Source organism: Xenorhabdus sp. PR6a (assembly GCF_028599065.1).
Classification (GTDB): domain Bacteria; phylum Pseudomonadota; class Gammaproteobacteria; order Enterobacterales; family Enterobacteriaceae; genus Xenorhabdus; species Xenorhabdus doucetiae.
This window is the reverse complement of the sequence record NZ_JAQRFJ010000006.1, coordinates 57,672-99,910: the sequence shown is the minus strand read 5'-3', so window position 1 is coordinate 99,910 and position 42,239 is coordinate 57,672. Positions and strand designations below refer to the sequence as shown.

The 42,239-nt window shown below is 55.5% G+C and carries 5 protein-coding genes (1 of these 5 only partly in view); 1 reads left to right on the top strand and 4 read right to left on the bottom strand.

Translation table 11 applies throughout. The features are described 5' to 3' along the window. Positions 1-33: 33 nt before the first annotated feature. Positions 34-1,143: an S-(hydroxymethyl)glutathione dehydrogenase/class III alcohol dehydrogenase gene (locus PSI15_RS03225; protein WP_045971005.1), complete on the bottom strand. Its 1,110-nt coding sequence runs from the start codon at positions 1,141-1,143 to the stop codon at positions 34-36. Positions 1,144-1,580: 437 nt separating this feature from the next. Between PSI15_RS03225 and sfnG the strand changes: the two genes are divergently transcribed. After that, positions 1,581-2,663, top strand: coding sequence for a dimethylsulfone monooxygenase SfnG (sfnG, locus tag PSI15_RS03220; RefSeq protein ID WP_273582273.1), 1,083 nt, complete (start codon positions 1,581-1,583; stop codon positions 2,661-2,663). A 91-nt stretch (positions 2,664-2,754) separates the two neighbouring features. Here the strand turns inward: sfnG and panP are convergent, their stop codons facing one another. From panP to PSI15_RS03205, 3 genes are all read right to left on the bottom strand, one after another. Then, positions 2,755-4,368: a pyridoxal-dependent aspartate 1-decarboxylase PanP gene (gene panP, locus PSI15_RS03215; RefSeq protein ID WP_273582272.1), complete on the bottom strand. Its 1,614-nt coding sequence runs from the start codon at positions 4,366-4,368 to the stop codon at positions 2,755-2,757. A gap of 73 nt (positions 4,369-4,441) precedes the next feature. Further along, entirely contained in the window at positions 4,442-19,315 is a 14,874-nt protein-coding gene (locus tag PSI15_RS03210; protein WP_273582271.1) for a non-ribosomal peptide synthetase, read from the bottom strand. Then, positions 19,312-42,239, bottom strand: the 3' portion of a protein-coding gene (locus tag PSI15_RS03205) for a non-ribosomal peptide synthase/polyketide synthase (protein WP_273582270.1). Its footprint extends 2,260 nt past the window's final position; the window shows 22,928 of its 25,188 coding nt (coding positions 2,261-25,188); its start codon lies off the right edge, out of view; the stop codon is at positions 19,312-19,314. The genes PSI15_RS03210 and PSI15_RS03205 overlap by 4 nt, the downstream gene beginning before the upstream one ends.

The window sequence follows — 42,239 nt, the reverse complement described above, 5'->3', positions numbered from 1 at the left end:
CAACACGGTTTTCTGCCAACGCCAGAGAGTTATTCAATAGTGAATAACCGTCCGAATCGATTTACCTTCAAGCATGAGTTCGAAAGCCTCATTAATGTTTTCCAGTGGCATCCTATGGGTAATGAAAGGAGCGAGTTCAATTTCACCCTGCATGGCTTTTTCGACCATCCCCGGCAACTGGCTGCGTCCTTTTACGCCGCCAAAAGCCGTGCCTTTCCATGTCCGTCCGGTAATAATCTGGAATGGACGAGTGCAGATCTCTTGTCCTGCGCCGGCAACACCAATGATAATTGATTGCCCCCAGCCCCGGTGTGCGCTTTCAAGCGCGGCACGCATGACATTAACATTACCAATACACTCGAAAGTATGATCAACGCCCCATTTTGTCATCGCCAGAATGACCTGTTGAATCGGTTGGTCATGGTCATTAGGGTTGATGCAATCCGTCGCGCCAAATTGTCTGGCGAGTTCGAATTTAGCGGGATTCGTATCAATGGCGATAATGCGCCCCGCTTTTGCCTGGCGGGCGCCTTGGACAACAGCAAGCCCAATCCCTCCTAACCCGAAAACGGCAACAGAATCCCCCGGTTGCACTTTGGCGGTATTGTGCACGGCACCGATACCCGTCGTGACACCACAGCCCAACAGACAAACGTGTTCATGGTTTGCGGCTGGATTTATTTTTGCCAGTGAAACTTCTGCGACGACAGTGTATTCACTGAATGTGGAACATCCTGAGTAATGATGAACAGGCTGTCCATGGTAAGAAAAGCGGGTGGTGCCATCCGGCATAAGGCCTTGACCTTGAGTATCACGGACTGCAATACAAAGGTTAGTTTTGCCAGACTGACAGAACTCACATTGGCCACACTCCGCCGTATATAATGGAATGACATGATCACCCGGTTTTACACTTGTGACACCGTCACCTACTTCAACGACGACACCGACGCCTTCATGCCCCAAAACAACCGGGAATATTCCCTCAGGATCGCCGCCGGCAAGGGTAAAGGCATCGGTATGGCAGACACCGGTATGGCTGATTTTTACCATGACTTCACCCGCTTTGGGTGGAGCAACATCAATTTCGACAATTTCGAGTGGTTTGTTGGGTTCAAAGGCAACGGCAGCACGTGATTTCATAGAATATCCCTCTTTTTGTTAACACACGTTGAAATAAAAAGTGGATGCTAAATTGTTCGTTCAATCAATTACACTATCAGAATACGCTGGCACGTCTATTTATCTGCACGTTATCTGTCCATAAAATCAATTCAATCTTAATAAGATTGGACAGACTGTATATTTCCTCACATAACTATTCCCATTACCTCATCACCATTGTTCTAACGACAATACCCTAACGACAGGCTTATTCATTAACTTTAGACCATAAATAGTACCTTATGTAAATTATTTAAAATTAAATAATAACCAATGGATTTTATTGGGTGCTATCAATAAGATGGCTCATTGATTAACTCATGTTGAATCAATCTATGAAATCAAAGGAAATGATAAATGTTCCAACTGTGTAGTTATATATGTAGTGATATATTCTGATTTCAAATGGAGGTTTAATGGCAGCATTCAATTCTCAACCCATTAAATTTGCTTATTGGGTGCCTAATGTTTCCGGCGGATTGGTGATAAGTAAAATTCCGCAACGCACTAACTGGGATCACACTTATAACCGCAAGCTGGCTCAAATTGCCGAAAATGGTGGTTTTGACTACGCATTGACCCAGATTCGATTTACGGCTGGCTATGGTGCTGAAAACCAGCATGAATCGATGACCTTTTCGCAAGATCTGCTGTCAGTCACCAGTAAATTGAAAATCATTGCAGCTCTTTTACCGGGGCCTTGGAAACCGGTATTGGCTGCCAAACAGATAGCCACAATCAGTCAGCTTTATGGTGCCCGCATTGCGGTTAATATTGTGAGTGGCTGGTTCCGCGGTGAATTTAAAGCGATTGGTGAACCGTGGTTGGATCATGAAGAACGTTATTTACGTTCTGAAGAGTTTATCCGTTGTTTGCAAGGGATCTGGTCACAACCCGCTTTCAGTTTTTCGGGTGATTTTTATCGTTTCCATGATTATACCTTAAACCCTAAACCACTTACGCCACGACCGGAGATTTTTCAAGGAGGAAGTTCCAGGGCTGCCAGAGACATGGCCGCACGTGTTTCCGATTGGTATTTCACCAACGGCGGCAGCGTGGAAAATATTCAGAAACAGATCGAAGATATCAGCGCTAAGGCGTTATTGAATCATCATCAGGTAAAAATAGGCGTTAATGGTTTTGCCATTGCCCGTGATAGTGAAAAGGAAGCTCGCTCAGTATTACAGGATATTTTGGATCACAGTGACCTTGAAGCGGTAAAAAGTTTCCATCATGAAGTCCAAAATGCGGGAAATGCCTCGCCGGAAAAAGAGGGGAATTGGGCAAAATCCACGTTTGAAGATCTTGTGCAATATAATGATGGCTTTAAAACTAACCTGATTGGCACGCCATTACAAATTGCCCAACGCATTATTGAATATAAGAAAGTCGGTGTAAATTTGATGTTACTCGGATTTTTGCATATGCAGGAAGAGCTGGCGTATTTTGGTAAAAATGTGATCCCACTTGTGCGGGAATTGGAGCAAAAAACGGATTAAATAATGCACCGATGGTTTGCTACTCATAAAAAACCCAATAGATTCCAATTTACCGTGCGGTGAAAACTTGAAATCTATTGGGTCATTTCAATTAATCGCCGACTAAATCCTGTAATGTTTGCCAGAAAGGGCTTTGCCGTGCTAACTGACGCTGCTCTTCAAGCATATTTTCCAGTATTTCCAGGGTGGTCAGTGGATTAGCCAGCACAACACGCAAAACGGTTGTCGGTTGTCGATCCCATTGCACGGGTTTAAGGTGCGTGCGCGAAACAAAAGATTTTCCCGCCGTCCACTGGCTGGTCTGAATACTCTGGTTAAGCGCATTAAGTAATTCATGCAGTTGCTGCCTGACCGACGCCGAACCTTCCCGCAGGGCTTGTAATACCGTTGGCGGCACATACCGATACGTCAGCAGGCAAAGCTGAGGTTCACTGATTAGCTCGAAATCCTCCTGCTGATGGATCAGATCGGCAAATTGCTGCGCTTTTTCGATACTTGCCTCTATCAGGCGGGCTAATCCTCGCCGGCCCAATAAATAAAGGTTACTGTGCAGCATCAGCGACATGGCGCTGCGTGACCCCTCCAACGTATGGCGTCCCAGATCTTTTGACTCCTTGCGCACAATGTAATTGGCATGTTGGGCAATCGCGTTGGTCAGGGTAGGCTGACGGAACAGAACCATGCCTGAACCCATGGGCACATACATTTGCTTGTGGGCATCAATCGTTACCGTATCGGCACGTTCGATGCCGGCGAATAAATGCCGATAGCGTTCTGACATCAGGCTGGCACCACCCCAGGCGGCATCAACATGGAAATAGCACTGCTCCTGTTCTGCGATATCTGCCAGCCTGTTCAGGGGATCGATAGCACCGGTTTCGGTGGAGCCGGCGATCCCGACGATAGCCAGTGGCTTGATATTGCGCTGGCGCAGCGTCTGCAATTGTGCAAGCAAGGCATTAATGCAGATCCGCCCCTCTCGGTCAGTCTCAACACTTATCAACGCATCTTGCCCTAATCCGAGCACATCCACGGTTTTTTTCAGTGAATAATGCCCCAGTTCGGATACCAGAATCGCCAACCCACTATAGCCATAATGCAGTAATCCCCTGGCCAGCCCTTCACGTGCGAGACCGGCAAAATCGCCATCGGCGGGCATGAGCTGGTTTCGACACGCCCACATCGCGGTTAAATTAGCCAGCGTTCCACCGGAACAGAAGGTAGCCAGTGCGTGCTCACCGTTATGAAGCCACTGCTGGTAGAAATCTTCATCACGGTGATAGACCAATTTGTGCATCATACCCAGTACTTGGCGTTCCAGCGCCGTTAAAATATGCGAGGTTTCCAGTTTGACCAAGTTTTGGTTCAGTGCTGTCAATACCTTGCCGAGTGCAGGCAGATGCTTGGGAAGCGCCGATGTCATGTGACCCACAAAGGCGGGTGATGACACGGGCACAACGTGATTAAGGATATCCTCGCTCAAATACCGGGCATAACTATCGGCATTAAGCGGAAATTCCGGGATATCCACCGAAACGAATACCTTTTCAAGTTCTGTCAGTTCGCCTATGGGATGGCCTAACTCACGGCGACAATAAGTGACAGGGTCATCTGCAATGTTTGTTTCCAGTTCAAACAATCCTTCTTCACCGGTATGGGAAATAAACTGGTCGAGCAGCGCCTGCCATTCTTGCTTTTCACTCATTTTTTCACTCATATACACTCGTCGCACTTCAGGATACATTGATTATCCCCCGCAATGCGGGGAGATAATCACGTTACTTTGGATTACGCAGGCAATCTAATTCTTGCCATAATTGGGCTATCCACTGCCCGACCTGTGGGGCGGACAACATGGTCATATGATTGCCGGGCACCCGCCTCGTATTGAGTTCAGCTACGTGAAGCGCCCACCGGGTTTCGTGCGCTCTCCTTTCAGCCAAAGCGCCTTTCTCGGCATTGATCAGATGAACCCGCCCCGCATAACGGGTACGGGGGATATAGCACGTGTTCAGATTAGCCTGCATCACGCGGACAATGCCTTGCAACAGTGATATCGGCGTTTTTGCCGGAAAGAGACCGGCTTTCACCAAGGCATTATGCAGATGCTGAATCTGTTCATCCGGCGTCAAGTCATCGAGATCAGATCGGGTCAGCGCAAGCGGTTTTTCTAATATCAGGTTATAAATCTCGATCAACTCCATCAGTGTCTCAGTGCGGTTGGTGGATTTGAAATCCCCCGCTTGCTGGTCAGGCCCATCCGTATCAATCAGGATGAGAGTAGCAACCTGTTCCCCCTCAGCCTGCAATTGCAACGCCAGCTCAAAGGCGATCCAACCACCGAAAGAGTGACCGAGCAGGTGATAAGGGCCATGAGGCTGGATGTGCCGGATATGTTGGATATAGGTACGGGCAGCCCCTTCCACGCTGGAGTAAGGGAAGTTGTGCTCAGCCGTAAACCCGCGTGCCTGCAAAGCATATATCGGGAGTTGTTGGGGGAACGAGAGCGCCAGTTCAAGCAAACTGGACGGGCTGGCACCCGCACCCGGCAGGCAAAATAGCGGTGCCAGCGATGGCGATCCCTGTTGAATGATAACGCACGGGTCGAAAGCAGGGACTGCCTGTAAGTTTTCGCTGATGGAATCTGCGATCTGGTTTAGCAAAGGCGGGTGCATGATGGATAAATGCGTGCCACCAATAGGATGAAGCACTGAATCATGACCAACGATGTCATGCCAACCGCGCCAAACATCGCCATTGACTAACTCATCTGCGGTATAGAGATGGATCGCCAAGGATGATTTTTTTGCCACATAGGCCTGATCAAGCTGCGTCATTATCCCAGTGGTATAGAGACGGAGGAGAATATCTTCGCGTGTGATATCGGCCGGCAACCATTGGTGTTTAATGGAGTAATCAACAAGGTGCTCTAACGTACTGAGTTGGTGTAGCTCGTTTAACATCTGTTCATCGTCAATACTCTTTTCAATACGCAGTGAATCAATGATTAACTTAACTTGTGTTGTTTCTTGATCGACAGATTGGCGGGGGGTTATTGACGATCCATGATTGTCGTTATCGGTATGATGATAGGAATCGATCATGCCGATAAACGCTACCGTCTCACCATCGGCCGTTAATTGTTGCGCGATTTCATAGGCAATCATCCCGCCTATTGACCAGCCGGCCAGACGATAAGGCCCGTGTGGCTGGACGCGGCGGATCGCCTGAATATGACAGGCCGCCAGCGCTTCAATTGACGCCGGAGGATGCGCCAGCGTGTGGATGCCAAGCGCCTGCAATGCGTAGACGGGCAGCTCAGGTGGCAGTAAAGCCGCCAGTGGCGAGTAAACCAATGGGTCACCGGAAATTTCATGGACTAAAAATAAAGGGCGCAAAGCGCCTGCCGGACTTAACGGTACCGGATTTGCATCAAATGGGGATGCTGGCATGGCAACATATTCTTTTATCGCCAAGGCGAGATCACTCAAGGTCGGATGGGCGAACAAAGTGGTCAGTGCGACCTCCATCCCTTGTTCACGCATACGGTTCAACAACTGTACCGCGAGCAGGGAGTGGCCGCCAAGCTCAAAGAAGTGATCATTACGGCCGACTTTTTCCACTCCCAACAAGTCTTGCCAGATCCGGGTCAGGGCAGTCTCCACGTCCCCTTCCGGGGCTTCATAGCGGCGGGTGACCACCGCCGATCCATCAGGCGCCGGCAACGCCTGCCGGTTCAGTTTACCGTTGGGGGTCAGCGGGAAAGCATCCAGCATGACAAACGCACTGGGCAGCATATAATCAGCCAGAGACTGGGCAAGCTGTTGACGCAGTTCCACCGGCAGAAGTTCAACGTTCTCCTGTGGCCGCAGGTAAGCGACCAACTGCTTTTGCCCTGTTGCATCTTCACGCGCCAGCACAACCGCCTCGCGCACGCCGGAGCACTGCATCAGTTGGGCTTCGATTTCACCGAGTTCAATGCGGAAGCCGCGTAATTTAACCTGAAAATCATTGCGGCCGAGGTATTCAATCGTACCGTCGGGCAGCCAGCGACCAAGGTCACCGGTTTTATACATGCGGGCGTTCGGATCTGACGAGAAGGGATCGGCGAGGAAGCGTTCCGCCGTCAGTTCCGGCCGGTTGAGGTAACCACGGGCCACGCCGGCACCGGCGATATAAATTTCACCGGCCACACTGAGGGGCACGGGCTGGCCGCGGGCATCCAGAATGTAAATCTGAGTGTTGGGTAATGGACGGCCGAGCGGAATATTACCGGTGCTCTCCCAGGCGTGCTTGTCAGCCGGTATCGATGAGTTATCCAAGGTGGATGTGTTATCCAAAGTGAATGTTGTGGCGATAACCGTGGTTTCTGTCGGGCCATAGGAGTTAATCCAGCGGCAGGATTGCGTTGCCGGCATCGATTGCCAGTTCTGCCAATGGTGCAATTCCGCTTTCTCACCGCCGACAATAACCGTGTGCAGATATTTCCCGAAACCACAGCGTTCCGCCATCATCTCTTCTACCCATTGATGCCAGAAAGCGGTGGGCATATCCATGATGGTGATCTTCTGTGTATTTAACAGATCAACAAATGCCTTATCCGGCACACGGATATGCGCGGGGCGCAGAACCAACGTCGCACCGGATGCCAGCGTCGGAAAAATATCCGATACCGAGGTATCAAACGCGATGGTGGCAAATTGCAAAATGCAATCACCTAATTGAGGATGGCTGGTCTGGTGCTGGGCATGGATAAAATTCACCACATTGCGGTGTTCCAGCATCACGCCTTTGGGCTGCCCCGTCGAGCCGGAAGTATAGATAATATAGGCCAGATGGTGGGGATTAAGCCCGATCTGACGGGCATCAGGGTTATGGTCCGGCTGTTTTGCCACCTTATTTCGGTGGGATTCATCGTCCAGCAACCAGACGGGAATATCCAGAGTTGGCAAAACCCCCTGTAAGTGTTGCTGAGTCAGCAACAAGACCGGTTGACTATCTGACAATTGATAAGCCAAACGCTCAACGGGGTATTCAGGATCAAGGGGAACATAACCCGCACCCGCTTTCAGGATGCCATAGATGCCGATAATCATCACCAGACTGCGATCAGCACAGATAGCGATGCGATCATCGGGGCGCACACCGGACGCAATGAGTTGGTGTGCCAGTTGGTTGGCATGGCAGTTCAGTTCCGCGTAACTCAGTTCGCTCTCGCCAAAGATCAGCGCGGTGGCATCCGGTGTCCGTGCTGCTTGCTGTTCGAACAATTGGTGGATTAAGGCTTCTTGCGGATATTCAGCAGCGGTATCATTAAATGTTGCCAGTAATTGCGTGCGCTCTGCCAAGGGCAGAATATCGATAGTTTGGATGGGTTGCTCAGGATTATGTTGCAATGCGGCTACAATGCCTTTTAACGCCCGGTTGACATAAGCATTAATCCGCACCGGATTGACTTTCTGGCTGCATTGCGTCGTCAATCTGAATCCATTATCAAAATCATCCACATCCAGTGATAAGGGATAATTGCTGCGCTCCTCGCTTCCTAACACCTGAATGCCTTCCCAAGTCATTGAGGCGACTTGTTCATCTCCTTGCGGGCTATAGCGGAAATTCAGCAGACTGTTAAACAGTGGCAATGGTGCCTGAACCCCACTGCAACGCTGGGCAATTGCCAGTGGGATCTGTTCATGATCCAGCAATTCACTTAACAATTGGTAGGTTTCCTGTACCGCCTGTTTAACATTACGTCCCTGTAACTTAACGCGGACGGGCAGGGTATTGATAAACATTCCGAGCATTTGGGAAGCTCCCAGACCACTTTGTAGCCGACCCAATAAAACGGTGCCGAAGATCACATCATCACGGCCGCAGCATCGCGCCAACACTTGTGCCCAAGCCAAATGGAACAGAACCGCTGAACTGATGCCCTGCTGACGGGCACAATCGCGGATCTGTTGTGCCAGTTCATCATCCAGTATGAGGTTATCTTCTACGATTTCATCATATTCATCGCGGTCGTTCCCTTGTACATCACGTAATGCAAACGGCAAAGTAGGCTCTTCCACATCGCCCAGTAATTGCCGGAAATAGGTTTCGTGCTCAGCGGCAGGTACACGCAAGGTTTGAGCAACAAAGTTACGGTATTGCAGGGCAGTCGGCAGGGTTTCAGCCTTGCCCCGCAAGATTTGCGCCATTTCAGCAAAAATTAGCTCCAGTGTTATATGGTCACTGACCAGATGATGCAAACGTAAGGCCAGCAGCCATTGATTGTGTCGCGGATCGTGGGCAATATCGGCGGCAAACAACGGGGCCTGCCCCAGGTCGAGGCGGTGCCGGCGGGGATCGGTGGCCGCCCGCAATTGGGTTATAACATCTTCTTCTTCGGTGTCTGGGGCAGGGGTAAAGATATTAACGGGCAAGGTTGCCTGACGCCAGACTACCTGAACGGGGTGGGGCAGGCCCTGCCAATGGATGGACGTGCGTAAAATATCATGGCGGTCGATAACCTGTTGCAGGGCGGCCAAAAAGGCATTGAGCCGTTCACGGTGATCAAAGGTGAGCAGACAGCGCAGCAGATAATTGTCCCCTTCGGTTTGCAATAGGTGGTGGAAGAAAATCCCTTCCTGCAACGGGGCGAGCGGGTAGATATCCTGCACATTGCCGGTGCCACCGGGGATCGCCGCCGTCAGGGCATCAATCTCGGATTGGGAGAGTGATACCAGCGGCAACATACCGGGAGTAATCACCGTGCAATCGGCGGGAATAAGATTGGCGGGCGCTTCGAAAGCCGGTGACGTGTGTGGGTCTGTTAACAGGGTTTGCGCTAACTCCCGCAGGATCGGGGCATCGAATACGCTGCGCACTTCCAGCCGCCAGCCCAGCTTATGCAACTGTTCCATCAGGCTGACGATCAACAGCGAGTGCCCGCCAAGTTCAAAGAAGTGATCATTACGGCCGACTTTTTCCAGTCCCAGCAAATCTTGCCAGATCCGGGCCAGGGCGATTTCTACGTCTCCCACTGGGGCTTCATACTGACGGGTGATCACCGCCGAACCGTCAGGGGTCGGCAGCGCCTGCCGGTCGAGTTTACCGTTGGGGGTCAATGGGAAAGCATCCAGCATCACAAAGGCGCTGGGCAGCATATAGTCAGCCAGATATTGGGCAAGTTGCTGGCGCAGTTCGGCCGGCAGCAGTTCAACACCCTCCTGTGGACGCAAATAAGCGACCAACTGTTTTTGCCCTGTCGCGTCTTCACGGGCAATCACCACCGCTTCTTGCACGCCGTGGCACTGCATCAGTTGGGCCTCGATTTCACCCAGTTCAATACGGAAGCCGCGCAGCTTGACCTGAAAATCATTGCGGCCAAGGTATTCGATATTGCCGTCAGGCCGCCAGCGACCCAAATCACCGGTTTTATACATGCGGGCGTTCGGGTCTGACGAGAAGGGATCGATGAGGAAGCGTTCCGCCGTCAGTTCCGGCTGATTGAGGTAACCCCGCGCCACGCCGGCACCGGCGATATAAATTTCACCGGCCACACCGAGGGGCACGGGCTGGCCGTGGCTATCCAGGATATAAATCCGGGTATTGGCAATCGGGCGGCCGATACTGGGCTGCGGCAGGGATATATCTACCGGGCAGAAACTGGCATCCACCGTACATTCTGTTGGCCCGTAGACGTTGATAAAGCGGGTGGTTTCTATCTGTTGCAGTCTGGACCAGATCAGGGGCGGAATAGTGTCCCCCCCGATCAGTACCCGCTGGGGTTGATACCCGGCGGAGGTGCCTAAACCGGCGTCCAGTAACCATTGCAATTGAACCGGGGTGCAGTCAAACAGATCCACGGCATGGCGGGCAAAATAGCGCCAGAGCGCTAAACCATCGGTACGCAGAACTTCCGGGACAAGCACCAGCGTATGGCCGGCAAGCAACTGGAACCAACTGCTCACCGAGGCATCGAAGACAATACTGGCATTCATGGCCACGCGGCACGGTGGCGTGAGGGCGAGTACGGGGTTTAATCCCGCATAAAGATTGATGACATTCCGGTGCGTCACCATCACCCCTTTGGGTCGTCCGGTAGAACCGGAGGTGTAGATCACATAGGCCAAATGCTGTGACGTCAGCCCCAGCGCCTGAACATCAGGATTGTTTTCCCGTTTTTCATCAAAGAGAGGGGATGACGGATCATCAAGCACCACAGTAGGCAGATGGCTGCCCAGGTTTTCCAGCAGGCCCGTCTGGGTGAGTAACACAACCGGCGCGGCATCCGCCAGCATATAATCCAGCCGCTCGGCCGGATAAGCCGGATCGAGCGGCACATAGGCTCCGCCGGCCTTCAAAATCGCCAGCAAGCCCACCATCATCTCCAGACTGCGTTCGGCACAAATCGCCACCCGGTCATCCGGTTGGATACCGAGCGCAATCAGATGATGCGCCAATTGATTGGCACGACGATTCAGTTCGCCATAGCTGAGGGTTTGTTCCTCAAAGATCAACGCCGTGGCATCAGGTCGTTGTGCCGCTTGCGTTTCAAACAGTCGGTGGATCAGCGCATCTTGCGGGAAATCAGCCTGCGTGGCGTTAAAGTCCACCAGCAATTGCTGGTGTTCTGCGGCGGGAATAACCGGCACTTGCAGAATCGGTTGCTGCGGATGCTGGATCAGGGCCTCAATCAGGCCATGCAGGGCAGTGACAAGGTAACGGGTAATGCGGGCGGGATCGACCCCCGCTATGGTCTGGGCGGTGAGCTGGAAACCTGCGGCGCCCAGATCATCTACCGCCAGCGTGATGGGGAAGTTGGTGCGCTCTTCTGCTGTCAGAAGGCGTATCCCGTGCCAAATTTCATCATCCACGGCCTCCGCGTTTGTCTCATTGATATGACTGTGACGGTAGTTCAACAGGGTACTGAACAGGGGCAAGAGAGCCGCCACGCCGCTGCATCGTTGGGCCAGCACCAACGGTGCCTGCTCATGTTCCAGCAGCGTGGTCAGGTTTTGATAGGTGGCCTGTACTGCGGCTTGCACGCTCAGGCCGGCCAGCGTGATCCGTATCGGCAGGGTATTGATAAACATGCCCAATATCCTGTCAGCGCCAGAGACTCCCTGCAAACGCCCCAGTAAGACAGTGCCAAAGACGACATCGTCGTGACCACTGATTTTCGCCAGTACCTGCGCCCAGGTGACATGAAACAGTACACCGGAGCTGACGCCCAGACGGCGGGCTTGGGTGCGAATGGTGTTTGCCAGCGCGGGATCAAGCAACAGGGTTTCTTCGTTGATAACACCCTTGTTGCTGGTCATCTCAAGCAGCCCAAAGGGGGCGGTGGGTTCCTCAATATCAGCCAGTTGGCGACGGAAATAAGCTTCGTGTTCAGTGGCGGGCACACTTAACGTTTGGGCAACAAAGTTACGGTACGGCAGGGCTGCTGGTAGGGTTTCAGCCTTGCCCAGCAAGATTTGCGCCATCTCTGCGAAAATCAGCTCCATGGCCATATGGTCACTGACCAGATGGTGAAAACGCAAGACCAGCAGCCACTGATTGTGCTGCGGATCGTAGGCAATATCGGTGGCAAACAACGGAGCCAGCCGCAGATCAAGACGGTGCCGGCGGGGATCAGTGGCGGCACGCAGTTGGGCTATAACGTCTTCTTCGGTGTCTGGGGCGGGTGTAAAGACATTAACGGGCAACGTTGCCTGACGCCAGACCACCTGAACGGGCTGGGGCAGGCCCTGCCAATAAATGGAGGTGCGCAAAATATCATGGCGGTCGATAACCTGTTGCAGGGCGGCCAAAAAGGCATCGAGCCGTGCCCGGCTGTCAAAGGTGAACAGACTGCGCAGCAGATAATCGTCCCCCTGGGTTTGCAATAAATGGTGAAAGAAAATGCCTTCCTGCAACGGGGCGAGCGGGTAGATATCCTGCACATTGCCGACACCACCGGGGATCGCCGCCGTCAGGGTGTCGATCTCAGCTTGGGAGAGCGACACCAGCGGCAACATGTCGGGGGTGATTGCCGTGCAGCCGGCAGGGATAAGATGGGGGGGTACCTCGAAAGCCTTTAAAGCGCGTTGGTCTGCCGACAGGGTTTGTGCCAGCGCCCGCAGGGTCGGGGCATCGAACACGCTACGCACCTCCAGCCGCCAGCCCAGCTTGTTCAGTCGCTCCATCAGGCTGACGATCATCAGGGAGTGCCCGCCAAGCTCAAAAAAATGGTCATGGCGGCTGACGTGTTCCACTCCCAGCAAGTCTTGCCAGATTTGGGCTAAGGCGATTTCCACGTCTCCCACCGGGGCTTCATAGTGGCGGGTGACCACCGCCGAACCGTCAGGCGCCGGCAGCGCCTGACGGTCGAGTTTGCCGTTGGGGGTCAGCGGGAAAACCTCCAGCATAACAAAGGCACCGGGCAGCATGTAATCCGCGAGGTGCTGGGCAAGCTGCCGGCGAAGTTCTGCCGGCAGGAGTTCAACGCCCTCCTGAGGCCGCAGGTAAGCCACCAACTGTTTTTGCCCGGTCGTGTCTTCACGAACGAGAACGACCGCTTCGTGTACCCCGTGGCACTGCATCAGCCGGGCCTCGATTTCGCCCAGTTCAATGCGGAAACCGCGTAATTTCACCTGAAAATCATTGCGGCCGAGGTAGTCGATATTGCCATCGGGCTGCCAGCGGCCGAGGTCGCCGGTCTTGTACATCCGGGCTTGCGGGTCGGCAGAGAACGGATCACGGCGAAAACGTTCCGCTGTCAGTTCTGGGCGATTGAGATAACCACGGGCGACGCCGGCACCGCCAATATAAATTTCACCGGCCACGCCGAGGGGCACCGGCTGGCCGTGTTTATCCAGAATATAGATCTGGGTATTGGCGATCGGGCGGCCAATGGGGATTTCTTGGCGGCCGTCTTTATCTTCCATTTCAGGGATGAGATAGGCGGTGGCGAAGGTGGTGGTTTCCGTTGGCCCATACACATGTAACAAAGATTGCGGAGGAGATTCGGCGCGCAGATGAATAGCGGGACGGGTGTCAGTCTGCTCCCCCCCGAACAGGACATAACGCAATCCCGCCAGTGAAGGCCCAATCAAATGGGCATAGTGGTTGAAGAGGGCGGAGGTGAGGAACAGGGCACTCACACCTTGTGCTGACAGGCAGTGACCAAAAGTGGCGGGTTGCAGCAAGGTTTTCTCTGGGATTAACAGAATACGGGTGCCATGAACCAAGCCGGACCACACTTCCCAGGTGGCGGCGTCAAAGGAGATATTGGCGCAATGGGCAAGACAGTCATCCGGGCCGATATCGGCAAAGCCATTATTGATCAGCAAACGCAGGACATTGCGGTGTTCGACCATCACCCCTTTCGGTTGGCCGGTGGAACCGGAGGTGTAGATCACATAGGCCAGATGACGGCTAGTCAGCCCCAAGGCTTGCGCATCAGGATTATCCGCCGGTTGTGCCGCTAACAGCGGGTCTTGGTCATCAAGAAGATGATCCAGTAACACCGTTGGCAGGGTGCCGGGCAGTGTGTCGCGGTGGGCGGCTTGAGTCAGCAAGGCCACCGGCGTGGCATCTTCAAGCATATACGCCAGCCGTTCGGCGGGATAGGTTGGATCAAGCGGCAGATAAGCCCCGCCGGCTTTCAGGATAGCGAGCAAACCGACGACCAGTTCCGGACTGCGTTCGGCACAAATCGCCACCCGATCATCCGGGCGGACACCGAGCGCAATCAGGTGATGCGCCAATTGATTGGCCCGGCGATTCAGCTCGCCATAACTGAGGGTTTGTTCCTCAAAGACCAGCGCCGTGGCATCAGGACGTTGTGCCGCCTGCGTTTCAACTCGCTGGTGGATCAACGCATTCTGCGGGAAATCGGCCTGTGTGGCGTTAAAGTCCGTGAGGATTTGCCGGCGTTCTGCGGCAGGGAGTACCGACAGTGGCAGAATCGGTTGCTGCGGATGCTGGCTCAGTGCCTCAATCAGGCCATGCAGGGCGGTGACAAGGTAACGGATAATGCGGGCGGGATCGGCGCCCGTTACGGTTTGGGCGGTCAGCCGAAAATCCACGCCCATATCATCCACCGACAGGGTGATGGGGAAGGAGGTGCGCTCTTCTGCCGTTAGGAGGCGCATCCCGCGCCAAATTTCATCCTCCTCGGCATCTGCCTCACTGACATGGCTGTGACGGTAGTTCAGCAGGGCAGTGAACAGAGGCAGGGCGGTGGGCACGCCGCTGCACTGTTGGGCCAGTGCCAGCGGTGCCTGCTCGTGTTCCAGCAGGGCAGTCAGATTTTGATAGGTGGCCTGTACCACGGCCTGCACGCTCAAATCAGCCAGCGCAATCCGTACCGGCAGGGTATTGATAAACATGCCCAATATTCTGTCGGCACCCGTGACTCCTTGCAGGCGCCCCAGTAAGACCGAACCAAAGATCACATCATCACGGCCACTGGTTTGTGCCAGAACCTGCGCCCAGGCGACATGGAACAGCACGCTGGGGCTGACCCCCGACCGGCGCGCCTGAACGCGAACGGCGTTTGCCAGCGCAGGCTCAAGCAACTGATTTTTTTCGCTGACAGTATCGTCGTGGCGAGGAACCTCAAGCAACCCAAAGGGAGCGGTGGGTTCCTCAATATCGGCCAGTTGGCGACGGAAATAGGCTTCATGTGCAGTGGCGGGCACACTTAACGTTTGGGCAACAAAGTTACGGTACGGCAGGGCGGCCGGCAGGGTTTCGGCATGGCCCTGCAATACCTGAGCCATTTCAGCGAAAATCAGCTCCAGTGTCAGATGGTCACTGACCAGATGGTGAAAACGCAAGGCCAGCAGCCAGTCATTGCGCAGCGGATCGTGGGCGATATCGGCGGCAAACAACGGCGCCTGCCGCAGGTCGAGGTGGTGCCGGCGGGGATCGGTGGTGGCACGCAGTTGGGCTAAAACGTCTTCTTCGGTGTCTGGGACGGGTGTAAGAACCTTGACGGGCAAGGTTGCCTGACGCCAGACCACCTGAACGGGCTGGGACAAGCCCTGCCAATGGACAGACGTGCGCAAAATATCATGGCGGTCGATAATGTGTTGCAGGGCGGCCAAAAAGGCATTGAGCCGTTCACGGCAGTCAAAGGCGAGCAGACTGCGCAGCAGATAATCATCCCCCTGGGTTTGCAATAGATGGTGGAAGAAAATCCCTTCCTGCAACGGGGCGAGTGGATAAATATCCTGCACATTGCCGGCGCCGCCGGGGATCGCCGCCGTCAGGGTATCGATCTCGATTTGGGTAAGTGGCACCAGCGGCAACATGTCGGGAGTGATTGCCGTGCAACCGGTGGGGATAAGGTTAGCAGGCACCTCGAAAATCTGGGGCGCATTCTGGGCGGTTGACAGAGTTTGCGCCAGCGCTTGCAGAACCGGGGCATCGAATACGCTGCGCACCTCCAGTCGCCAGCCCAGCTTGTGCAGTCGCTCCATCAGGCTGACGATCAACAGTGAGTGCCCGCCGAGTTCGAAGAAGTGGTCATGGCGACCGACGTGTTCCAGCCCCAGTAAATCTTGCCAGATCTGAGCTAAGGCGATTTCCACATCCCCCACCGGGGCTTCATAGTGGCGGGTGACCACTGCCGAAGCGTCAGGGGCCGGCAGTGCCTGCCGGTTGAGCTTGCCGTTGGGGGTCAGCGGGAAAGTGTCCAGCATCACAAAGGCACCGGGCAGCATATAGTCCGCAAGGTGCTGGGCAAGCTGCCGGCGCAGTTCTGCGGGCAGGAGTTCAACGCCCTCCTGTGGCCGCAGGTAAGCTACCAACTGTTTTTGTCCTGACGCATCTTCGCGCGCCAGCACTACCGCTTCGTGTACCCCGTGGCACTGCATCAGCCGGGCTTCTATTTCGCCCAGTTCAATACGGAAGCCGCGTAATTTCACCTGAAAATCATTGCGGCCGAGGTAGTCGATATTACCGTCGGGCCGCCAGCGGCCGAGGTCGCCGGTTTTGTACATCCGCGCAGCGGGATCAGCAGAGAATGGATCACGGTGAAAACGTTCCGCTGTCAGTTCTGGGCGATTGAGATAACCACGGGCGACGCCGGCTCCGCCAATATAAATTTCACCGGTCACACCGAGGGGCACCGGCTGGCCGTGTTTATCCAGAATATAGACTTGAGTATTGGCGATCGGGCGGCCAATGGGGATTTCTGGGCGGCCATCTTTATCTTCTGCCTCAGGGATGAGATAGGCGGTGGCGAAGGTGGTGGTTTCCGTTGGCCCATACACATGCAGCAAAGATTGCGGAGGAGATTCGGCGCGCAGATGAATCGCGGGACGGGTGTCAGTCTGCTCCCCCCCGAACAGGACATAACGCAATCCCGCCAATGAAGGCCCAATCAAATGGGCATAGTGGTTAAAGAGGGCGGAGGTGAGGAACAGGGCACTCACGCCTTGCGCTGACAAACTGCGACCAAATTCGGCGGCTTGCAGCAACGCTTTTTCGGGGATTAACAGAATACGGGCGCCATGAACCAAGCCGGACCACACTTCCCAGGTGGCAGCGTCAAAGGAGATATTGGCGCAGTGGGCAAGACAGTCATCCGGGCCGATATCGGCAAAGCCATTATTGATCAGCAAACGCAGGACATTGCGGTGTTCGACCATCACGCCTTTTGGTTGGCCAGTGGAACCGGAGGTGTAGATCACATAAGCCAGATGACGGCTAGTCAGCCCCAAGCTCTGTGCATCAGGATTATCCGCCGGTTGTGTCGCCAGTTGTGCCGCTAATAGCGGGTCTTGGTCATCAAGAAGATGATCCAGTAACACCGTTGGCAGGGTGCCGGACAGTGTGTCGCGGTGGGCGGCCTGAGTCAGCAAGGCCACCGGCGTGGCATCTTCAAGCATATACGCCAGCCGTTCGGCGGGATAGGTTGGATCAAGCGGCAGATAAGCCCCGCCGGCTTTCAGGATAGCGAGCAAACCGACGACCAGTTCCGGACTGCGTTCGGCACAAATCGCCACCCGATCATCCGGGCGGACACCGAGCGCAATCAGGTGATGCGCCAATTGATTGGCCCGGCGATTCAGCTCGCCATAACTGAGGGTTTGTTCCTCAAAGACCAGCGCCGTGGCATCAGGACGTTGTGCCGCCTGCGTTTCAACTCGCTGGTGGATCAACGCATTTTGCGGGAAATCGGCCTGTGTGGCGTTAAAGTCCGTGAGGATTTGCCGGCGTTCTGCCGCCGATAACAGGGGCAGACGGGCAACGGGTTGTGTTGCATCGTCTACCATCGCGGCCAGTACTTGGTGCAAATAGCCCATCATCCGTTCAATGGTTGCGGCGTCAAACAGATCAAGTGCATACTCCAATTCCCCCAATAAACCCGCTTCGGTTTCGGTCAGCGATAATGTCATATCGAAGTGGGCACTGTGACGTATCAGTTCAATCGGGGCGAGTTGCAGATCCGGTAACGTGAACGTCTTGGCAGGGATGTTATTGAGTGCCAGCATCACCTGAAAGATCGGGCTGTGGCTTAAACTACGCTCAGGCTGGAGCGTTTCCACCACTTGCTCAAAGGGATAATCTTGATGGGCATAAGCCGCCAGCGCCCGTTCACGGACTTGGTCCAACAGGTCTGCAATGCTGAGGTTATCACTCAGGGTGACGCGCAAGGCCAGAGTATTGACGAAAAATCCCATCAACCTTTCCAGTTCTTTGTGTGGACGATTGGCGACAGGGGTGCCAATAACCACCTCCTCCTGACCACTCAGCCGGGCGAGGACAATACTCCAGGCGGTCAGTATAACCATAAACAGCGTCGTGTTATGGCGTTGTCCAATCGATTTAAGTGATGCCAGTAAGTCAGTATCGAACTGAACAGATAATTGGTTCCCTGCATAAGTTTGTACCGCCGGACGAGGTCGATCCGTGGGGAGTGTCAGCAGGGCTGGGGCACCTTCGAGTTGGGCATGCCAGAAATCGCGCTGTTGAGTAAGCTTCTCTTCCTGTAACCAGTTACGTTGCCAGACAGTATAGTCAGCGTACTGAATGGGAAGTGGCGGGAGCAGCGCATCCGTGTTATCCAATTCGGCGCGATAGAGTGCCTCCAATTCGTGCACCAATACGCCAATAGACCAGCCATCAGAAATGATGTGATGCTGAGTGATCAGCAGGATATGCTCTTCATCTCCCAGTTGCAGCAATTGGCCGCGGATCAGCGGCCCCTGAGTCAAATCGAAAGGCGTCTGAGCCTCAAGCTCAGTCACTGCCGCAATGCGGGTAGCGTGCTGTTCTGTCTCCAGCGAGCGCAGATCTTGATAAGAGAGGGCAAAGCCGATATCGGCAGGATCAATGTATTGGCAAGGTTGTCCCTCAATCAGTATAAAACGGGTACGCAGATTTTCGTGACGCTCGGTCAGGCGATTGAGCGTGTTATTCAGGGCATCACGGTCAAGGTGACCGGTCAGGCGTAGCCCTGCCTGCATGTGGTAGGCCAGACCCGCAGCCGGATCAAGTTGGTTAAGGAACCACAAACGTTGTTGAGCGAAAGATAATGGCAGAGGTATATCACGGGCGGCCGGTTTGATGGGCGGCCGCTTCTGATACTTTTGTGCCTGTAATTGCGCTTTAATTTTCTTTTTTAAAGCAGCTCGTTTCAGATTATCGGGATTGATGTCAGACCTTGTCATTGATTACTTCCTCTGCGGGTATTTTCTTCGCCTAAAATCGTCATTAATTCTTCTGTGGACATTGAATCCAGCGTGTTTTGGAGTGATTCAAACTCGTTTTTCCCTATCGCCTCCATTTGCGCTGCAAAGATAATCTCCGCCTGTTGCGTCAATTGAGGGGAGAGAAACAGCGAAGAGATGGGAATATCGACCCAGAATTCGTCTTGAATGCGCGTTGATAACTGCATAAGCATCAGTGAATGCCCCCCAAGTTCAAAAAAGTGGTCACGGCGACCCACTTGCTCTAATCCCAGCACCTCCTGCCAGATTTGGGCCAGAACCATTTCTTCCTCACTGTTTGGCGCCTCATAGTGATGGATTGCCACCGCCGATGCGTCAGGGGCAGGCAGTGCCCGGCGGTCGAGTTTGCCATTGGGTGTCAGCGGGAAGGCATCCAGTACCATAAAGGCGCTGGGCAGCATATAGTCGGCAAGGTGTTGGGTGAGTTGCTGACGTAGCTTCGCCGGGATCAGTTCACAACCCTCCCGCGGCAACAGGTAGGCCACCAGCCGTTTTTGATCTGGCTCATCTTCACGCGCCAGCACCACTGCCTCACGCACGCCATCGCACTGCATCAGTCTTGCCTCAATTTCCCCCAGTTCAATGCGGAAGCCACGCAGCTTGACCTGAAAATCATTGCGGCCGAGATAGTCGATATTACCGTCGGGCCGCCAGCGGCCGAGGTCGCCGGTTTTGTACATGCGGGCTTGCGGGTCGGCAGAAAACGGATCACAGCGAAAACGCTCCGCTGTCAGTTCAGGGCGATTGAGATAACCACGGGCGACGCCGGCACCGCCAATATGGATTTCACCAGCCACACCGAGGGGTACGGGCTGACCGTGGCTGTCCAGAATGTAAATTTGAGTGTTGGCAATCGGGCGGCCAATGGGAATCGAACGGTCAGGATCAACCGGGGTATCAATGGCATAAGTTACCGCAAAGGTGGTGGTTTCCGTCGGGCCATAGCCGTTAATCAGGTGGGCGGGTCGGGATTCAGCCAACTGTACCTGCTGTATTTTCCTTGGGTCGAGGACATCACCGCCGACCAGCAAGTAACGCAATTGCCCAAATAGGGGACTGAGCGCATTCAGGTATTCGTTAAATAACCCCACCGTTAGCCAAAGGGCCGTGACGTGCCCCTTGAGCAGCGTCTGGCAGAACTGTACCGGGTCAAGCAACACCGATGGGGAAACCACATGCAGGCGTGCGCCATTGAGCAGGGCAGCCCAGACTTCCCACGTTGAGGCGTCAAAAGCCGGATTGGCACAATGAGCAATACAGTCATTCGGACTGATATCAGCAAAACCACTGTTAACGATCAGACGCAGGACATTGCGGTGCTCAACCATCACGCCTTTCGGTTGGCCGGTGGAACCGGAGGTGTAGATCACATAAGCCAGATGACGGCTAGTCAGCCCCAAACTCTGAGCATCAGGATTGTCAGTCGGTTGTGCCGCTAACAGCGGGTCTTGGTCATCAAGAAGATGATCCAGTAACACCGTTGGCAGGGTGCCGGGCAGTGTGTCGCGGTGGGCGGCCTGAGTCAGCAAGGCCACCGGCGTGGCATCTTCAAGCATATACGCCAGTCGTTCGGCGGGGTAGGTAGGATCGAGCGGCAGATAAGCCCCGCCGGCTTTCAGGATAGCGAGTAAACCGATGATCAGTTCCGGACTGCGTTCGGCACAAATCGCCACCCGATCATCCGGGCGGACACCGAGTGCAATCAGGTGATGCGCCAATTGATTGGCCCGGCGATTCAGTTCGCCATAACTGAGGATTTGTTCCTCAAAGACCAGCGCCGTGGCGTCAGGACGTTGTGCGGCCTGCGCTTCAACTCGTTGGTGGATCAGCGCGTCTTGCGGGAAATCGGCCTGCGTGGCGTTGAACTCCACCAGCAATTGTTGCCGCTCTGCCGCCGGCAGGATCGGCAGATCCAGAATCAGTTGTTGCGGATTGTGCACTAACGCATCAATCAAACCCCTTATCGCTGTCAGAAGATAATGGGTGACACGAGCCGGATCAATATTGGCCACCGTATGGGCGGTCAGATTAAAACCCTCGCCCAAATCGTCCACCGATAGCGTAATGGGATAGTTGGTGCGTTCCTGCGCGGTGATAACACGCATACCCGACCAGACGGTATTTGCGTCCTCATTATTGGCTTGAGAATGACGGTAATTGAGCAAGGTACTAAACAGTGGCAGGGATTGCGCCACACCACTATCTATACCACTACAGCCTTGCGCCAGTGCCAACGGTGTCTGTTCATGTTCCAGCAGTGTCATTAAGTCATGATAGGTGGCTTGTACTATGGCCTGCACACTGTGACCCGCCAGAGAAACGCGCATTGGCAGGGTATTGATAAACATGCCCAGTATCTGATCGGCACCCGCCCCGCCTTGCAGGCGGCCCAGCAGTACGGAACCAAAGACGACATCATCACGACCGCAGGTCTTGGCCAATACCTGTGCCCACGCGACATGAAACAGGACACTGGGGCTGACTTTCAGGTGTCGGGCTTGGGCGCGAATGGCCTGCGCCAACTCAGGCGCAACAGAAAGATGGTCTGCGGCAATGGCGTTATCATCGTTTGCTGATGGGTTATCGGGGATGGAGAGAACCCCAAACGGCGCGGTAGGTTCGTCAATATCAGCGAGTCGGGTGCGGAAATAGTCCTCGTGCTCTGTCGCTGATACGTTCAGGGTCTGGGCAATAAAGTTGCGATAAGGCAGTGCGGTGGGCAGTGTTGCTTGACCCTGTAATATCAAAGCCATTTCCGCAAAAATCAGCTCCAGTGTCATATGGTCACTGACCAGATGATGGAAACGCAGCGCCAACAGCCATTCATTCTGTACCGGATCGTGGGCAATATCTGCCGCAAACAGGGGTGCTCGTGTCAAGTCAAGGCGATGCCGGTGCGGATCGGTATGCGCTTGCAGTTGGGCAGGCACATTGTCCGTTATGGTTGGGGTGAAAACATGAATATTCAACAGAGCCTGACGCCAAACCACCTGAACCGGTTGTTCCAATCCTTGCCAGTAAACCGACGTGCGCAAGATATCATGGCGGTTAATCACCCGCTGCAAGGCATCCAAAAAGTTATCGAGACGCTCACGGGTAGCGAAAGCCAGCAGGCTCTGTAACAGATAGGTATCCCCTTGTGCCTGCATCAGATAATGAAACAGGATGCCTGCCTGCAACGGTGCCAGCGGGTAGATATCCTGTATATTGCTTGCTCCACCGGGAAGGGTCGCGATGATGGCATCAATCTCGGTTTGGGACAGCGAAACCAGCGGCAACATAGCGGGTGTGATGGCCGTGCAATCCTCAGGAATAAGATTGGGCGGCACCACAAAGGTACTGTTATCACGCTGAAGCGTCTGTGCCATATCGGCAAGGACAGGAGCGGCGAAGACACTGCGAACGTCGAGCTTCCAACCGGTACTGCGCAACGCCTCGATCAAGCTGACGATCATCAACGAATGCCCGCCCAGCTCAAAGAAATGGTCATAGCGACTGACGTGTTCCAGCCCCAGCAAGTTTTGCCAAATCTGAGCCAGCGCAATTTCTGTTTCACCCACCGGGGATTCATAGCCACGTACCACCATCGCAGACGAATCAGGCGCAGGCAGGGCCTGACGGTCCAGTTTGCCATTCGGCGTCAGCGGGAAGGTGTCCAGCACCATAAAGGCACCGGGCAGCATATACTCGGCCAGATGCCGGGCGAGTTGCTGGCGCAGTTCCGCCGGCACCAATTCAATCCCTGCCTGTGGCCGCAGGTAGGCCACCAGCCGTTTCTGATTGGGTTCGTCTTCGCGTGCCAGCACGACCGCCTCACGCACACCGTCGCACTGCATCAGTCTTGCCTCAATTTCTCCCAGTTCAATGCGGAAACCACGCAGTTTGACCTGAAAATCATTGCGGCCGAGATATTCGATATTGCCGTCGGGCAACCAGCGGCCAAGATCGCCGGTTTTGTACATGCGGGCATTGGACTCGGCAGAGAACGGATCGGCAAGGAAACGTTCCGCCGTCAGTTCAGGCCGGTTCAAATAACCGCGGGCAACGCCGGCACCGGCAATATAAATCTCCCCGGTGACACCCAACGGGACGGGTTGGCCGTGGCTATCCAGAAGATAGAGGCGGGTATTGGCAATCGGGCGGCCAATCGGAGGCGCTTTTTCGTCCTGACTGTCACAGGGATAGAGGGTGGCGCAGACGGTGATTTCCGTCGGGCCATAGGCATTGAGCATCTGCCGCCCCTGCGCCCAGCGTTTGGCTAAGGTTGGTGGGCACGCTTCCCCGCCCACCAGCAAGGTGTGTAAGCTATCGGGCAGCGAATCCATGGTCGCAAGTGCGCTCGGTGACAAGAGCACATGGCTAATGGCATGGGTGGCCAGATAGCCGGCCAATATCTCACCGGGCAGCAGGTCAGCGCGTTTGGCGAGATAGAGGCGGGCACCGGCCACCAAAGCCATGCAGCATTCCCAGATACAGGCATCGAAACTATTTGAGGCGAATTGTAAGACGCGGCTGTCAGGGATGAGTACCAGCGTATCTTGCTGGGTGGTAATCAAATTACACAAGCTGCGATGTTCAATCATTACCCCTTTGGGCTGGCCAGTGGAGCCGGAGGTGTAGATCACATAGGCCAGATGGCGGGCAGTCAGCCCCAAGGCTTGGGCATCAGGATTGTCAGCCGGCTGTGCGGCGAGTTGTGCCGCTAACAGCGGATCCTGGTCATCAGGGAGATGATCCAGTAACACCGTCGGCAGGGTGCCGGGCAATTTGTCGCGTTGGGTGGCCTGAGTCAGCAAGGCCACGGGCGTGGCGTCTTCAAGCATATAAACCAAGCGCTCGGCCGGATAGTGAGGATCAAGTGGCACATAAGCCCCGCCGGCTTTCAGGATAGCAAGTAAGCCGACGATCAGTTCCAGACTGCGTTCAGCACAAATGGCAACCCGATCATCCGGGCGGACACCGAGGGCAATCAGGTGATGCGCCAGTTTATTGGCCCGACGGTTCAGTTCGCCATAGCTGAGAGTTTTATCCTCAAATACCAATGCAGTAGCATCAGGACGTTGTGCAGCCTGTGTTTCAAACAGCGAGTGGATCAGCGCATCTTGTGGGAAACCTGCTTGAGTCGCATTAAAATCGACCAGCAATTGTTGTCGTTCCGATGCCGGCAGCATCGGCAGCGTGGCAATCCGTTGCGTTTCATCCGCCACCATCGCCGTCAGGGTATGGGTGAAATAAACGACCATGCGTTCAACCGTTGCGATGTCGAACAAATCGGTGGCATATTCCAGCTCGCCCGCTAAGCCGTTCTCGGCTTCACTTAAAGACAAGGTTAAATCAAAATGAGCACCACGATGAGTCGTCTCCATCGCCGTGAGTTGTAAACCCGGTAATGTCAATGCTTGGGTTGGAGTGTTATTCAACGCCAGCATCACCTGAAAGATCGGGCTGTAGCTGAGGCTGCGTTCCGGCTGGAGGGCTTCCACCACCTGTTCGAAGGGCAGATCCTGATGGGCATAAGCCGCCAGCGCCTGTTTCCGCACCTGTGTAAGGAGATCTGCCACACTGAGGTCATCATTGAATGTCACGCGCAGGGCGAGAGTATTGACAAAGAAACCGATCAGCCCTTCCAGTTCATGGTGCTGGCGGCCGGCAACCGGCGTGCCAATCACAATCTCATCCTGACCGCTCAACCGGGCGAGGACACTACTCCAGGCGGTCAGCACAAGCATAAATAAGGTGCTGTTATGGCGCTGTCCCAGTTGTTTCAGTGATGCCAGTAATGGGGCATCAAGATGGAAAGAAATTTGGTTGCCGGCATAAGTCTGCACCGCGGGGCGTGGCCGATCGGTGGGCAGTTCCAGTAAGGCTGGCGCACCTTCAAGTTGAGCACGCCAGAAGTCACGCTGCTCGGTAAGGGTAGTCTCCTTTAACTGCTCATGTTGCCAGACCGCATAATCCGCATACTGAATAGGCAGGGGCGGCAAGGAATTATCATCCCCAACAAGGGCGGCGCGATAAAACTCACCCAATTCGCGTACCAGTACCCCAATAGACCAACCGTCGGTAATAATGTGATGCAGGGTAATCAGCAGGATATGCTCTTCATCTGCCAGTTGCAGCAATTGACCGCGAATCAGTGGCCCTTGGGCAAAGTCGAAAGGGGTCTGGGCTTCAAGATCAGCCAGTTCGGTAACACGATGGTGGCGCAGGCCAGCGTCGATATGGCGCAAATCCTGGTAAGACAGGGCAAAACCGATATCAGCCGGATCAATATGCTGGCAGGGTTGGCCGTCAAGGAGCACAAAACGGGTGCGCAGGCTTTCATGGCGGGCAATCAGGCGGTCAAGTGACCTCGTCAGCGCATGGCGGTCAAGCTGACCAGTGAGACGCAGTATCGCAGGCAAATGATAGGCCAGAGACGCAGCCGGATCGATTTGGCTGAGAAACCATAACCGCTGTTGGGCAAAAGAGAGCGGCAGAGGCTGATCTCTGTCTGCGGGTGTGATCAATAACGGTGGTTGCTGAGCTCCGCGAGCCTGCAATTGTTCTGCCACTCTTTTCTCCAGCACAGCGCGTTGATCGCTTTGGAGTGACTCAATCTCGTTTTCCCCTACCGCACCCATTTGAGCTGAAAAAATGATGGCGGCTTGTTCCACCAATTTGGGCGAACTAAACAATTCGGTTAGGGAAATATTGACCAAGAATCGGCTTCTTATACGTGTTATCAGTCTGACGGCCATTAATGAGTGCCCACCCAGTTCAAAGAAATGGTCGTGGCGGCTGATACGCTCCAGTTCTAATAACTCTTGCCAGATCTGAGCCAAATTCGTTTCTATTTTTCCCTGTGGCGGCTCATAGTCACGGGTCACCACGGCAGACGAATCCGGGGCAGGGAACGCCCGGCGGTCGAGTTTGCCGTTAGGGGTCAGCGGGAAAGTGTCCAACACCACAAAAGCACTGGGGAGCATATAGTCGGAAAGGTGTTGGGTGAGTTGCTGACGTAGCTCCGCCGGAATCAGTTCACAACCCTCCCGCGGCAACAGGTAGGCCACCAGCCGTTTTTGATCTGGCTCATCTTCGCGCGCCAGCACAACCGCCTCGCGCACGCCGGGGCACTGCATCAGCCGGGCTTCTATTTCGCCCAGTTCAATACGGAAACCACGCAGCTTGACCTGAAAATCATTGCGGCCGAGGTAGTCGATATTACCGTCGGGTCGCCAGCGGCCGAGGTCACCGGTCTTGTACATGCGGGCATCGGGTTCGGCTGAGAACGGATCGGCAAGGAAACGCTCCGTCGTCAGTTCAGGCCGGTTCAGGTAACCACGGGCAACACCCGCCCCGCCGATATGGATTTCACCGGTCACACCGAGGGGCACAGGCTGGCCTTGCGTATCCAGAATATAAATCCGGGTATTGGACATCGGACGGCCGATGCCGGGCTGTGACAGGGATAAATCCACCGGGCAGAAACTGGCATCAACCGTACATTCTGTGGGTCCGTACACGTTGATAAAGTGGGTGGTTTTTATCTGTTGCAATGTGAACCAGATCTGGGGAGGAATGCTGTCCCCCCCGATCAGTACCTGCCGGGGTTGATACCCGGTGGTAGTTCCCAAACCGGCGTCCAGTAGCCATTGCAATTGAACTGGGGTGCAGTCAAACAGATCCACGCCATGGCGGGCAAAATAGTGCCAGAGCGCTAAACCATCGGTACGCAGGGTTTCAGGGACGAGCACCAGAGTGTGGCCGGCAAGCAACTGGAACCAGCTACTCACCGAGGCATCGAAGACAATACTGGCATTCATAGCCACGCGGCAGGGTTGTTTAAGGGCAAGTATGCTGTTCAATCCGGTATAAAGATTGATGACATTCCGGTGCGCTACCATCACCCCTTTCGGCCGTCCGGTGGAGCCGGAGGTGTAGATCACATAGGCCAGATGTTGTGATGTCAGCCCCAGCGCCTGAGCATCGGGATTATTTTCCCGTTTTTCATCAAAGAGAGAGGATGACGGGGCATCAAGCACCACCGTCGGTAAGTGACTGTTCAGCGTGTCCACCAAGGCCGCCTGGGTGAGTAACACCTGCGGGGCCGCATCTTCAAGCATATACGCCAGCCGTTCGGACGGATAGGCCGGGTCGAGCGGCACATAGGCACCGCCGGCCTTTAGAATACCCAGCAAACCCACCACCATTTCCAGACTGCGTTCGGCACAAATCGCTACCCGATCATCCGGCCGTACTCCCAGTGCAATCAGATGGTGCGCCAGACGATTGGCACGGCGGTTTAGTTCGCCATAACTGAGCGTTTGCGCCTCAAAAACCAACGCTGTGGCATCAGGGCGTTGTGCCGCCTGTGCTTCGAACAGTTGATGGATCAGTGCATCCTGCGGGAAATCGGCTTGAGTGTCGTTGAAATCGATCAGCAATTGCTGACGTTCTGCCAGCGATAATAAGGGCAGGCGGGCAACGGGTTGGGTGGCATCGTCTACCATCGCAGCCAATACGTGTTGCAGATAGCCGGCTATCCGTGCAATCGTGGCAGCATCAAACAGGTCAACCGCATATTCTAGTGCCCCGAACAGGCCGGCATCGGTTTCCGTCAGGGACAGGGTTAAATCGAAGTGGGCACTCTGGTGTGCCTGCTCAATCGGGGTAAATTGCAGGCCCGGTAACGTCAGCTCCGTGGCCGGTGTATTGTTGAGGGCCAGCATAACCTGAAAGATCGGGCTGTGGCTTAAGCTGCGTTCCGGCTGGAGGGCTTCCACCACCTGTTCAAAGGGCAGATCCTGATGGGCGTAAGCGGCCAGTGCCCGTTCACGAACTTGGTTGAGCAATCCGGCCACCGTGGTGCGGTCATCCAAGGTAACGCGCAAGGCCAGCGTATTGACAAAGAAGCCCATCAATCCTTCCAGCTCATGGTGCTGGCGGCCGGCAATCGGCGTGCCGATAACCACCTCCTCCTGACCACTCAGCCGGGTGAGGACAATACTCCAGGCACTCAACAGGGTCATAAACAGAGTGGTGTGATGGCGCTGCCCTAGCGCCTTAAGTGCAGCCACTAATTCTGCATCAAAATGAAGCGGGATTTGGCTGCCGGCATAGCGCTGTATCGCCGGGCGGGGGCGGTCGGTGGGCAAAGTCAGCAGGGCGGGGGCACCTTTAAGCTGGTCACGCCAGAAATCCCGCTGTGCCGTGAGCCGCTGATCGTTTAACTGTTCATGTTGCCAGACCGCATAATCCGCATACTGAATAGGCAGGGGCGGTAAGGGATGATGATCACCCTCAAGCGCCGCAGAGTAGAAAGTTCCCAATTCGCGTACCAGTACCCCAAGCGACCAGCCGTCGGTAATAATATGGTGCAGGGTGAGCAATAACACATGCTCCTCCCCGGCTAATTGCAGCAGTTGACCACGGATCAGCGGGCCTTGGGCGAAATCGAAGAGAGTCTGCGCCTCACGTTCGGCCAATTCGGTCACGCGCTCGTCCTGCAAGGCCGGATCAAGCTGCCGCAGGTCATGGTAAGTCAGGGGGAAACCGGTGTCAGCGGGATCGATATGCTGATAGGGTTGGCCTTCAAGGAGCACAAAACGGGTACGCAGGCTTTCATGGCGGGCAACCAGCCGGTTAAAGGCCATTGCCAAGGCTTGATGATTGAGCGAACCGGTCAGGCGCAGTGCCGCCGGAATATGGTAGGCCAAGCTGGCGGCAGGATCGAGTTGTCCCAGGAACCACAAACGCTGTTGGGCGAAAGAGAGCGGTAAGGGGTGATGGCGGTCAGCCGTCGGGATCACCGTTTGCAGGGTGGTGGCCGTTTGGGCGAGCGTATGGGCCAGTGTCATTAAGACGGGTTGATCAAAAAGTGTCTGTAACGGTATTTCTCGCGCCAGCTTCTGGCGTATGCGGGCGACCAGTTGGACGGCAAGCAGGGAGTGTCCGCCAAGTTCAAAGAAATGGTCATGGCGGCCAACCTGCTCCAGTCCCAGTAAGTCTTGCCAGATTTGTGCCAGGGCAATTTCTACGTCCCCCACCGGGGCTTCATAGCGGCGGGTGACCAGCGCAGAACCGCCAGGAGCCGGCAGCGCCTGTCGATCAAGTTTGCCGTTGGGGGTCAGCGGGAAAACCTCCAACATCACAAAGGCACCGGGCAACATATAGTCAGCGAGGTGTTGGGCAAGCTGTTGGCGCAGTGCGGCCGGCAGGAGTTCAACGCCCTCTTGGGATCGCAGGTAGGCCACCAGTTGTTTTTGCCCTGTCGCGTCTTCGCGCGCCAGCACAACCGCCTCGCGCACGCCGGGGCACTGCATCAGTTGGGCCTCGATTTCGCCGAGTTCAATGCGGAAACCGCGCAGCTTGACCTGAAAATCATTGCGGCCGAGGTATTCAATCGTACCGTCGGGCAGCCAGCGGCCGAGATCACCGGTTTTGTACATGCGGGCACCGGGATCAGCAGAGAACGGATCGGCGAGGAAACGTTCTGCGGTCAGTGCCGGGCGGTTTAAATAACCCCGGGCCAGCCCCGCGCCGGCAATATAGATCTCACCCGCCACGCCAGAGGGAACAAGCTGACCATGAGAGTCGAGAATGTAGATTTGGGTATTGGCAATCGGGCGGCCGATCACGGAAACTGTCGGTACACCTGATTGGGCGGAATATTCATACCAAGTCGCGTCACCATTCACTTCGGACGAACCGTAAAAATTGAGCAACCGGAGTCCGGGGTAATGGGTTACTACTTGCTGTGCCAGTTCAGGGGCGAGTTGTTCCCCGCTGCAAACCAATATCCTGATTGATGTTAGAGAGTGGCGGTTATCGCGGTGATCATCACCGTGATCGGATATCAGGAGCTTCAAGAGTGAAGGGACAACCACCAAGGTGTTAACGTTAAAGCGCTGCAAGCCTTTGCCGAAACGAACCGGATCTTTCACTGTGTGGTTGTCGAAAACCACCAGTTTGCCGCCAGCCAGCAATACACCCAGCGTTTCAGTTATCGAATCGACAAAGCTGATACTGGTTTTCAGGGCGCCCACCAGTGGGGATGTCGCGATATCCCGGACAAACCACAACAGCCGGTTGCTCAGGGCTTGGTGGCTACTCATTACCCCCTTGGGCAAGCCGGTGGAGCCTGAGGTATACACCACATAAGCCAGATGGTGAGCGGCCAGATCCGGAATCTCTGGATTGTGTTCAGGTTGGGCTTCCATCAGCGGTTCTTGGGCGTCGAGCATGACTATCGGTATCGGTTCGCCAGACTCAGGGTGGATAAAGTGATCAGCCCATGCCGTTTGTGTCAGGATGACGACGGGGGCTGAATCCTCAAGCATATATTTCAGCCGCTCGGTCGGATAAGCGGGATCAAGTGGCACATAGGCTCCCCCCGCCTTGAGAATACCCAGCAGACCCACCACCATTTCCAGACTACGCTCGACACACACGGCGACACGCTCATCCGGCCGGACACCCAACGCAATCAGATGATGGGCCAGCTTATTGGCCCGGCGATTCAGTTCGTCATAGCTGAGTGATTGTGCGCCGCATACTACGGCGATATCGGTGGGATGACGTGCCGCTTCGGTTTCAAGGAGTTGATGGATCAGGACATCTTGCGGGAAATCTCTTTGCGTGGCATTGAAATCCACCCGCAATTTGTGTTGCTCCGGGGCGGACATAATCGGTAATTGCAGAACAGGTTGCTGCGGGTTGTGGATCAGTGCCTCAATGAGTCCCCCCAGGGCGGTAACCAGATAATGGGTGATGCGTGCGGGATCGATATCCGCTACCGTCTGGGCGGTAAGCTCGAAACCGGTGCCCAAATCGTCCACTGTTAGGGTAACGGGATAAGTCGTGCGTTCCTCTGCGGCCAGAATACGGATACCGGCCCACATTGTCTCCGCCGTTGCGTTGTCACCCGCGGCGCTGTGGCGGTAATTTAACAGGGTACTGAACAGCGGCACCGACGGTGTCATGCCGCTGCAACGTTGTGCCAGAACCAGCGGGGCCTGTTCGTGCTCCAGTAACATCATCAAACCGTGGTAAGTGTCCTGAACGGCGTCTTGCACGGTGCGGTTGGTCAGGGAAACCCGGATGGGCAGGGTATTGATAAATAATCCCAATATTTGTTCTGCCTTCGCTCCGCCCTGAAACCGGCCCAATAGCACAGAGCCAAACACCACGTCATCACGGCCGCAGGTCTTGGCCAGTACCTGTGCCCAGGCGACATGGAACAGCACACCGGGACTGACGCCCAGCCGGCGCGCCTGAGCACGGATCGCGTCGGCCAGTGCCGGGGCGACAGGGAGACTTGCCTCGGTAATGCGGTCGTCATCCGTATGGACTTTGAGTATCCCAAACGGCGCAGTCGGTTCGTCAATATCGGCCAGTTGGGCACGGAAATAAGCCTCGTGTGCGTCAGCCGGGATGCGCAAGGTTTGGGCGATAAAGTTGCGATAGGGCAGGACAGCCGGTAGGGTTTCAGCATGGCCGTGTAATATCTGGGCCATTTCCGCGAAAATCATATTCATTGTCGTATGGTCACTGACCAGATGATGAAAACGCAATGCCAGTAACCACGCATTTTGTTCCGGATCATGGGTGATATCGGCGGTCAGTAATGGGGCACGGGTCAGATCAATACGGAGCCGGCGGGGATCCGTGGCGGCTCGCAGTTGAACTAAAACATTTTCTTTTGTGTCTGGCATGAAGACATTGACAGGCAGTACAGCCTGACGCCAGACCACCTGAACGGGGTGGGGCAGATCCTGCCAATGGACGGAAGTGCGCAGAATATCATGGCGGACGATAACCTGTTGCAGGGCAGCCAAAAAGGCATTGAGCTGTTCACGGCGGTCAAAAGCGAGCAAGCAGCGCAGCAGATAATCGTCCCCCTGAGTCTGTAATAGATGGTGGAAGAAAATCCCTTCCTGCAACGGCGCGAGTGGATAAATATCCTGCACATTGCCGGCGCCGCCGGGGATCGCCGCCGTCAGGGCATCTATCTCGGTTTGGGAGAGCGATACCAGCAGCAACATGGCGGAAGTGATCGCCGTGCAGCCGGTGGGAATAAGATTGGCGGGCACGTCGAAAGCCGGTAGCGTGTGCGGGTTTGCTGATAGGGTTTGCGCCAGCGCCCGCAGGATCGGCGTCTCGAACACGTTGCGCACCTCCAGCCGCCAGCCCAGCTTGTGGAGCTGTTCCATCAGGCTGACGATCAACAGCGAGTGCCCGCCAAGTTCAAAGAAGTGATCATGACGGCCGACGTGTTCCAGTCCCAGCAGATCTTGCCAGATTTGGGCCAGAACGGTTTCTATCTCCCCCTCCGGGGCTTCATAGCGGCGGGTGACCACCGCAGATCCATCGGGGGTCGGCAGCGCCTGCCGGTCCAGTTTGCCGTTGGGGGTCAGCGGGAAAACTTCCAGCATCACAAACGCGCTGGGCAGCATATAGTCCGCGAGGTGCCGGGCAAGCTGCCGGCGCAGTGCGGCCGGTAGGAGTTCAACGCCCTCCTGTGGCCGCAAATAAGCGACCAACTGTTTTTGTCCTGTCGCGTCTTCGCGGGCGAGAACGACGGCCTCGCGCACGCCGGGGCACTGCATCAGTTGAGCCTCGATTTCACCCAGTTCAATGCGGAAACCGCGCAGCTTGACCTGAAAATCATTGCGGCCGAGGTATTCAATCGTGCCGTCGGGCAGCCAGCGGCCGAGGTCGCCGGTCTTGTACATGCGGGCACCGGGGTCGGCAGAGAACGGATCAGCGACAAAGCGTTCTGCGGTGAGTTCAGGCCGGTTCAGGTAACCCCGCGCCACGCCGGCACCGGCGATATAAATTTCACCGGCCACGCCGAGGGGCACGGGCTGGCCCTGAATATCCAGAATATAAATTTGGGTATTGGCCATCGGGCGGCCGATGCTGGGTTGCGGCAGGGATAAATCCACCGGGCAGAAACTGGCATCCACCGTACATTCTGTGGGTCCGTACACATTGATGAAGCGGGTGGTTTTTATCTGTTGCAATGTGAACCAGATCTGGGGAGGAATGCTGTCCCCCCCGATCAGTACCTGCCGGGGTTGATACCCGGTGGTAGTTCCCAAACCGGCGTCCAGTAGCCATTGCAATTGAACTGGGGTGCAGTCAAACAGATCCACGCCATGGCGGGCAAAATAGTGCCAGAGCGCTAAACCATCGGTACGCAGGGTTTCAGGGACGAGCACCAGAGTGTGGCCGGCAAGCAACTGGAACCAGCTACTCACCGAGGCATCGAAGACAATACTGGCATTCATAGCCACGCGGCACGGTGGCGTGAGGGCAAGTATGCGATTCAATCCGGTATAAAGATTGATGACATTCCGGTGCGCCACCATCACCCCTTTGGGCCGTCCGGTAGAGCCGGAGGTGTAGATCACATAGGCCAGATGCTGTGAAGTCAGCCCCAGCGCCTGAGCGTCAGGGTTTTCTTCCGATCCGTTATCCAGTACCGGAGAGCCGGCATCAAGGATTACGGTGGGCTGGTGATAATCCAGTGTGTCTAGCAGAGCCGATTGGGTCAGTAACACCACCGGGGCGGCATCCGCCAGCATATAGTCCAGCCGTTCGGCCGGATAAGCGGGATCTAAGGGGACATAGGCCCCGCCGGCCTTCAAAATAGCCAGCAATCCGACCACCATCTCCAGACTGCGTTCAGCACAAATCGCCACCCGGTCATCCGGGTGTACCCCCAGCGCAATCAGATGATGCGCCAGCCGGTTGGCACGGCGGTTCAATTCGCCGTAGCTGAGTGCCTGTTCCTCAAACTGTTCCCCAAACACCACGGCGGTCGCTTCAGGTGCCCGTGCCGCCTGCGCTTCGAACAGTTGGTGGATCAGCGCATCCTGCGGGAAATCCGCCTGTGTAGCATTGAAATCGACCAACAATTGTTGCCGCTCTGATGCCGGCAGCAGGGGCAGGGTGGCAATGGTCTGTGTTTCATCGGCGGTCATTGCCGCCAACACATTGGCTAAGTAGCCGATCACGCGCTCAATCGTGGCCGCATCGAATAAATCAACGGCATAGCCCAGTTCACCGCTCAAACCCGCCTCGGTTTCCGTCAGGGACAGGGTCAGATCAAAATGCGCGCTCTGGTGTTCCTGCTCGACTGGGGTGAGTTGCAGATCCGGTAAGGCCAGATTTTGTAATGTCGCATTCAGGGGCGTATTGTCCAGGGCCAGCATCACCTGAAAGATCGGGCTGTGGCTCAGGCTGCGTTCCGGTTGGAGCGCTTCCACCACCTGCTCAAAGGGCAGATCCTGATGGGCGTAGGCGGCCAGCGCCCGCTCACGGACTTGGGTGAGCAGGTCGGTAACCGTGGTGCGGTCATCCAAAGTGACCCGCAAGGCCAGCGTATTGACAAAGAACCCGATCAATCCCTCCAGCTCATGGTGCTGGCGGCCGGCAATCGGCGTACCAATAACGACTTCCTCCTGACCACTCAGCCGGGCCAGCACAATACTCCAGCCGGTGAGTACGGTCATAAACAAGGTGGTGTTATGGCGTCGTCCCAGCGCCTTAAGTGCAGCGACCAACTCCCCATCAAAATGCACAGGGCAATGGCTGCCGACATAGCGCTGTACTGCCGGACGAGGCCGATCTGTGGGCAGGGTCAGCAGGGCCGGCACCCCGGTAAGCTGGGAACACCAGAAATCGCGTTGAGCTGCAAGGTCGGCGGCTTGCAGCCTGTCGCGCTGCCAAACCGCATAGTCGGCATACTGAATCGGCAACGGAGGCAAGGGATCGTCCTGACCATCAAGGGCGGCACGGTAGAGCGTGGCCAGCTCCTGCATCAGCACCGCGAGGGACCAGCCGTCAGAAATAATATGGTGTTGGGTGATCAATAAGACATGTTCTTCTTCGGCCAGTTGCAGCAAATGACCGCGGATCAGCGGGCCTTGGCTAAAGTCGAAAGGCGTCTGCCATTCAAGCGCGGTCAAGGCAGCAATACGCTGGCGGTGATCGTCCGGCGTTAATGCGCGCAGATCTTGGCAGAACAGGGCAAAACCGGTGTCAACCGGATCGAGTTGTTGGCAGGGCTGGCCTTCAATCAGCACAAAGCGCGTGCGCAGGCTTTCATGGCGGGCAACCAGACGATTGAGGGCGTGGATCAGGGCAGGGCGATTAAGCCGTCCGGTCAGATGTAACGCCAGCGGGATATGATAGGCCAGACTGGCCGCCGGATCGAGTTGCCCCAGAAACCACAGCCGTTGCTGGGCAAAAGAGAGCGGCAGCGGCTGCAAGCGATCCGCCAGCGGAATGGTCACCTGTGTGGTGACTGCCGTCTCTGTCAGTGTCTGGGCCAGTTCAATCAGACGCGGCCGGTCAAAGAGTGACTGCAAGGGTAATTCGCGCGCCAGTACCTGACGCACCCGCGAAGCCAACTGTACCGCCAGCAGGGAATGACCGCCAAGCTCAAAGAAGTGATCATGGCGGCCGATGCGTTCCAGCCCCAGCACCGCCTGCCAAATCCCGGCCAGGGCGATTTCGATTTCACCCACCGGCGCCTCATACGCTTGCGTCACCACGGACGATGAATCCGGGGCAGGCAGTGCCTGCCGGTTGATTTTGCCATTGGGCGTCAGTGGGAAAGCGTCCAGTATCACAAATGAGCTGGGCAGCATATATTCAGCCAGATGCTGGGCAAGTTGCTGGCGCAGTTCAGTTGGCTGGAGTTCAACGCCCTCTTGTGGACGCAGATAGGCCACCAGCCGTTTCTGATTGGGTTGGTCTTCGCGTGCCAGTACGATCGCTTCGCGCACACCGTGGCATTGTTCAAGCTTGGCCTCAATTTCCCCCAGTTCAATGCGGAAACCGCGTAATTTCACCTGAAAATCATTACGGCCGCAGTACTCGATATTACCGTCGGGTCGCCAGCGACCGAGGTCGCCGGTCTTGTACATCCGGGCATCAGGATCGGCAGAGAACGGATCACGCAGGAAACGTTCCGCCGTCAGTTTTGGCCGGTTGAGGTAGCCGCGGGCGACGCCGGCACCGGCAATATAAATCTCGCCGATGACACCTCGCGGGACGGGTTGGCCGTGGTTATCCAGAATATAGATGCGGGTATTGGCAATCGGGCGGCCAATGGGAGGCGCACTCTCTTCCTGACTGTCACAGGGATAGAGGGTGGCACAAACGGTGGTTTCCGTCGGGCCATAGCCATTGAACATCTGCCGCCCCTGCGCCCAGCGCTTGACCAGGGCTGGCGGGCACGCCTCTCCCACCACCAGCAAGGTGTGTAAGCTATCGGGCAGTGCATCCATCGTCGCCAGCGCGGTGGGTGGCAGGGCGACATGACTAATGGCATGGGCGGTCAGATAGCCGGACAGAATTTCACCGGGCAGCAGGTCGGCACGTTTGGCGAGATAGAGGCTGGCACCTGCCGCGAGAGTCATGCCGTATTCAAAAATGCAGCCATCGAAACTGTTCGAGGCGAACTGTAAGACGCGGCTGTCAGGGGTGAGTGCCAGCCTCTTTTGCTGGGTGGTCACCAAATTGCACAGGCCGCGATGTTCGAGCATCACCCCTTTGGGTTGGCCGGTGGAGCCGGAGGTGTAAATGATATAGGCCAGATGGCGGGATGTCAGCCCCAGCGATTGTGCCTGCGGATTGTCATCGGGCTGAGCTGCCAGAAGGGCTCCCTGTGTATCAAGCAGTACCGTCGGTATGGCACTGTCTAACCGATCACTGTCTAATCGATCAAGGAGTACGGATTGAGTCAGTAAGACCACCGGAGCGGCATCTTCCAGCATATACGCCAACCGATCGGCGGGATAGGCGGGATCAAGCGGCACATAAACCCCACCGGCTTTAAAGATAGCGAGCAGGCCAACCATTAATTCCAGACTGCGTTCAACACAAATGGCGACCCGATCATCCGGCCGTATTCCCAGCGCAATCAGGTGATGGGCCAGTTGATTGGCACGACGATTAAGCTCGCCATAACTGAGCGTTTGTCCTTCAAATACCGCTGCGATAGCCTCAGGCCGCTGGGCGGCCTGCGCTTCAACCAGTTGGTGGATCAGCGCCTCTTGCGGGAAATCCGCCTGTGTGGCGTTGAAATCTTCCAGTACTTGCTGCCGCTCTGCCGTGGGCAGGATCGAGATATTTAGGATCGGCTGTTGCGGGTTGTGAACCAGCGCCTCAACCAAGCCGCTCATGGCCGTCACCAGATAAGTGTTAATTTGTACCGGTGCGATACCGGTTACGGTCAGGGCAGTCAGTTGAAAGTCATCCCCTAAATCATCCACTGCCAAGTTAACGGGATAATGAGTGAGTTCCTCTGCCGCCAAAAGACGGATGCCCGGCCCAAGAGTACGGACCAGCGCAGCTTCATCGGCTTGGCTGTGACGGTAATTCAGCAACGTGCTAAATAGGGGTATCGGTTGTGCCACGCCACTGCAACGTTGTGCCAATGCCACTGGTGCCTGTTCATGTTCCAGCAGGGTGGTCAGGTTACGATAAGTCTCCTGCACGATGTCCTGTACGCTGCGTCCACGCAAGGAAAGACGAATGGGCAGGGTATTGATAAACATGCCCAAGATTTGACCGGCACCGGAAACGCCTTGCAGACGCCCCAACAGTATGGAGCCAAACACCACATCGTCCCGGCCGCTGGTCTGGGCCAAAACCTGCGCCCAGGCGACATGGAACAGCACACTGGCGCTGACGCCCAGACGGCGTGCCTGCGCCCGGATCGCGCGTGCCAGCTCGGGCTCCAGCAACAGGGTGTCTTTTGCCATCAGCTCTCTATTATCGGGTAACTCACCTGATTTTGGCCTGTCTTTAGGCAGGGTGAGCACCCCAAACGGCGCGGTGGGTTCGTCAATATCGGCCAGTTGCTGGCGGAAATAATCTTCATGGATTGAGGTCGGTGTATTCAGCGTCTGGGCGATGAAATTACGGTAGGGCAGTGCCACAGGCAGGGTTTCTTGCCCCTGCAATAGCAAGGCCATTTCTGCGAAAATCAGCTCCAGTGTCAGATGGTCACCGACCAGATGATGGAAACGCAGTGCCAACAGCCACTCATTTTGTGCCGGATCATGGGCGATATCCGCCGTGAACAAGGGGGCATGGGTCAGATCGAGACGGTGCCGGCGTGGATCGGTGTGCTTGCGTAGTTGTGCCGGGATGTCATCCATTGTCGCCGGGGTGAAGACATTGATATTCAGTGATGCTTGACGCCAGACCACTTGAACGGGGTGGGGCAGATCTTGCCAGTAGACCGAGGTGCGCAGAATATCATGGCGGTCAATCACCTGTTGCAGGGTACTCAGGAAAGCATCAAGGCGCTCACGGGCATCAAATGCCAGCATGATGTGCAATAAGTAATCATCCCCCTGGGTCTGAAGCAGGTGGTGGAACAGAATGCCTTCCTGCAACGGCGCCAGCGGATAGATATCCTGCACATTGGCGGCACCATCCGGAATATGAGCAACAATGGCGTCAATCTCAGTTTGGGACAGTGAAACCAGCGGCAACATAGCGGGGGTGATGGCCGTGCAGCCTGTTGGGATCAGGTTGGGCGGCACGACAAACGCCTCGGTGTGACGCCGGAGAGCCTGCGCCATATCGGCGAGGACGGGGGTGGTGAATACATGGCGAACATGGAGCTGCCAGCCCAGCAGACGCAGTTCTTCGATCAGGCTGACAATCATCAGCGAGTGGCCGCCGAGTTCGAAGAAGTGATCATGGCGGCTGACCGAGGGCAAGTTTAATAGCTTCTGCCAGATTTGGGCCAGCGCGGTCTCCGTTTCACCGATGGGGGGCTGATGGTTGCGGGTGGCGATAGCGGATGAGTCAGGTTCCGGCAGTGCCTGCCGGTTGATTTTGCCATTGGGCGTCAGGGGGAAAGTCGCTAAGGTCACAAACGCGCTGGGCAGCATATAATCGGCCAGATGCTGGGCGAGCTGCTGGCGCAGTTCCGCCGGCACCAATTCAACCCCTGCCTGCGGCCGCAGATAGGCCACCAGCCGTTTTTGGCCCGGCACATCTTCGCACGCCAGCACAATGGCTTCGCGTACGCCGTGGCATTGTTCAAGTTTCGCCTCAATTTCCCCCAGTTCAATGCGAAAACCGCGTAATTTCACCTGAAAATCATTGCGGCCGAGGTATTCGATATTGCCGTCGGGTTGCCAGCGACCAAGGTCACCGGTTTTGTACATCCGGGCAGCGGGATCGGCAGAGAACGGATCACGGAGGAAACGTTCCGCCGTCAGTTCAGGCCGGTTCAGGTAGCCGCGCGCGATACCAGCACCGGCAATATAAATTTCCCCAGCGACACCTAAGGGAACTGGCTGACCTTGTTTATCCAGAAGATAGATTTGGGTATTGGCGATCGGGCGGCCAATCGCTGGTGCTTTTTCTTCCTGACTGTCACATTGATAGAGAGTGGCACAGACGGTGATTTCCGTCGGGCCATAGGCATTGAGCATCTGCCGTCCTCGTGCCCAGCGTTTGACCAAGGTTGGCAGGCACGCTTCCCCTCCCACCAGCAAGGTGTGTAAGCTATCGGGCAGTGAATCCATGGCTGCCAGTGCGGTCGGTGACAAGAGCACATGGCTGATGGCATTGGCGGCCAGATAGTCGGACAGGATCTCACCGGGCAGCAGGTCAGCACGTTTGGCGAGATAGAGCCGGGCACCTGCCATCAAAGCCATGCAGCACTCCCAGATGCAGGCATCAAAACTGTTTGAGGCGAATTGCAAGACGCGGCTGTCAGGGCTGAGTACCAGCGTTTTTTGTTGGGTGGTAATTAAATTACACAGGCCGCGATGTTCGATCATCACCCCTTTCGGTTGGCCGGTGGAGCCGGAGGTGTAAATCACATAGGCCAGATGGCGGGATGTCAGCCCCAGCATGTGTGCCGATGGATTGTCATCGGGCTGAGCCGCCAAATGGGGGTCTGGGGTATCAAGCAATATTGTCGGTATGGCATTGTCTAACCGATCAATCAGGGCGGCTTGAGTCAGCAAAACTACGGGCGTGGCATCTTCCAGCATATACGCCAGCCGTTCAGCCGGATAGGCGGGATCCAGCGGTACATAAGCCCCGCCGGCTTTAAGGATAGCCAGCAGGCCAATAACTAACTCCAGACTGCGTTCGACACAGATGGCGACCCGATCATCCGGTCGGACACCGAGAGCAATCAGATGATGGGCCAGTTGATTGGCACGACGATTAAGTTCGCCATAGCTGATTGTTTGTTCTTCAAATACGGCGGCGGTCGCCTCCGGTTGCCGTGCGGCCTGTGCTTCAAACAGTTGGTGGATCAGCGCATCTTGCGGGAAATCCGCCTGTGTGGCATTGAAATCCACCAGCAATTGTTGTCGTTCTGATACCGGCAGAATAGGCAGGGTAGCGATGGGGTGTGTCTCATCTGCTACCATGGCCGCCAGCACATTTTTCAGGTAACCGACCATGCGTTCAGCCGTTGCGGCGTCGAACAGATCGGCCGCATAAACCAGCTCTCCGGTCAGACCCGTATGGGTATCAGTCAGCGATAATGTTAAGTCAAATTGGGCGCTGGGAGACATCGGTTCAAGTCGCGAACATTGTATCTCGGGCAGGGTCAGCTCTTGGAATGGCGTGTTGTTTAAGGCCAGCATCACCTGAAATATGGGGCTGTAGCTCAGGTTGCGTTCCGGTTGGAGTGCCTCCACCACTTGCTCAAAGGGCAGATCCTGATGGTCATAGGCCGCGAGCGCCTGTGCCCGGATCGCCTTGAGCAGATCAGTCACCGTGGCGGAATCGTTCAGAGTGACCCGCAAGGCCAGCGTATTGACGAAGAAACCGATTAACGGTTCAAGCTGATGATGGGTTCGGTTAGCCACCGGCGTACCGATGACAATCTCATCCTGACCACTCAGCCGGGCCAGCACAATACTCCAGGCGCTGAGGACAGTCATAAACAAGGTTACGTTATGGCGTTGTCCCAGTGCTTTAAGGGCGGCCAATAAATCCGCATCAAAGTGGACAGGAATTTGCCCGCCGATAAAAGATTGGGTCGCCGGGCGTGGCCGGTCGGTCGGCAAGGTCAATAAGGGCGGCGCGCCTGCCAGTTGAGAACACCAGAAGTTACGTTGTGCCGTGAGCTTGGCTGCTGCTTGCAGCCATTCACGCTGCCAAACGGTGTAATCGGCGTACTGAATGGGCAAGGGTGGCAAGGGATCGTCTTGGCCATTGAGGGCGGCATGGTAGAGGATGCTCAGTTCACGCATCAATACGCCGATGGACCAGCCGTCAGAGATAATGTGATGTTGGGTCAACAGTAAGACATGTTCCTCATCGGCCAGTTGCAGCAAATGACCGCGGATCAGCGACCCTTGGCTAAAATCAAAAGGTGTCTGTGCTTCGAAGGCGGCAAGTTCAGCGAGACGGCTGGTATGCGCTTCTGGTGTGGACAGGCGCAGATCTTGGTAGGACAAAGTGACACCGATATCAGCCGGATCGATTTGTTGGCAAGGCTGGCCGGCGACCAGAACAAAGCGGGTACGCAAAATTTCATGCCGGGCGATTAACTGATTGAATGCGTGGTTCAGGGCAGGGTGACTCAGGTGTCCGTTAAGGCGCAATATCACCGGAATATGATAGGCCAGACTGGCTGCTTGATCGATTTGCCCCAGGAACCACAGCCGTTGCTGCGCAAAGGATAACGGTAACGGCTGGCTACGGTCAGTCACGGGGATCGCGACCTGCTCGCTGACGGCAATGTCAGCCAATGTTTGAGCCAAATTCATCAGAATGGGGTGATCGAAGAGTTGTTGTAATGATAACTCCCGTGCCAAATTTTGACGGATCTGGGCGATGAGTTGGGAAGCCAGCAATGAATGCCCTCCCAGTTCAA

What these genes read in the sequence shown, in the direction of transcription:
- sfnG (WP_273582273.1), top strand. Translation starts at nt 1,581, where the DNA reads ATGGCAGCATTCAATTCTCAACCCATTAAATTTGCTTATTGGGTGCCT.
- PSI15_RS03225 (WP_045971005.1), bottom strand. Translation starts at nt 1,143, where the DNA reads ATGAAATCACGTGCTGCCGTTGCCTTTGAACCCAACAAACCACTCGAA.
- panP (WP_273582272.1), bottom strand. Translation starts at nt 4,368, where the DNA reads ATGAGTGAAAAGCAAGAATGGCAGGCGCTGCTCGACCAGTTTATTTCC.
- PSI15_RS03210 (WP_273582271.1), bottom strand. Translation starts at nt 19,315, where the DNA reads ATGACAAGGTCTGACATCAATCCCGATAATCTGAAACGAGCTGCTTTA.